General features: G+C 74.7%; 50 protein-coding genes (2 of these 50 cut by a window edge). 34 read left to right on the top strand and 16 right to left on the bottom strand.

What is annotated here, in order from left to right; translation table 11 throughout:
* The 8 genes in view from PHK61_RS21435 to PHK61_RS21400 are tightly spaced (at most 55 nt apart) and all read left to right on the top strand, a layout consistent with a single transcriptional unit that may run on beyond the window.
* Nucleotides 1–128, top strand: partial view of a GvpL/GvpF family gas vesicle protein gene (locus PHK61_RS21435; RefSeq protein WP_274283051.1) — the 3' portion only. Its footprint begins 682 nt before the window's first position; only the last 128 of its 810 coding nucleotides appear in the window; the start codon falls outside the window, past its left edge; the stop codon is at nucleotides 126–128.
* Nucleotides 129–138: 10 nt separating this feature from the next.
* Nucleotides 139–372, top strand: coding sequence for a gas vesicle protein GvpG (locus tag PHK61_RS21430; protein WP_274283050.1), 234 nt, complete (start codon nucleotides 139–141; stop codon nucleotides 370–372).
* Entirely contained in the window at nucleotides 369–1,631 is a 1,263-nt protein-coding gene (gene gvpO / locus PHK61_RS21425; protein WP_274283049.1) for a gas vesicle protein GvpO, read from the top strand. The genes PHK61_RS21430 and gvpO overlap by 4 nt, the downstream gene beginning before the upstream one ends.
* Before the next feature lie 37 nt (nucleotides 1,632–1,668).
* Nucleotides 1,669–2,241, top strand: a complete 573-nt coding sequence (locus PHK61_RS32115; RefSeq protein WP_420791422.1) for a gas vesicle protein — start codon at nucleotides 1,669–1,671, stop codon at nucleotides 2,239–2,241.
* Nucleotides 2,238–3,005, top strand: a complete 768-nt coding sequence (locus PHK61_RS21415; RefSeq protein ID WP_274283048.1) for a GvpL/GvpF family gas vesicle protein — start codon at nucleotides 2,238–2,240, stop codon at nucleotides 3,003–3,005. The genes PHK61_RS32115 and PHK61_RS21415 overlap by 4 nt, the downstream gene beginning before the upstream one ends.
* On the top strand, nucleotides 3,002–3,268 hold the full coding sequence (locus PHK61_RS21410) for a gas vesicle protein (protein ID WP_420791421.1): 267 nt from the start codon (nucleotides 3,002–3,004) through the stop codon (nucleotides 3,266–3,268). The genes PHK61_RS21415 and PHK61_RS21410 overlap by 4 nt, the downstream gene beginning before the upstream one ends.
* Complete coding sequence (locus PHK61_RS21405) at nucleotides 3,261–3,572, top strand: gas vesicle protein K (RefSeq protein ID WP_274283047.1); 312 nt, start codon at nucleotides 3,261–3,263, stop codon at nucleotides 3,570–3,572. Before PHK61_RS21410 ends, PHK61_RS21405 begins: the two co-directional genes overlap by 8 nt.
* A gap of 55 nt (nucleotides 3,573–3,627) precedes the next feature.
* Nucleotides 3,628–4,113, top strand: a complete 486-nt coding sequence (locus PHK61_RS21400) for an Asp23/Gls24 family envelope stress response protein (RefSeq protein WP_274283046.1) — start codon at nucleotides 3,628–3,630, stop codon at nucleotides 4,111–4,113.
* A 1-nt stretch (nucleotide 4,114) separates the two neighbouring features.
* On the opposite strand, the gene PHK61_RS21395 is transcribed toward PHK61_RS21400, so the two are convergent.
* Nucleotides 4,115–4,723, bottom strand: a complete 609-nt coding sequence (locus PHK61_RS21395; RefSeq protein ID WP_274283045.1) for a dTDP-4-dehydrorhamnose 3,5-epimerase family protein — start codon at nucleotides 4,721–4,723, stop codon at nucleotides 4,115–4,117.
* Nucleotides 4,724–4,783: 60 nt separating this feature from the next.
* Here PHK61_RS21395 and rfbB point away from each other — a divergent pair, with 60 nt between their 5' ends.
* Both rfbB and rfbA read left to right on the top strand, forming a co-directional pair.
* The gene (rfbB, locus tag PHK61_RS21390; RefSeq protein WP_274283044.1) at nucleotides 4,784–5,797 is read left to right on the top strand and encodes a dTDP-glucose 4,6-dehydratase; all 1,014 of its coding nucleotides are present in this window, start codon (nucleotides 4,784–4,786) and stop codon (nucleotides 5,795–5,797) included.
* Nucleotides 5,794–6,690: a glucose-1-phosphate thymidylyltransferase RfbA gene (gene rfbA, locus PHK61_RS21385; RefSeq protein WP_274283043.1), complete on the top strand. Its 897-nt coding sequence runs from the start codon at nucleotides 5,794–5,796 to the stop codon at nucleotides 6,688–6,690. The genes rfbB and rfbA overlap by 4 nt, the downstream gene beginning before the upstream one ends.
* On the opposite strand, the gene PHK61_RS21380 is transcribed toward rfbA, so the two are convergent.
* The 3 genes from PHK61_RS21380 to PHK61_RS21370 form a co-directional block, all read right to left on the bottom strand.
* Complete coding sequence (locus PHK61_RS21380; RefSeq protein WP_274283042.1) at nucleotides 6,687–7,082, bottom strand: DUF2267 domain-containing protein; 396 nt, start codon at nucleotides 7,080–7,082, stop codon at nucleotides 6,687–6,689. The two genes, rfbA and PHK61_RS21380, sit on opposite strands and share 4 nt — an antisense overlap.
* Before the next feature lie 91 nt (nucleotides 7,083–7,173).
* Nucleotides 7,174–7,326 (bottom strand): hypothetical protein, encoded by a 153-nt coding sequence (locus PHK61_RS21375; RefSeq protein WP_274283041.1) that lies wholly within the window; start codon nucleotides 7,324–7,326, stop codon nucleotides 7,174–7,176.
* Nucleotides 7,327–7,441: 115 nt separating this feature from the next.
* Nucleotides 7,442–7,687 (bottom strand): hypothetical protein, encoded by a 246-nt coding sequence (locus PHK61_RS21370; RefSeq protein ID WP_274283040.1) that lies wholly within the window; start codon nucleotides 7,685–7,687, stop codon nucleotides 7,442–7,444.
* Between the two features lie 125 nt (nucleotides 7,688–7,812).
* Between PHK61_RS21370 and PHK61_RS21365 the strand changes: the two genes are divergently transcribed.
* Nucleotides 7,813–8,073 carry a hypothetical protein gene (locus PHK61_RS21365; RefSeq protein WP_274283039.1) on the top strand — a complete coding sequence of 87 codons (261 nt, stop codon included), beginning with the start codon at nucleotides 7,813–7,815 and terminating at the stop codon, nucleotides 8,071–8,073.
* A 3-nt stretch (nucleotides 8,074–8,076) separates the two neighbouring features.
* Here PHK61_RS21365 and PHK61_RS21360 read toward each other — a convergent pair whose 3' ends face one another.
* A complete protein-coding gene (locus PHK61_RS21360) occupies nucleotides 8,077–11,487 on the bottom strand; it encodes an arabinosyltransferase domain-containing protein (protein WP_274283038.1) in 3,411 nt (1,136 codons plus the stop codon).
* A gap of 138 nt (nucleotides 11,488–11,625) precedes the next feature.
* Between PHK61_RS21360 and PHK61_RS21355 the strand changes: the two genes are divergently transcribed.
* Nucleotides 11,626–13,575 carry an aconitate hydratase gene (locus PHK61_RS21355; RefSeq protein ID WP_274283037.1) on the top strand — a complete coding sequence of 650 codons (1,950 nt, stop codon included), beginning with the start codon at nucleotides 11,626–11,628 and terminating at the stop codon, nucleotides 13,573–13,575.
* Nucleotides 13,576–13,585: 10 nt separating this feature from the next.
* Here PHK61_RS21355 and PHK61_RS21350 read toward each other — a convergent pair whose 3' ends face one another.
* Complete coding sequence (locus tag PHK61_RS21350) at nucleotides 13,586–16,759, bottom strand: arabinosyltransferase domain-containing protein (protein WP_274283036.1); 3,174 nt, start codon at nucleotides 16,757–16,759, stop codon at nucleotides 13,586–13,588.
* A 165-nt stretch (nucleotides 16,760–16,924) separates the two neighbouring features.
* Between PHK61_RS21350 and PHK61_RS21345 the strand changes: the two genes are divergently transcribed.
* The 3 genes from PHK61_RS21345 (at nucleotide 16,925) to PHK61_RS21335 (ending at nucleotide 20,438) form a co-directional block, all read left to right on the top strand.
* Nucleotides 16,925–18,217 (top strand): lipopolysaccharide biosynthesis protein, encoded by a 1,293-nt coding sequence (locus tag PHK61_RS21345; RefSeq protein WP_274283035.1) that lies wholly within the window; start codon nucleotides 16,925–16,927, stop codon nucleotides 18,215–18,217.
* Nucleotides 18,214–18,900: a class I SAM-dependent methyltransferase gene (locus PHK61_RS21340; RefSeq protein WP_274283034.1), complete on the top strand. Its 687-nt coding sequence runs from the start codon at nucleotides 18,214–18,216 to the stop codon at nucleotides 18,898–18,900. Before PHK61_RS21345 ends, PHK61_RS21340 begins: the two co-directional genes overlap by 4 nt.
* Nucleotides 18,901–19,052: 152 nt before the next feature.
* Nucleotides 19,053–20,438: a hypothetical protein gene (locus PHK61_RS21335; protein ID WP_274283033.1), complete on the top strand. Its 1,386-nt coding sequence runs from the start codon at nucleotides 19,053–19,055 to the stop codon at nucleotides 20,436–20,438.
* A gap of 18 nt (nucleotides 20,439–20,456) precedes the next feature.
* Here the strand turns inward: PHK61_RS21335 and PHK61_RS21330 are convergent, their stop codons facing one another.
* Nucleotides 20,457–23,654, bottom strand: coding sequence for an arabinosyltransferase domain-containing protein (locus PHK61_RS21330; RefSeq protein WP_274283032.1), 3,198 nt, complete (start codon nucleotides 23,652–23,654; stop codon nucleotides 20,457–20,459).
* A gap of 130 nt (nucleotides 23,655–23,784) precedes the next feature.
* Here PHK61_RS21330 and PHK61_RS21325 point away from each other — a divergent pair, with 130 nt between their 5' ends.
* From PHK61_RS21325 to PHK61_RS21315, 3 genes are read left to right on the top strand one after another with little or no spacing between them, the layout of a single operon-like run.
* On the top strand, nucleotides 23,785–24,930 hold the full coding sequence (locus PHK61_RS21325; protein WP_274283031.1) for a glycosyltransferase family 4 protein: 1,146 nt from the start codon (nucleotides 23,785–23,787) through the stop codon (nucleotides 24,928–24,930).
* A gap of 41 nt (nucleotides 24,931–24,971) precedes the next feature.
* On the top strand, nucleotides 24,972–25,688 hold the full coding sequence (locus tag PHK61_RS21320) for a class I SAM-dependent methyltransferase (protein WP_274283030.1): 717 nt from the start codon (nucleotides 24,972–24,974) through the stop codon (nucleotides 25,686–25,688).
* A gap of 9 nt (nucleotides 25,689–25,697) precedes the next feature.
* Nucleotides 25,698–27,179 carry a hypothetical protein gene (locus PHK61_RS21315; protein WP_274283029.1) on the top strand — a complete coding sequence of 494 codons (1,482 nt, stop codon included), beginning with the start codon at nucleotides 25,698–25,700 and terminating at the stop codon, nucleotides 27,177–27,179.
* Between the two features lie 21 nt (nucleotides 27,180–27,200).
* On the opposite strand, the gene PHK61_RS21310 is transcribed toward PHK61_RS21315, so the two are convergent.
* The 4 genes from PHK61_RS21310 to PHK61_RS21295 all read right to left on the bottom strand — a co-directional run bounded on the left by PHK61_RS21310 (nucleotide 27,201) and on the right by PHK61_RS21295 (nucleotide 33,084).
* Nucleotides 27,201–29,093, bottom strand: a complete 1,893-nt coding sequence (locus PHK61_RS21310) for a glycosyltransferase (RefSeq protein WP_274283028.1) — start codon at nucleotides 29,091–29,093, stop codon at nucleotides 27,201–27,203.
* Nucleotides 29,094–29,130: 37 nt separating this feature from the next.
* On the bottom strand, nucleotides 29,131–31,209 hold the full coding sequence (locus PHK61_RS21305; RefSeq protein ID WP_274283027.1) for an acyltransferase family protein: 2,079 nt from the start codon (nucleotides 31,207–31,209) through the stop codon (nucleotides 29,131–29,133).
* Between the two features lie 54 nt (nucleotides 31,210–31,263).
* A complete protein-coding gene (locus PHK61_RS21300) occupies nucleotides 31,264–32,355 on the bottom strand; it encodes an SGNH hydrolase domain-containing protein (protein WP_274283026.1) in 1,092 nt (363 codons plus the stop codon).
* 78 nt (nucleotides 32,356–32,433) lie between these two features.
* Entirely contained in the window at nucleotides 32,434–33,084 is a 651-nt protein-coding gene (locus PHK61_RS21295; protein WP_274283025.1) for a hypothetical protein, read from the bottom strand.
* 186 nt (nucleotides 33,085–33,270) lie between these two features.
* Here PHK61_RS21295 and PHK61_RS21290 point away from each other — a divergent pair, with 186 nt between their 5' ends.
* Genes PHK61_RS21290 through PHK61_RS21265 form a run of 6 tightly spaced genes read left to right on the top strand, consistent with a single transcriptional unit; the run spans nucleotide 33,271 to nucleotide 41,507 of the window.
* Nucleotides 33,271–34,158, top strand: a complete 888-nt coding sequence (locus tag PHK61_RS21290; RefSeq protein ID WP_274283024.1) for a DMT family transporter — start codon at nucleotides 33,271–33,273, stop codon at nucleotides 34,156–34,158.
* Nucleotides 34,155–34,931, top strand: coding sequence for a hypothetical protein (locus PHK61_RS21285; RefSeq protein WP_274283023.1), 777 nt, complete (start codon nucleotides 34,155–34,157; stop codon nucleotides 34,929–34,931). The genes PHK61_RS21290 and PHK61_RS21285 overlap by 4 nt, the downstream gene beginning before the upstream one ends.
* A gap of 1 nt (nucleotide 34,932) precedes the next feature.
* Nucleotides 34,933–38,409, top strand: a complete 3,477-nt coding sequence (gene lysS, locus PHK61_RS21280) for a lysine--tRNA ligase (protein WP_274283022.1) — start codon at nucleotides 34,933–34,935, stop codon at nucleotides 38,407–38,409.
* Nucleotides 38,410–38,458: 49 nt separating this feature from the next.
* Nucleotides 38,459–38,962 carry a hypothetical protein gene (locus PHK61_RS21275; RefSeq protein WP_274283021.1) on the top strand — a complete coding sequence of 168 codons (504 nt, stop codon included), beginning with the start codon at nucleotides 38,459–38,461 and terminating at the stop codon, nucleotides 38,960–38,962.
* Nucleotides 38,959–40,389, top strand: a complete 1,431-nt coding sequence (locus tag PHK61_RS21270; protein WP_274283020.1) for an APC family permease — start codon at nucleotides 38,959–38,961, stop codon at nucleotides 40,387–40,389. The genes PHK61_RS21275 and PHK61_RS21270 overlap by 4 nt, the downstream gene beginning before the upstream one ends.
* Entirely contained in the window at nucleotides 40,386–41,507 is a 1,122-nt protein-coding gene (locus tag PHK61_RS21265) for an alpha/beta hydrolase (protein ID WP_274283019.1), read from the top strand. Before PHK61_RS21270 ends, PHK61_RS21265 begins: the two co-directional genes overlap by 4 nt.
* Nucleotides 41,508–41,520: 13 nt before the next feature.
* Here the strand turns inward: PHK61_RS21265 and PHK61_RS21260 are convergent, their stop codons facing one another.
* On the bottom strand, nucleotides 41,521–42,480 hold the full coding sequence (locus PHK61_RS21260; RefSeq protein WP_274283018.1) for a helix-turn-helix transcriptional regulator: 960 nt from the start codon (nucleotides 42,478–42,480) through the stop codon (nucleotides 41,521–41,523).
* A 103-nt stretch (nucleotides 42,481–42,583) separates the two neighbouring features.
* On the opposite strand from PHK61_RS21260, the gene PHK61_RS21255 reads away from it, so the two are divergent.
* The 6 genes from PHK61_RS21255 to PHK61_RS21230 all read left to right on the top strand — a co-directional run bounded on the left by PHK61_RS21255 (nucleotide 42,584) and on the right by PHK61_RS21230 (nucleotide 49,262).
* Nucleotides 42,584–44,011 (top strand): amidase, encoded by a 1,428-nt coding sequence (locus tag PHK61_RS21255; protein WP_274283017.1) that lies wholly within the window; start codon nucleotides 42,584–42,586, stop codon nucleotides 44,009–44,011.
* A gap of 84 nt (nucleotides 44,012–44,095) precedes the next feature.
* Entirely contained in the window at nucleotides 44,096–45,310 is a 1,215-nt protein-coding gene (glf, locus tag PHK61_RS21250; protein WP_274283016.1) for a UDP-galactopyranose mutase, read from the top strand.
* Between the two features lie 85 nt (nucleotides 45,311–45,395).
* A complete protein-coding gene (locus PHK61_RS21245; RefSeq protein ID WP_274283015.1) occupies nucleotides 45,396–45,680 on the top strand; it encodes a hypothetical protein in 285 nt (94 codons plus the stop codon).
* Nucleotides 45,681–45,774: 94 nt separating this feature from the next.
* Nucleotides 45,775–47,811: a glycosyltransferase gene (locus PHK61_RS21240; RefSeq protein ID WP_274283014.1), complete on the top strand. Its 2,037-nt coding sequence runs from the start codon at nucleotides 45,775–45,777 to the stop codon at nucleotides 47,809–47,811.
* Between the two features lie 103 nt (nucleotides 47,812–47,914).
* Nucleotides 47,915–48,514, top strand: coding sequence for a DinB family protein (locus tag PHK61_RS21235; RefSeq protein WP_274283013.1), 600 nt, complete (start codon nucleotides 47,915–47,917; stop codon nucleotides 48,512–48,514).
* 49 nt (nucleotides 48,515–48,563) lie between these two features.
* Nucleotides 48,564–49,262, top strand: coding sequence for a hypothetical protein (locus PHK61_RS21230; protein WP_274283012.1), 699 nt, complete (start codon nucleotides 48,564–48,566; stop codon nucleotides 49,260–49,262).
* Nucleotides 49,263–49,268: 6 nt separating this feature from the next.
* Here PHK61_RS21230 and PHK61_RS21225 read toward each other — a convergent pair whose 3' ends face one another.
* Nucleotides 49,269–50,600 carry an MFS transporter gene (locus tag PHK61_RS21225; protein WP_274283011.1) on the bottom strand — a complete coding sequence of 444 codons (1,332 nt, stop codon included), beginning with the start codon at nucleotides 50,598–50,600 and terminating at the stop codon, nucleotides 49,269–49,271.
* A gap of 434 nt (nucleotides 50,601–51,034) precedes the next feature.
* Between PHK61_RS21225 and PHK61_RS21220 the strand changes: the two genes are divergently transcribed.
* The 3 genes from PHK61_RS21220 to mscL all read left to right on the top strand — a co-directional run bounded on the left by PHK61_RS21220 (nucleotide 51,035) and on the right by mscL (nucleotide 52,321).
* Nucleotides 51,035–51,334, top strand: a complete 300-nt coding sequence (locus PHK61_RS21220) for a hypothetical protein (protein WP_274283010.1) — start codon at nucleotides 51,035–51,037, stop codon at nucleotides 51,332–51,334.
* Nucleotides 51,335–51,431: 97 nt separating this feature from the next.
* Nucleotides 51,432–51,761 (top strand): hypothetical protein, encoded by a 330-nt coding sequence (locus tag PHK61_RS21215; protein ID WP_274283009.1) that lies wholly within the window; start codon nucleotides 51,432–51,434, stop codon nucleotides 51,759–51,761.
* Nucleotides 51,762–51,877: 116 nt separating this feature from the next.
* Complete coding sequence (mscL, locus tag PHK61_RS21210; protein WP_274283008.1) at nucleotides 51,878–52,321, top strand: large conductance mechanosensitive channel protein MscL; 444 nt, start codon at nucleotides 51,878–51,880, stop codon at nucleotides 52,319–52,321.
* A gap of 255 nt (nucleotides 52,322–52,576) precedes the next feature.
* On the opposite strand, the gene PHK61_RS21205 is transcribed toward mscL, so the two are convergent.
* Both PHK61_RS21205 and PHK61_RS21200 read right to left on the bottom strand, forming a co-directional pair.
* Nucleotides 52,577–53,059 carry a GNAT family N-acetyltransferase gene (locus PHK61_RS21205; protein WP_274283007.1) on the bottom strand — a complete coding sequence of 161 codons (483 nt, stop codon included), beginning with the start codon at nucleotides 53,057–53,059 and terminating at the stop codon, nucleotides 52,577–52,579.
* Nucleotides 53,060–53,223: 164 nt separating this feature from the next.
* Complete coding sequence (locus PHK61_RS21200; RefSeq protein WP_274283006.1) at nucleotides 53,224–55,443, bottom strand: hypothetical protein; 2,220 nt, start codon at nucleotides 55,441–55,443, stop codon at nucleotides 53,224–53,226.
* Between the two features lie 369 nt (nucleotides 55,444–55,812).
* Between PHK61_RS21200 and PHK61_RS21195 the strand changes: the two genes are divergently transcribed.
* Nucleotides 55,813–57,300, top strand: a complete 1,488-nt coding sequence (locus tag PHK61_RS21195; protein WP_274283005.1) for an acyltransferase family protein — start codon at nucleotides 55,813–55,815, stop codon at nucleotides 57,298–57,300.
* An 87-nt stretch (nucleotides 57,301–57,387) separates the two neighbouring features.
* Here the strand turns inward: PHK61_RS21195 and PHK61_RS21190 are convergent, their stop codons facing one another.
* Nucleotides 57,388–57,671, bottom strand: partial view of a decaprenylphospho-beta-D-erythro-pentofuranosid-2-ulose 2-reductase gene (locus PHK61_RS21190; RefSeq protein ID WP_274283004.1) — the 3' end only. Its footprint extends 472 nt past the window's final position; only the last 284 of its 756 coding nucleotides appear in the window; its start codon lies off the right edge, out of view; its stop codon occupies nucleotides 57,388–57,390.

The following is a 57,671-nucleotide window of genomic DNA, read 5'->3' as shown; positions in this document are numbered from 1 at the left end:
ACTTCGAGCGGGCGGTCGACGAGCTCGGCGATGCGTGGTCCGGGCGGGTGGAGCTGCGCCTCATCGGTCCCACCGCGGCATTCGACTTCCTCCCGGAGTTCGAGGTCCCCGACGAGGCTCAGGCCTGAGGGCGGAGACGTGGGTTTCTTCACCGAGCTGCTGCTCCTGCCCCTGGCGCCGGTCCGCGGGGTGGCCTGGGTGGGCGAGAAGATCGCCGACCAGGTCGACCACCAGATGAACGACCCCGCGGTCATCCGTGCCCAGATCGACGAGCTCGACGCGGCCTTCGAGCGCGGCGAGATCACCGAGGCCGATCGTGACGAGCAGCAGGAGGTCCTCCTGCAGCGCCTCGTGGGCGGGGGTGGCGCGTGACGCGCTCCGCCGACCGCGAGGTGGCGGCCGACGACTCGACGGACGACGACCGGGCCGACCCCCCGCTCACCGACCAGGAACGGCCTCGCCGTCGCCGCGCCAACGGCAACGGCGCGGCGCCGGAGGCCGGGGGCGAGGAACGGCCGCGTCGCCGCCGCAGGCCGGCGGACGGCGAGCAGGACGGGACCGCGACCGAGGAAAAACCGCGCCGCCGGCGCAAGCCGGCGGACGGCGGCGCGGAGGACGAGCCGCGCCGCCGCCGTCGGCCGGCCGAGAACGGGTCGGGGTCTGCGACGGAGGAGAAGCCGCGCCGCCGGCGCCGACCGGCGGGCGAGGACTCCGACGGTGACGCGCCGGAGAAGCCGCGGCGTCGGCGCCGACCGGCGGGCGAGGACTCCGAGGGTGACGCGCCGGAGAAGCCGCGGCGTCGGCGGACGCCCGAGGACACCCCGGGCGACGGCGAGGAACAGGGACGTCCGCGCCGACGTCGCGCGGCCGCCGCTGACGAGCCGGCGGACGGGGAGCGGCCCCGACGCCGGCGCCGCCCTGCGGGGGAGGACGCCCCGGACGAGGAGCGCCCGCGGCGCCGTCGACGGTCCGAGGACGACGCGGCGGCGGAGCAGGAACGCCCGCGCCGCCGCCGTCGCCGCGAGGAGCCGGCCGACCCGGAGCCCGAGCAGCAGCCCGAGGACGTGGACGAGGACCTCGACGAGGACCTCGACGAGCCGGAGGACCTCGACGAGGACGACCTCGACGGGGACGACCTCGACGAGACCGACGACGCCGACGACCTCGACGAGGCGGAGGACGCCGACGACGCCGACGACCTCGACGACGAGGAGGACGACCTCGACGAGGCGGAGGACGTCGACGAGACCGACGACGAGATCGAGGACGAGGACGAGATCGAGGACGACGAGGACCTCGCCGACGAGGCCGAACCCGAACCGGAGCCCGAGCCCGAACCGGAGCCCGAGCCCGAACCGGAGCCCGAGCCGAAGAAGATCCCCGCCCGCAAGATCGCTCGGTGGGCCGCCGAGCAGGTGCAGGAGATGAGCGGCAAGGAGACCGAGACGATCACGTCGGTGCGCCGCACGGACGACGGCTTCGTCGTGGGGCTCGAGGTGGTCGAGAGCCGCAAGATCCCCGAGACTGCGGACATCCTCGCGACGTACGAGGCCGAGATGGACGCCGACGGCGAGCTCATCAGCTACCACCGAGTCAAGCGCTACACGCGGGGTCGCGGCGACGACGAGTGACGGTGGGGGACGCGGGGGACACGAGAGGAAGCAACCCATGAACGACCCGGTGCGTTGGACCGGGCAGATGCCGTCGACCCCGAACCAGGCGGCAGGCGGGTCCCCGGCACGGCAGGGCGGCGGTGGCGACGGGACGAACCTCGCCGACATCCTCGAAAGGGTCCTGGACAAGGGCATCGTCATCGCGGGCGACGTCCAGATCAACCTGCTCGACATCGAGCTGCTGACGATCAAGCTGCGGCTGATCGTCGCGTCGGTCGACCGCGCCAAGGAGATGGGGATCGACTGGTGGGAGCGCGATCCCACCCTCTCCTCCGGGCACCAGCAGCTCGAGGAGGAGAACCGGCGCCTGCGCGAGCGGCTGGAGGCGCTGGAGGGCCGCAACGGGCACGCTCCGGCCCTCGAGGGCGGCGACGACGAGGAGGAGCTCGACGAGACCGACGACGCCGACGACCTCGAGGACGCAGAGGACGTCGAGGACGCCGAGATCGTGGACGACGAGCCGGAGCCCGAGCCCGCACCGCAGCCGGCGCGCCGCAAGCGCTCAACCGGTCAGGGCGACAAGCAGGGCCAGCAGCAGGGCCAGCGGCGGCGGCGGGCCGACGGGTGAGCGACACGCTGACCTACGTGTACGCGCTCGCCCGCGACGTCGAGCCGGCGGCGGTCGGCGGCCTCACCGGCGTCGGGGGCGGGCCCGTCCGTCTGCTCACCGGGGACGGGGTGACGGCGGTGGTGAGCGACGTCGACCGCGGCGAGTTCGAGGAGCGGGCGCTCGAGGAGCGCCTGGAGGACCTCGAGTGGCTGGCGGCGACCGCGCGGGCCCACCACCACGTCGTCGACACCCTCGGGCACGACCACCTCGTCGCCCCGCTCGCGCTCGCGACCGTCTATTTCGACGACGAGCGCGTGCGGGCCGTGCTGGCCGAGGGCCGGGACACGTTCGCGGCCGCACTCGACCGCCTCGCCGGCCGTGCCGAGTGGGGACTGAAGATCTACGCGCGCAAGGGCGGCGGGGCCGCCGCCGGCGCAGAGGCGGCGAAGCCGACGTCCGGCGCCGACTACCTGCGGCAGCGGCGCAAGGCGCTGCGCGAGAGCGAGACCTCGCTCGACGACGCGCGCGCCGCCGCCGCCGAGGTGGACGCCGAGGTCAGCGCGCTCGCGGCCGCGACCCGCAGCCACCGTCTCCAGGACGCGCAGCTGTCCGGGCAGTCGGACCCGATGGTGCTCAACCACGCCTACCTCCTGCCGGTCGAGCGCGCCGACGAGCTCCGCGCCCTCGTCGCGTCCCTCGGCGACCACCCGCGGATCCGCGTGGAGGTCACCGGCCCGTGGGTGCCCTACTCCTTCGCGCAGGCGGCGCAGGGCGCTCCGTGACCGGGCCGGGTTCGGGAGAGCTCGAACCCCGGGCGACGTCGCTGTTCGGGGACGAGGAGGTCGCGCTCGTCGACCTGCTCGACCGCCTCCTGGCCGGCGGCGTCGTGCTCGCCGGCGACCTGACGATCTCGCTGGCCGGCGTCGACCTCGTGCGCATCTCGCTGCGCGCCCTCATCACGTCGATCGCGCCGGTGGAGCGACCGGGGACCCTCGCCGCCCGCGCCGAGAGAGCCGATCGCGAGCTGGAGTCCGGTCATGGCTGACGACACCGAGGAGCCGGGCCGCACCCGCGCCAACCGCATCGAGATCGACAAGGACGCGGTGCGCCGCGACCTCATGAAGCTCGTGCTCACGATCGTCGAGCTGCTCCGGCAGCTGATGGAGCGCCAGGCGATCCGGCGGGTCGAGCAGGGCGACCTCACCGAGCAGGAGGAGGAGGACCTCGGCACGTCGCTGATGCACCTCGCCGACGCGATGGACGAGCTCACCGAGCAGTTCGGGCTCACCGCGGACGACCTCAACCTCGATCTCGGACCGCTCGGTCCGCTGCTGCCCCGCGACCGGTGACAGGAGCCGCCGAACGGGCGGACTCCGCTCCGTCACGGCGGGGTACTCGGGGCCCATGACCAGCGCTCAGCGTCCGGGCAGCACCCCGTCCAGCCCCACCCCGACCGCCACCTCCGTCCCCGGCGCCGCGGGCGACCCGACGACCGTCGAGGGCACCACCGAGGTGCTCCCGTCGGTGGTCCAGAAGGTGACCGCCTTCGCCGCGCGCGAGATCCCCGGCGTCGTCGCGCTCGGCGGGAGCACGTCGCGGGCCGTCGGCGCCGTGCGCCAGACCCTGACCGGCAACACCGAGAACACCGCCGGCGTGCGGGTGGAGCTCGCCGAGCAGCAGGCCCACGTCGGCCTCGACGTCGAGATCGAGTACGGCGTGGGGGCCCGCGAGCTGGTCCGCGCGCTGCGCCGGCACGTGCCCAAGGCCGTCGAGGAGATCGCCGGCGTCACCGTCGTCGAGCTCAACATCGTCATCACCGACGTGCACCTCCCCGGGGCGGACGTGGACGCCGACGCCGACCCGGTCGCGCCGCCGGCCGCCACGCTCTGAGCTACCCCCGCAGCTCGTCGGCCCGCGCGCGGCACGCCTCGACCGTCGGGAGCGTGCCCGCCGCGCGGGCCTGCGCCAGCGTCGGCGCCGCCCGGTCCTTGTCCGACAGGACCAGGTCGTCGCGGCCGATGTGCTGCTCCCACGGGAGGCCGAGTGCGGGGTCGAGGGGATCGACGCCGTGCTCGGCCGCCGGGTCGTACGGCGTCGAGCAGAGGTAGCTGGTCACGGTGCCGTCCTCGAGCGCCAGGAAGGCGTGCCCGAGGCCCTCGGCGAGGTAGACCGCGGACATCGACACGGGGTCGAGGCGCACCGCGTCCCACCGGCCGAAGGTGGCCGACCCGACGCGGAGGTCGACGACGACGTCGAGGACCGCGCCGGCCACGCAGTGCACGTACTTCGCCTGCCCGGGCGGGACGTCGGCGTAGTGCACCCCGCGCAGCACACCGCGGCGGGACACGCTCGTGTTCGCCTGCGCCACCGCGAGGTCGTGGCCGACGGCGGCGCGGAGGTGCCGGCCCTGGAACGGCGCGGCGAACATGCCGCGGGCGTCCGGGAACACCGGCGGCGTGAACCTCCAGGCGCCGGGGACGGCCATCTCCTCGCTCTCCACGTCGGTGGAGCCTAGGGACGTGCGTGGGAGGATCGCCGTCACGCCCGGCCGAGGGAGACGATGAGTACGGTTCTGGTGACCGGTGCCGCGGGGTTCATCGGGTCGAACTTCGTGCGGTACTGGCGGCGTGAGCACCCGGGGGACCGGGTGGTGGGGCTCGACGCGCTGACCTACGCCGGGGTGCGGGAGAACGTCGAGGGTCTGCCCGGTGTGGAGTTCGTGCACGGCTCGATCGCGAACACCGAGCTGGTGGAGCACCTGTTGCGGGCTCACGGGGTGGACGTGGTGGTGAACTTCGCCGCGGAGTCGCACAACTCGCTGGCGATCCTGCGCCCCGGCGACTTCTTCGCCACCAACGTGATGGGCACCCAGGGGTTGTGCGAGGCGGTGCGCCGGGTGGGGGTCGCGCGGCTGCACCACATCTCGACCTGCGAGGTCTACGGCGACCTGCCCCTCGATGCGGACGACGCCTTCACCGAGGAGTCCCCCTACCTCCCGCGCACGCCCTACAACGCGGCGAAGGCCGGCGGTGATCACGTGGTCAGGTCCTACGGACTGACCTACGACCTGCCGGCGACGATCACCAACTGCAGCAACAACTACGGACCCTTCCAGTTCCCGGAGAAGGTCATCCCGCTGTTCACCACCCGCGCGCTCGCGGGGGAGGCGCTGCCGCTCTACGCCTCGACGAAGAACCGCCGCGAGTGGCTGCACGTCGACGACCACGCCGCCGCGATCGACGCGGTCCTCGCGCACGGGCGGATCGGGGAGACCTACAACGTCGGTTCCGGGCACGAGGTCGACATCGAGGGCATCGCCGACAGCGTGCTCGGGGCGCTGGGCCTGGGACCGGAGCTGAAGACGATCGTCCCGGACCGGCCGTCCCACGACCGGCGCTACCTGCTCGACAGCTCCAAGCTGCGCACCGAGCTCGGCTGGGCCCCGCGGATTGGGTGGGACGAGGGGATCGCGGCGACGGTGGACTGGTACCGGCAGAACGAGGCGTGGTGGCGCCCGCTGATCGGACGCAGCCCGGTCGTCGAGGGGGCCGACACGGACTGGGGCACGACGTGAAGGGGATCGTGCTGGCCGGGGGCAGTGGCTCGCGGCTGCACCCGGTGACCCGCGCGGTGTCCAAGCAGCTGCTGCCGGTCTACGACAAGCCGATGATCTACTACCCGATCTCGGTGCTGATGCTGGCCGGGATCCGCGAGATCCTGGTGATCTCCACCCCGGTCGACCTGCCCGCCTTCGAGCGTCTGCTCGGCGACGGCGCCGAGCTGGGGGTGTCGTTCTCCTACGCCGAGCAGGCCGCCCCGAACGGGCTGGCCGAGGCGTTCCTCATCGGCGCCGAGCACGTCGGTGACGACACCGCCGCGCTGGTGCTGGGCGACAACATCTTCCACGGCCAGGGCTTCTCCACCCTGCTCGAGCGGGAAGCGGCCCGGCTCGAGGCGGAGAAGGGCTGCGTGCTGTTCGGCTACCCCGTGCGCGACCCCGGCCGCTACGGCGTCGGCGAGGCCGACCCGAGCGGGCGGCTGCTCTCCATCGAGGAGAAACCCGCCCGCCCGCGCTCCAACCGGGCCATCACCGGGCTCTACTTCTACGACAACGACGTGCTCGACATCGCCGCCACCCTGAGCCCCTCCGCGCGCGGCGAACTCGAGATCACCGACGTCAACCGCGCCTACCTCGACCGCGGCGACGCCCGCCTGATCGACCTCGGGCGCGGCTTCGCCTGGCTCGACACCGGCACCCACGAATCCCTGATCGAGGCCAGCCAGTACGTCCAGGTCCTCGAGCACCGCCAGGGCGTGCGCTTCGCCTGCCTCGAGGAGATCGCCCTGGCCAAGGGATGGATCACCGCCGACCAGGCCTACCTGCTCGGCGAACGCCAGGCCAGCTCCGGCTACGGCGACTACGTCATGGACATCGCCCGCCGCGCCGGAGCGGCCACGACCTCCTAGTGCTTCTCGACGGGCTCGGTGCCGAGGAAGTCCTGGAAGTCCTTCGGGAGCTGGCTGGTGAAGTTCTGCCACTCGCCGTCGGACAGCGCGGTCTCCAGCCCCTTGGCGATCGCCCGGGCGTGCTGGCGGGCCTGCGCGACCGTGACGCCCTCGCCCTCCTGCTCGGCGATGCGCTGGTAGAAGGTGTCGACGTCGAACCGCTCGCCGGCTCCCTGGGCGGGCAGCGCGTCGGCCAGGCCGCCGGGGAGCTGGGAGGCCAGGTCCTTGGCCTCGCCGCCCTCGAGACGCTGTCCGAGGACGGTCAGCGTGGCGCGCACGGCCCGCTCGGCGCTCCGGTTGTCGGGCAGGTCGAGGCTCTCCTTGACCGCACTGACGAACTCCTGCTGCTGCATCGTTCTCCTCTCGCGCTCGTGACCCCGTGGGATCGGGACGTGCGCGGGTGCCCGGCGGTGCACGGGGCGCACACGTCGCGCGGAGGAGCGATCAGAAGAGGCTCTGGACGAACAGCACCAACGACTCGGCGAACGACACGAGGATCGCGAGGATGTTGGTCACCGTCGCCGCGGCGGTGGCCGGCGAGTCGATGATCCAGAACAGCACAAGGGCCAGAGCGAGGAGCCCTACCACCCGTTGCATGTTCCGTACGGTAACCGCCGAGGTCGTGTCCGTCACGCTGAGGTCGCCGAGCGGGTGACTTTCGGGTCCGCGGCGGACGAAACCGATGCTCCGGACGTCCCACGCCCCCGCGGGGTCAGTCGTCGAGGCGGGCGGACAGTCCGCGGTTCAGCTCCGACACCTCGAGGGTGCGCGGGCCCTCCGCGAACGTCGCGGAGGCGATCACGCCGTAGTTCACGAGCACCGCCTGGTTCTCGGTGAGCGCGTACCGGTGGACCTCGCCGTCGCTGATCAGCTGGTGGAAGCGGTCCACCACCGCGCCGAGGTCCTCCTCGAACTTGAGCGTCAGCGGGATCTGCGGGAGAGATACGTAGACCGTCACGGGTGTCCTCCACGACATTCGGCCGGACGCAGCAGAAGTTGCTCCGAGTGCCGCGCGTCGGGATGACGGCGACTACCGATCCTAGATCGGGACGCCCGGAGGGGGGTCGCGACGGGAGGCGGGCCATGGAGATCGACGGCGTCGAGGTCTTCGAGCAGACGGAGGACTACGGCTATTCCTGGCACTGGGACGATCCGCGCGGCTTCCAGTCCGAGATCCTCTGGCACCGCGAGGTCGGCCACCTCAGCCTCGGCACCCGGCTGCTGCCGGGCGGCTGGACCCACAACCGCCTCGACCCGAACGCCTGGGGCAGCGCGCGCACGATCTACGAGGCGCGCCAGGTCGTCGAGACCTACGTGACGCAGGCGGCCGCGAAGCCGGGCTGACCCTCACGGCCACCCCGGGAGGGTCTGCCGGCCGCGGGTGAGGTCGTAGGCGGTCGCCGGGTAGGGCGGGCGCAGGTCGACGACGTGGATGTCGTCGATCTCGTCGCCGACCCCGCGCACGCGCGTGGTGAGCTGGGTCGGCTCGCCGCGTGGCACCTCTCGCCTGGCGTGGCCCAGGAGGCCGCCGCGGACCGGGTTGTACGTCCAGTCGCCGAGCGCCGCGTCGGGGGTCTCACCGAAGGCGATGGCGGCCACCGCCGGCTCGGTGATCCCGTCCTGCTGGCGCGGCTGGCGCTGGCACGGGAAGAGGAAGCCGATCTGCCACGGCAGCCCGACGGGGGCGTCCGCCGGCAGGAACTGCTGCAGCGGCACCCACGGACGCTCCATCGGCGCCGTGAACGCCAGCCAGCCGCCCGTCGAGGCGCTGCGGTCGTCGGCGACGAGGCGGACCATCTCGGCCCCCGGCGGCGGGGCCGCATTCGCTGCGGAGTCCTCGCCGGAGTCCTCGGCCTCGGCCTCGGTGGCGACCGGGATGCCGGTGCCGGGGTCGACCTCGCCGGTCTGCGTCCCATCGCCGGGCGTTGGGTCCGCGTGCTCGGTCAGCGCCACCGCGCGCCAGGCGGTGGACTCGTCCTCCGTCGCCACCGGCGTGCCGCCCAACGGGACGAAGCCCGCCGGCCCCCGCCGCCCGTACTCGGCGCGCAGGGACACGTCGTCGCCGGTCCGCCCGGACACGGAGACGACGACGCCGCCCCGCTCGGGGTCCGGGAGCCGGAACCAGTCGGTGGCGAACAGGCCCTGGCGGGCGTCGGCGGTCGCGTCCGGCGCGGGCACCAGGAAGCTGCCCCAGGCCGACGTCCCGGGCGGCACGTCCGGTGGCAGCGGGCTGCGGGGGAAGAACGCGCCGGGGATGAACGGCTCGGTGCGCTCCTCGGGGAGCGGGGCCTCCGGGTCGTCGAGGGCCGGCACCGGCGCGTCCGGCGCCGGGCCGGGCAGGACCACCGGCGGCAGGGCCCGCGAGCTGCGGGGATCGAGGACGTCGATCTGCTGCGCCAGCCCGCAGCGGGTGCCGCCGGGGTCGCGCAGGGCGTCGACCTGCGGGGACCAGCCCTCCGCGGTGCGCCCGGCCGCGCGGGCGAGGTCACCGACCGTCCAGACCGTGACCGCGACGAGCAGGACACATGCCGTCACCGGCACGGACACCGCGAGCGCGAGGCGCCGCAGGTGCGGAGCCCGCCACCGCGCGAGGAGCCACACGAGCGCGGTCACGGCGACGAGCCCGAGCGCCCACCACAGCGGCCGGTCGAACTCGACGCCCCGCACCGAGGGGAAGTCGCCGGCGGCCGGCCGGCCCAGGCCCCAGTCGTAGGGCCACAGGGCGCGGCCGTGTCCGGCGAGGGCGAAGACCAGCACGGCGGCCACGCCGGACGCCACCAGCGCGACCTGGGGCACGCGCCGATGCCGGTCGATCCCGGCGAGCAGGCGCGGGGCCTCGACCAGCACGAGGGCGATGAGCACCGCCCCGAGGCCGGCGAAGGCCCCGAAGTGGTGGGTCGGCTTGCTCGGGGTGGGCAGCAGCAGGGCGAAGGCCAGCAGCGTCGACCAGCCGGCCAGCGGGAGGCGCGCCGGGACGACGAGGTCCCGCGCGCGGGCCGCGACCAGCAGCACCAGGAACCAGACGAGCGCGAGGAAGCAGACCAGGAGCGCGGTGCGGCGGGCGTAGGACCCGTGGTGGGACATGGTGTCGAGGAGCGCCTCGTACCGCAGCACCTCCTCGTACCAGACCTGCGGCCGCTGGATCGGCGCGAAGATCTCCTGCGAGCGGACGAAGTCGCGGTACGCCCCGTCGGCGAAGCCCAGCAGGCTCCCCACGGCGAGCGGGGCGAGCACCACGACCCAGCGGCCGGCCGCCGCCCAGGGCGTCGCCGAGCGCTCGCGGATGTGCCGCCACGTCGCCGGCGCCGCGGCGACCAGCGGGGCGAGCGTGATGAAACCGGTCGGCGCGGCCATCAGCCCGGCCATGGCGAGCCCGACCGCGAGCCCGAGCAGCGCGAGCCGCCGGCGCTCGAGGCCCTCGGCCACCGCGACGAGTGTCGCCACCGTGAAGAACGCGACGACCGGCTCCGGGCGGACCCCCATGTCGTAGGGAAGCCACCACGCCAGGAACGCCGCGGCGAGGGCGAGCCGGGCCAGGGCCGGGGCCCACCACGCCGACAGCCCGCGGGGCCCGAGCAGGGGCGTGGACGACACGTAGGCGCGGGCCAGGAACCAGGTCCCGATGCCCAGCGCCAGGGCCGGCAGCCGCAGCATCACCGGGCCGAACCCGACGACGCCCTCCCACCAGGACAGGACGTAGTACGGCCACGAGAACGGCGTGTACCCCTGGTTGAAGAGCTGGAAGTAGTTCGACACGTACCCCGAGAAGGGCACGTTGGCCGACATGGCGCTGTAGTAGCCGTCGTCGTCGGTCAGGGGGGCGAGGAACAGCCACGCGACGAGCACGGCGGGCACCACGACGTCCACCCCGCGGGGGCGCAGCCCGTACGGCGCCGCGCCCGCCCGCCGGCCCAGGCGGCGGCGGATCCTCGCCAGCGTGCGGGACCCGACCGGGCCCGCGGTGCGGGAGCCGTCCGCCCGCCTCGCGAGGGCGGCGAGGACGACCATCGCCGCGGCGCCGACCACGAGCGCCGCGATCGTGACCCCGATGAGCGCGGACTTCAGCGGCGCCGGGGTGTGGGCGAACGCGTCGTCGAGGTCGAGCCGCACCGCGAGGTCGTCGGGGGTCGCCCCCGGCACGGCGGGCGCCGAGGTCCGCAGCACGTCGACCTCGGGCATCGGGCTGATCGGCTCGCGGACCGGCTGGGAGTCGGGGAGCTCGTCGGGATCGACCACGGCCGGCCGGGGTCCGGTCGTGGTCAGCACGGCGCCGTCGAGTGCGACGCGCATCGTCGTGCCGTCCCCGGTCACGACGAATCCGCAGTCGCCCGGCGGGAGCGGCCCGGCGAACAGGTCGGCGCCGCCGCTGCGGACGCGCACGCCGCCGTCCCGGACGACGACCGTCAGCGCCTCCTGCTCGATGTCCGGCGACTCCGGCCCCATCGTCGCGAGGACGACGCCGTCGGGGCTCCCGGCCGCCGCCCGCGCGGTGCGGCAGCTGAACCGCGCCTCGAGGCTCGCGGGCTCGTAGGCCGTGAGCATCAGCATGGTCGGTGCCGGGTCGCGGGGGTCGGGCGGCCAGCCGACCTGCGGGGTGCTCACGCTGACCGGCGCGAACGGCAGCAGCAGCGCGCCGACGAGGGCGACCAGGCCGGCCACGGTCGCGGTCAGCGCGGCGATCGAGCGGGCCGGGCGGCCGCGGTGCGGGGGCACGTCACCCGGGTGCTGCGTGTCCCGGGTCCGGGCGTCCGTGCTCACCCTTCCGAACGCCCCCTCGATCGGTGCCCTGCGACCGCGACAGTAGTCACCGGTCCCTCCCCAGCCGTGGACGCCTGGCCGGGGGACTGCGTTGCGCGCCGATCGGGGTAACCGTCCTTCGGAACCCCGGGAGGAACCATGCCGCACGGCGTCGCACACCAGCTCATCGCGTCCCACCTGGTCGACGGCGAGATGACGCCGGGCGAGGAGATCGCCCTGCGCATCGACCAGACGCTCACACAGGACGCCACGGGCACGCTCGTCATGCAGGAGCTCGAGGCGCTCGGGCTCGACCGCGTGCAGACCGAGGTGTCGGTGCAGTACGTCGACCACAACCTGCTGCAGGCCGACGAGAAGAACGCCGAGGACCACGCCTACCTGCGCTCGGCGGCGCGCCGTTTCGGGCTCTGGTACTCGCAGCCGGGCAACGGCGTCTCGCACCCGACGCACATGCAGCGGTTCGGCAAGCCCGGCAAGACGATGATCGGCTCGGACTCGCACACCCCGGCCTGCGGGTCGCTGGGCATGCTGGCGATCGGGGTCGGCGGGCTCGAGGTCGCCATGGCGATCACCGGCCAGCCCCTGAGCATCCGGATGCCCGAGATCTGGGGTGTCGAGCTGACCGGCGAGCTGCCGCCGTGGTGCTCGGCCAAGGACGTCATCCTCGAGATGCTGCGCCGGCACGGCACCAAGGGCGGCACCAACCGGATCATCGAGTACCACGGCTCCGGGCTCGCGGGTCTGACCGCGATGGACCGGCACGTCATCACCAACATGGGCGCCGAGCTCGGCGCGACGACGAGCGTCTTCCCCGCGGACGAGGAGGTCCGCCGCTTCCTCGCGGGCGAGGACCGCGAGGACGACTTCACCGAGCTCCTCGCGGAGGAGGGCACGGAGTACGACGTCACCGAGCACATCGAGCTCTCCGAGCTCGAGCCGCTCATCGCCCAGCCGTCCTCGCCGGCCAACGTTGTCCCGGTGCGCGAGGTCGTCGGCACCCCGGTCGGGCAGGTCGTCATCGGGTCGTCGGCCAACCCGGGCCTGCGGGACTTCGCGATCGCCGCCCGCATCGTCGACGGTCGGCAGACGCACACCGGCGTCAGCTTCGACATCAACCCGACCTCGCGCCCGATCCTCGCCGACCTGACCCGGTGGGGCGGGACGACCTCGCTCATCGCCGCGGGCGCCCGCCTCCACCAGTCCGGGTGCATGGGCTGCATCGGCATGGGGCAGGCCCCGGCACCCGGCACCAACTCGCTGCGGACCTTCCCCCGCAACTTCCCCGGGCGCTCCGGCGGGGGACCGGACGACCGGGTCTGGCTCTGCTCGCCGGAGACCGCCGCGGCCAGCGCGCTGCGCGGCGAGATCACCGACCCCCGAGCGCTCGCCGACGAGCTCGGCCTCGAGTGGGGCGACCTCGACCTACCGGAGCCCACGGTGATCCCCGGGATGCTCGAGGAGCCGCCCCCGCCCGACGAGGCCGCACAGGTGGAGCTGGTCAAGGGGCCGAACATCTCCGGTCTGCCGGAGTTCGAGCCGTTCCCGGACTCCTTCGAGGTGCCGGTCCTCCTCGCGGTGGGCGACGACATCTCCACCGACGACATCTCGCCGGCGGGGGCGGAGGCGCTGCCCTACCGCTCGAACATCCCGGCCCTGGCGCGCTTCGCGTTCACCCGGATCGACCCCGACTACCCGGCAGGAGCCGAGGAGATCAAGGACTCGACCGGCCACGCGATCGTCGGCGGCGAGAACTACGGCCAGGGCTCGTCCCGCGAGCACGCCGCGATCTGCCCGCGCTACCTCGGGCTGCGTGTCGTCGTCGCCGAGTCGTTCGCCCGCATCCACTGGCAGAACCTCGCGAACTTCGGGATCCTCGCCCTCGAGTTCACGGGCGAGAAGGACCGCGAGTCCGTGGCGCAGGGCGCCACGCTGGCGTTCTCCGACCTCCACGACCAGCTCCGGGGCGGCGACGAGGTCGTCGGCACGGTCGACGGGACCGAGTTCACCTTCCGCCACCGGCTCTCCGAGCGGCAGGTCCGCATGGTCCTCGACGGCGGACTGATCCGGCAGCTCGCCGAGCAGACCTGAGCCGCGCCGGTCAGGGCAGACCCGACACCGTCCGGTGCTCGCGGACCAGCTCGTAGCGCTGCGCGGGGAAGGGCTGGCGGTACCGGAGGACCCAGAGGTCGTCGACCTCGCCGTCGACGTCGCGGAAGCGGGCGGTCAGTCGCGTGACGTCCGCCTCGCGGTGGGCGTGCCCCAGGAGCCCGCCCCGGTCGGGGTCGAACATCCAGTCGGCCAGCGCGGCCTCCCGCGTGTGGCCCATCCCGATCGCGCCCGCCGCGGGCTCGGTGACGCCGGCCTGCTGACGCGGTTGCCGCTGGCAGGGGAAGAGGAACTTGACCTGCCACGCGACCCCGACGGGGGCGTCGGCCGGCAGGACCTGGTCGAGCGCCACCCACGGCCGCTCGAACGGGGCCGTGAAGGCCGGCCGTGCCTCGGGGTCGCTGCTCCCGGCGGCGCCGAGCAGGCGGACGACGTCCGCCCCGGGGGGCGGGGCGAGGTCGTCGAGGAGGGGCACCGTCCGCCAGGCCGGCGAGCTCTCCGCGTCGGCGAGCGGGCGACCGCTGCCGACGGGCTCGAACCCCCCGGCCGTCTCGCGCCCGTACTCGACCCGGGGCGCGTCCTCGCCGTCGAGGCCACCGGACACGCCGACGACCACGGCGCCGTCCGTCGGTGGTGCGGGCAGCCGGTACCAGTCGGTGGCGACGGTGCCGGGGCGCGCGTCGGGGGTCGTCCCGGTCGCGGGGACGACGTCGTTGCCGAAGACCGGGATGCCGGCGGGCAGGTCGGGCGCGAGCGGGACGGCGTCCGTCGCGGGCTCGGCGGCCACGACCTCGACGGCGCCGGCGGCGTCGGCCGGGGGCAGCGGCGCCGACGGGGCGGCGCGCGGCAGCGCCCGCCCACCGCCCGGCGCGAGGACGTCCATCTGCCCGGCGGCGCCGCAGCGGGTCGCCCCGGGATCGTTCCAGGCGTCCGCCTGGGGCGACCACGTGGACGTGGTCGTGACCGTCGCGCGGGTGAGGTCGCCGAGCATCCAGCCGGTGGAGGTCAGGAGGAAGACGCCGACCATCGGCGGGATCGCCAGGGCGGGGGCGAGCCGGCGCCACGTCGGGGCGTACCGGGCGGCGAGCACCCACACGGCGACCGTGACCGCGACGAGCCCGAGCGCCCACCACAGCGGCTGGTCGAGGGCGAGCCCGCCGAGCGCGGGGTAGCCGCCGTAGTCCGGCACGCCGAGCCCCCAGCTGAACGGCCACAGGTTGCGTCCGTGCCCGGCCAGGGCGAACACGAGGACCGCCGCGGCCCCGGCCGCGAGCAGGGCGGGTCGGGGGACGGCGCGGCCCCGGTCGACCGCCGCGAGCAGGTGGGGGCCGTCGGCGAGGAACAGCGCCAGGAACGCCGCCCCGACCCCGGCGAGGGCGCCGAAGTGGTGGGTCGGCGCGCTCGGCGTGGGCAGGAGCAGCACGAACGCGAGCACGGTGGTCCAGCCGGCGAGGGGGAGCCGCGACGGCACGACCACGTCGCGCACGCGGGCGGCGACGAGCAGGACGAGGAACCCGACGAGGGCCAGCAGGCACACCAGGACGGCCGCCCGGCGGGCGTAGGAGCCGAAGTGCGAGTCGTCGCCGAGCAGCCAGCCGTAGCGGATCACCTCCTCGTACCAGGTCTGCGCCCGCTGGATCGGCGCGAAGATCTCCTGGGACCGGACGAAGTCCCGGTAGGCGCCGTCGGCGAAGCCCAGCAGGCTCCCCACGGCGACCGGTGCGAGGACCACGACCCAGCGACCGGCCACCGCCCACCACGAGGTCGCCTCCCGCCGGAACCGCCGCCACACCGCGGGCGCGGCGACGAGCAGGGGCGCCAGGGCGGTGAAGCCGGTCGGCGCCGCCATGAGGCCGGCGGAGGCGAGGCCGACCGCGAGGCCGAGCAGCCACGTCCGGTGGCGCTCGAGCCCCTCGGCCACGGCGACCAGCGCCGCCGCCGAGAAGAAGGCGACCACCGGCTCCGGCCGGACCCCCATGTCGTAGGGCAGCCACCAGGCGAGGAACCCCGCCGCGAGGGCCACCCGCGCCCACGGGTGCGCCCAGCGCCGCAGCCGCGTCCCGTCCCCCGTCCCGTCCCCTGGCACCGCCCCCAGGAGCCCGGCCCGCGCCACGAACACCCGGATCAGCGCCCAGGTGCCGAGGCCGAGGAGCAGCGCCGGGACGCGCAGCACCACCGGCGCGGCGCCGGCCGTCGTCTGCCACCAGGACAGGGCGTAGTAGGGCCAGGAGAAGGGCGTGAAGCCCTGGTTGGCGAGCTGGTAGTAGTTCGGCACGTACCCGGAGAACGGGACGTTGGCCGCCATGGCGCTGTAGTAGCCGTCGTCGTCGGTCATCGGCGCGAGGACCAGCCAGGCGAGCAGGGTCGCGGGGACGACGACGTCGACCGCGCGCAGCCGGACGCGCCGGATCCATCCCCGGCCCGGCAGGCGGAGCCCGCGGCGCCGCGTCCCCTCCACGGCCAGGGCGACCGCGCCGGCGAGCAGGGCGGCGACGACGAGGGCGATGAGCGTGCCCTTGAGCGGCGCCGGCCCGTGGGCGAAGGCGTCGTCGACCGTGAGGCGCACGGACAGGTCGTCGGCGCTCGCGTCCGGACGGCCCGCCGTCGAGGTCCGCAGGGCGTCGATCCCGGGCAGGGCGGAGATCGTGGCGGGCACCGGCTCGGACTCGGGCAGGACGTCCGGGTCGGGCGCAGGCGTCCGGCTGGGGACGACGGAGACCGTGCTCCCGTCGAGGACCACGCGCATCGCGTCGTCGTCGCCGGCGACGAGGAACCGGCAGTCGCCCGGCGGCACGGGGCCAGCGAAGAGGGTCGCCCCGCCGCTGCGGATCGTCACGGCGCCGTCGCGGGCCCGGACGGTGAGCGCCTCGGCGTCGACGTCCCGGGCGGCCGGACCCGTCGTCGAGAGGACGAGGCCCTCCGGCGTCGCCTCCGCGGCCCTGGCGACGCGGCAGCTGAAGCGCGCCTCGAGGTCGAGCGGGTCGTAGGCGGTCAGCATCAGCATCGTCGGCGCCGGGTCGCGGACGTCCGCGGGCCACCGGACCTCGGGCACGCTCATCGACACCGGCGCGAAGGGCAGCAGCAGCGCCCCCACGAGCGCGACCAGACCCGAGATCACCGCGACGACCCGGGCTGGCGACATCGGCGGCGGGGCGTCCGTGCTCACCAGCCGCCGCTCCCTCGTGATCGTTGAGGTCGACACGCTAACCCGGCCCCCGTGCGGGTCGTGCAGGGTGCGGTCGCGACGATCGACGGCCGGGTCCTCCACGGTCACGGGAGGGGGCACGACTACGCTGTGGGCATTGCAGCACCGAGTGAGGAGTCGCTCGCCGTGAGCGACCAGGCCCCCGGCAACGTCGGAGCCCGCAGGCTGATCGGCGCGGCCGGCCTGGGCGTGCTGGTGTCCGGGCTGATCGTCAACGTCTACCTCGCCGTGGTCGCCCGCGCCCTGCCGCCGGCCGAGTACGCGACCTTCGGGTCGTTCTGGGCGCTCGCCCTCGTGCTGGGCTTCGGTGCCTTCCTCCCTCTCGAGCAGGAGCTCGCGCGGCGCCTCCCGCTGCCCGGGGACCGTCGCGCCCTCCTGCGGGCCGCGACGGGAGCCGCCGCCGTCCTCGCCGGCATCGCCCTCGTCGTCCTCGTCGTCGCGCTGCCGATCGTGTCGCGGGCGCTCGAGGACAACCTCTCGGTCCTGCTCGCGCTCGTCGCGCTGTGCGTCGTCTCGGCCGGCCAGTTCCTCGTGCGCGGCACGCTGATCGGCACCGACCGCCTCGTCCGGCACGCCGCGGTCATGGTCCTCGACGCCGTGGTGCGCCTCGGGCTCGCCAGCGCGGTCTTCATCCTGGGCGGCGCGGACGCCGCCGCGTTCTGCTGGGCGCTAGTGGCCGCCATCGCGCTGTCGCACCTGCCCCAGCTCCCCGCGGCCTGGCGCCGGGCCGTGGCCTGGGGCCGGTACTCCGCCGGGACGCCCATGGGCCCCGTCACCACCCGGGGACTGACCCGTGCCGCGCTCCCGCTGCTGGTCGGCTCGGTGTGCGCCCAGCTCCTCCTCAACGGGCTGCCGGTGCTGGTCGTGGCGCAGGCCGCCGACGGGCAGGAGATCGCGGCCGCCGGCGTCTTCGTCGCCGCGTTCACCCTGGCGAAGGCGCCGCTGTCGATGGTGGTGCCGCTGCAGTCGGCCGTCGTCCCGACGCTGACCCGGCTGATCGCCCGCGGACGGCGCCGCGAGGTGCTCGTCCTGCTCGTCAAGGGCGTCGCGGTGCTCGTCGCGGTCGCGGCCGTCGCGGTGCCGCTCGCCTGGTGGCTCGGCCCCGCGATCGTCTCGATCATCTTCGGCGACGACTACGCCATCGGCGGGCTCGACCTCGCGCTCATCATCTGCGGCGTGCTCGCCCACATCGGGCTCGTCGTCGTCACCCAGGTCCACGTGGCCCGCGGCCGGCACGTCGACGTCGCCCTGAGCTGGATGGCCGGCCTGGCCGCCGCCGGGCTGACGTTCTGGCTCGTGCCCGGGGTGATCCTGTCCGGCGAGGTCGCCTTCCTGGTCGGGTCGGTGATCGGCGCCGTCGTGAGCTGCTCGATCCTGGCGTTGTCGCGACGCCGAGCCATCCGGGAGGAACTGTCGTGAGCCTGGAGTACGACGAGGAGTACTACCGCTTCAACGGGCAGGCCGACGACCGGCCGGCGCTGCGGTACTACACCCGGCTCGTCCGCCGCTACGCGGCCGGCGGGCCCTACCTCGACTTCGGGTGCGGCACCGGCCACCTCGTCCGCCGGCTCTCCGCCCTCGGGCCGGCGGCGGGCTTCGAGATCTCGGAGTACTCGGCGCGCACCGCCCGGGCGAACGCCCCCGGGTGCGAGGTCACCACCGACCCCGCCGAGCTCGCCGACGCCTCCTTCGGCGCCCTCACCGCGATCCACGTGCTCGAGCACCTCGAGGACGAGGTGGCGTCGCAGACCCTGACGACCTGGCGGCGCATCCTGCGCCCGGGCGGGCACGCGCTGGTCGTCATGCCCGACCCCGCCGGACGGGGGAGGAAGCTCGCCGGCGAGGCCTGGATGGGCTTCGCCGACCCGACGCACATCAACCTGAAGTCGCACGCGGAGTGGCGGGAGTTCATCACCGCCCGCGGGTTCGTCGTCGAGCGCGAGGGCACCGACGGGCTCTGGGACGTGCCCTACGGCCGGCTGCCGAAGCTGCTCGACGCGGGCCTGCACGCCGTGCCGGCGTTCCTGCAGTTCCTGTCCGGGCGCCTGGTCCTGCGGCCCGGCAGCGGCGAGTCCTCGATCTTCGTGCTGCGCCGGCCCTGAGACCGACCGTCCGCCCACGCTGACCCGGACGCGAACCGGGGGTGCCCCTGCGGCACGCTGGTCCGATGGCGACCGGGGGGTTGACGACCGATCGCGAGCCGTCCGCGGCTCCTGATGTGGGGGAGCATTCCCCGTCGGGGATCCGCCGGCTCGTGCAGGAGTGGCCGGTCGCCTGGGGCGCTCTGCTCGGCGTCGTGCTCTTCGCGGTCGCGCACGACGCGATGCCCGACGACGGACTGATCTCGCTGTCGTTCGCGCGCAACCTGGCCGAGCACGGGCAGTGGGCGTTGACGACGGGGATCGAGTCGAACACCGCGACGTCCCCCTTGAACGTCTGGCTGCTCGCCGGGTTGCACATCCTGACCGGGTACCAGGCCTTCCTGGCCGCGGGCCTCCTGTTGTGCGCCTGTCTCGCGGTGGCCGCCTGGTGGCTCCACCACCTCGGCGGCCCCGTCGCCGCCGTGGTCGGACCGGCGCTGCTGGCGACCTCGCCCGTCCTGACCTCGGCGATCGGCCTCGAACCGTTCCTGTGCTCCGCCGTGATCATCGGTGTGGTCCGCTACGGCAGCGACGCTCGATGGGGTGCGACGGGGCTCCTGACGGGTGCCGCGTTCCTCGCCCGCCCGGACCTCACGATCGCCGCCGTTGCGGCCGTCGTGGTCCTGGCGGTCACCGTGTCCCGGCGACTGGTCCTGGCCCTGCCGCTCGGCGCCGCGGTCGCGTTGCCGTGGGTGCTGTTCTCCTGGCTGCACTTCGGGTCAGCGTGGGCGAACTCGGTCGCGGTGAAGTGGGCGAACGGGTCCTGGGGTGGCTCGACGCTGTTCACGCCCGCCTTCTGGTGGCCGACGTACGGGTGGGCCACGGTCGCCGTCGCCGTGACGTTGGCGGCCGGGCTGGCGGCCCTGGGGATCGCCCTGTGGCGACAGCAGTGGTCAGCTGTCGCGATCGGTGCCGCCGGAGCCGCCCACATCGGCGCCCTCGCCTGCACCGAGACCCCGCCCATCGAGTACTACCTGGCGCCCGCCGTCACCGGGCTCGGGCTGGCGCTGGTGCTGGTCGCCGCCCGGTCGCGGCCCTGGGCGGCGGTGGTGCCCGGCCTGGTGGTGGCCGGGTGCGTGGCCGGCTCGATCGCGCACGGGTCGCTCTGGGTCGAGGGGCTCGCCCCGATGCGGCAGAACTGGGCGACCGACGCCCAGTACGCGGCGATCGCCCGCGACCTGCCCACCGACGGGGTCGTCATGGGCGGGGAGATCGGCGCGCTCGCCTTCTACTGCCAGGACCGGGGCTGCACCGTGGTGGATCCGGTGCTGTCCGACCCCGGCCGCGTCGACCACCTGGTCGCCCGGTGGCGCGCCGCCCACCCGAGCTGGGAGCTCAACTACCTCCACTACGAGGTGCCCCCGCGTACGCCGGTCAGGTATCGCCTCGAGCTCGGCCTCACCGAACCCGGACCCGGCCGCTGGCCCGTCTCGCGGTCGCCCGATCGGCACGAGTGGGCGCGCCTCCTGCCGGAGCCGGACCCGCAGGTCGCGAACTGAGCCCGCCGTGTCGGGTCCCTACGAGTCCGGCCGGATGCGGATCTCGTCGACCGGGGTGGACATCGTCGTGTTGGGCGCAGGCGTCCACCCGGCGACGGTGACGCTGTCCTTCTCGAGGCGGTAGGCGCCGGTGTCCGGGACGTACGGCCGGAGCCGGTAGACCGTCCCCGCCTCGGCGTCGGGGGCGTCGCGCAGGCGGGTGACCAGCCCGACCATCGACGAGTCCCGCGCGCTCTGGGCGAACATCCCGCCCCGGGGGATCTGCCAGATCCCGTCGAGGTCGTAGGCCAGCTCCTGGTCGCCCCACACGACGCCGAGGGTCGAGGGCTCGTTGATGCCGGCGGCCTGGACGGGCTTGCGCTGGCACGGGAACAGGAACGCGTACTGCCAGCTGACGGCCGAGGCCTCGCCGGGCACGGCGTAGTCCTGCAGCGACGTCCAGCGCTGGACCGTCGGGGCGGTGAACGCGAGCCACCCGCCGCGGGCGGTGGAGGTGTCCTCGGCGACGAGACGCATCACGGAGGCCCCGGGCGGCGGGCCGTTGCCCGCCTCGAGCAGGAGGCCGCGCCAGGTCGGGGAGTCGACGGCTCCGCCGTCCGGGTCGACGCCCAGCTCCGCCTCCCCGACGGGGACCAGGCGGTCGCCCTCCGGCCGGGCGTACTCGACGCGCAGGACGTTGCCGCCCCCGGTCCGGCCCGAGACCGACGTGGTCATGGCGGCGTCGGGCCGGTCGGGGATCGCGTACCACGGCGTGGCGAACGAGCCGACCGTCGCGTCGTCGCCGATCGCCGCCGCGGGTCCGGCGGGCGGTGGGGTGAAGCTGCCCCAGGTCGTCGCGCCCGCGACGTCCGGGGGCGGGCTCGCGGGGAACCAGCCGCCCGGGACGAACCCCGAGGGCCCGCCCGGCACGGGGGAGGGCAGCCCGGGCACGGGGCTCATCGGCCGCGCGCCGGCCGGATCCAGGACCTGCATCTGCGACGCGGCGACGCAGTCGCGCCCGAGGGGGTCGCGCACCGCGTCGGCCCAGGGCGACCAGGTGTCCGCCGTGCGCGCGGTGGCCAGGGCGAAGCTCCCGACCAGGTAGACGGTGCTCACGAGCAGCACCGCCGACGCGGTGACCGCTACGGTGAGCACGCCCAGCACCGGGCGCCACTCCGGTGCCCGCCGCCGGACCAGCACGAGCAGCGCGCCCGCGACGACGAGCCCGCCGAGGAGCCACCAGGCCGGCTGCCCGAGGGCCACGAACGCGACCGTCGGCGCCTCGCCGGCGTCCGGCAGCCCGAGCAGCCACGAGTAGGGCCAGGCGTTCGCTCCGTGCCCGGCGAGCCCCGCGACGACCGCCACCACCAGGCCCGCGCCGACCACGACCGGCGGGCGCAGCACCGGGCGCGTCGTGTCGCCGCCGGCGAGGTCGCGCAGCAGCACCGGGGCGCCGACGACCACGAGGGCGAGGACCGCGGCGCCGACCCCCGCGAGCGTGCCGAAGTGGTGGGTCCACTTGCTCGGGGTCAGCAAGAGCAGCGCGAAGCCGAGCAGCAGGGTGGTCCCCGCGAGGGCGGTGCGCGTCGGCAGGGGGCGCCCCCGGCCCCGCAGGTAGGTCGCGAGCAGGCCGAGGACGGCCAGCGCCACGAGCCCGACGAGGACGGGCGCCCGCTTGGCGTAGGCCCCCATCGGGGCGGTGTCGTCGAGCAGGTAGCCCCACCGGACGATCTCGGTGTACCAGCTCTCCTGCGACTGCATGCCGAGGAAGATCTGCTGGGCGCGCAGGAAGTCGCGCAGGGACCCGTCGGCGAACGCCAGGACGCCGACCAGCGCGCCGGGACCGGACACCGCGACCAGGCGCCCGAACGCCCGGCGGCGCGTGCCGTCGCCCCGCAGCCGCCGCCACACCGCGGGCAGGCACGCGAGCAGCGGCGCGAGGGCGACGAAGCCGGTCGGGGCCGCGGTCGCCCCGAACGCGGCGACGCCCACGGAGAGCCCCAGGAGGCTCCACCGGTCGCGCTCGAGACCGACGGCGAGCGCGAGCAGGCTGGCGACGACGCTGGTCGCGACGACGGCCTCGGCCCGCACGCCCATGTCGTAGGGCAGCCACCAGGCCAGGAACGCGATGGCCAGGGCGGCGTGCAGGGCGACGGCCCGGCCGCGGCCCGTGCCGGCGGGCAGGGCCCGCGACACGTACGCGCGCAGGAGGACCCACGTGACGAGGGCCAGGACGAGCGAGGGCACCCGGAGCAGCACGGGACTCAGGCCGATCTCGGTCTGCCACACCGAGAGGACGTAGTAGATCCACGTGAAGGGCGTGAAGCTCTGGTTGTAGAGCTGGTAGTAGTTCGCGACGTAGCCGGTGAACGGCACGTTCGCCGCCATCGCGCTGTAGTAGCCGTCGTCGTCGGTCATCGGCGCGAGGAAGGTCCACAGCACGAGCACCGCGGGCACGACGGCGTCGACCACGCGCGGGCGGGGCACGCGCCGGCGGCCGCCGCCGTGGGCCGGCGACGCGTGGCGGTCGCGCACGACCAGGGCGCCGAGCCCGACGAGCACGGCGAGGACGAGCAGCACGGTCACCGCGGTCTTGACCGGGGTCGGGCTGGTGGCGAACTGGTCGTCGAGGGTGAGCCGCACGGCGAGCCCGGCCGGGGTCCCCGGCGCCGCGGCCGGTACCGACGTCACGAGGGCGTCGACGTCGGGGAGCAGATCGGGGGCGCCACGTCCCACGACGCGCCCGTCGAGCGCGACGGTCAGCCCCCCGTCGACGTCGCCGGTCACGGCGAGGCTGCAGGCGCCGGGGGGCAGTGGGCCGTCGAACAGCGGGACCCCGCGGGAGACGACCGCGAGCCGGTCGTCGCGGGCGGTCACCAGCAGCGCCGAGGCCGGCGTCCCGGTCGACGGCGGCGGCATCGTCGCCAGCACCAGGCCGTCGCCCGCCGCCCGTGCCGCCGTGCAGTCCGCCCGCACGTCGAGGGCGAGCGGGCGCTGGGTCGTCAGGTGGAGGGCCGTCGAGGCCGGCGCCGAGGGGTCCTCGGGCCACGACACCACCGGCTGGTCGACCGTGACCGGCAGGAGCGGCAGGAGGACCGCACAGACCAGCGCCACCGCCGCGGCGGCGAGCGCCACCGGGAGCGGCCACGTCGGCGGAGCGACACCGGCGCCGGGCCTCGTGGCCTCGTCGTCACGGGACCCGGCGGTGTCCGGCGAGGTCCGGGGGGTCGCCGTCACCGGTCGCGCTCTCGTGTCGGTCTGCGGATACCGAACGCTAGCAACTACTGCCCGTGAGAGGTCGCCGCGGTCGACCCCTTTACAGTGGCCGGGCGGATCGGGCGGGCCGCGCGGACACCGAGGGAGGGCGATGGACGACGACCAGCGCAACGACCTCGTGATCGTGCTGACCTACTACGCCCCGTACGTCTCGGGTCTGACGAACGTGGCGCGGGACCTCGCCGAGGGGCTCGCGGCGCGCGGGTGGCGGGTCTGTGTCGTCGCCTCGAAGCACGACCCCGAGCTGCCGACCCACGAGGTCGTGAACGGTGTGCGGGTCGTCCGGGCGCCGGTGCTCGCGCGGGTCGGCAAGGGCACCGTCGGCCTGAACCTCACCCGCCTGGCGCTGCGCGAGATGCGCCGCTCGACGGTGGTGAACCTGCACCTCCCGCTCGTGGAGGCCGGTCTCCTCGCGCGCCTGTCGCCGCGCCCGGTCGTGTCGACCTACCACTGCGACGTGTCGCTGCCCACCGGTGACGGTCCGTTGCTGGTGCGCGCGATCAACGGCCTGCAGCACGGGGCCATCGACCTGTCGAGCCGCGTCGCGCTGCGCCGGTCGGCGGCGTCGGTGGTCAGCAGCGAGGACTACGCGCGGCACAGCCGGATGTGGCCGTCGATCGACGGCACCATGGTCGCCGTGCCGCCGCCGTGCCCGCCGCGGACCGGTGGGCGCCCGACCTTCCGGCGCGGCCCGGGCTTCCACGTGGGCTTCCTGGGGCGCATCGTCGAGGAGAAGGGCGTCGAGCACCTCGTCGACGCCTTCCTCGCGCTCGACGACCCGGACGCCCGGCTGCTCATCGGAGGCGACTTCGAGGGCGTGGCCGGGGGCAGCGTCGTCGAGACGGTGCGGCGCCACATCGGCGACGACCCGCGCATCTCGATGCTGGGCTTCCTGCCGGAGTCCGACGTCGACGACTTCTACGCCTCGCTCGACGCCTTCGCCCTGCCCTCGGTGAACGCGTTCGAGGCGTTCGGCATCGTGCAGGTCGTGGCCATGATGGCCGGGGTGCCGGCCGTGGTCAGCGACCTCCCGGGCGTCCGGACCGTCGTCGAGAACACCGGGTTCGGCGCCGTCGTCGCCCCGCGCGACGTCGCCGGCCTGACCGCCGCGCTGGCGCGCCTGCGCGACGACCCGCCCGACGCCACGACCGGGAGCGCCTCGGCCGCGGCGCTCTACAGCGTCGAGTCCGTGCTCGACGCCTACGAGGCCGTGTTCACCAAGGCCGCGGGTCGATGAGCCCGCACCCCCCACCCCGTCCACAGCCCCGAGGAGGAACCGTGGGAATCGACGAGGTCTCCCGGACCTGGACCCGACTGGGCGCGGAGGACCCGATGTGGGCGGTCCTCACCGACCGCGAGAAGGCGGGCGGGGGCTGGACCACCGACGACTTCCTGGCCACGGGCGCGCGGGAGATCGAGACGCTCCTCGGCCGGCTGGACGCCCTCGGGGCCGCGCCGGCGCGGGGCCGCGCGGTCGACTTCGGCTGCGGGGCGGGCCGCCTCACCCACGGCCTCGCGCTGGCGGGCTTCGCCGAGGTGGTCGGTCTCGACATCTCGCCCACCATGCTCGAGAAGGCCCGCGAGATCGTGACCGCGCCGGCGGCGGACTTCCGCCTCGCCGAGGGGCCGGAGCTCGAGGTCGTCGAGTCGGCGAGCGCCGACCTCGTCTACACCTGCCGGGTGCTCCAGCACATGCCCCCCGAGCTCGCGCACCGCTACGTCCGCGAGTTCTACCGGGTCGCGAAGCCCGGCGGGCTCGTCGTGTTCCAGCTGCCGACCACCCCGGCCGCGACGCCGGCCGGGTTCGCGCTGCGCGCCCTGCCCGCCCCCCTCGCCCGGCGCCTGCGCCGCGGGATGGAGATGCACGGCACCCCGGAGGACCGGGTCCACGAGCTCGTCGCGTCCTGCGGCGCGACGGTGCTGGCCGCCGACCACGACACCAGCGCCGGACCGCGCTGGGACTCGCGGCTCTACGTCACCCGCGCCGCCGCCTGACCTCGTGCCGTGACCGAGCAGCTCGGGCAGGCGCCGCCCCCGACGGTCCCCCTCGCGAGCGCCGGCGCGCGCCGCTCGCCGCTCGCCGACCGTCCGGGCCCGCCGGCGTGGAGCCGCGCCGACCTGCTCCTGGCGCTCGCCCTGTTCGTCCTCGCCGCCGCGTGGTTCCTCTGGCTGACCCGCGGGGCGTCGGCGCAGGGGGTGATCACCGGTGAGGAGGCCTCGATCACCCATCGCGACACGATGGCGCTCGCGATGGGCTGGCAGCCCTCGATGTGGAGCACGAACGCCGGCGGGCAGCTCTTCTACTGGGTCGCGGGGCACCTCGACCCCGACTACGGCCTGCTCTCCGCGCGCAAGTGGAAGGCCGTCGCCACCGCCCTGCTGGCGCCGCTGCTCTACCTGATGGCCCGGCGCCGCCTGGGCACCGGGCGGGCGGGCGGCGTGCTCGCCGGCGGGCTGGGCGTGCTGCTGCCCGGGGTCGCGGTGATGGCGTGGGTCGCGATCGAGACCCCGCTCGACGTCGTGGTCGGTCTCGCGGCCCTGCTCGTCGTCACCTCGCGACGCCGGTGGTGGTGGCTCGGCCCGGTGCTGGCCGGCCTCGCGGTGTCGCTCTACACCGCGGGCCTCGCGACCGCGGTGGCCGTCGTCGCCGTCGCGGTGACACGGGTCCGCGACGTGCGCGCGGTCGTGCCCGCCCTCGCCGGGGCGCTCGGGGGCCTGCTCCTCGTGCTGGCCCCGCTGGCGTGGTGGCGCAACGGCGGCATCGTCGTCACCGGCGGCGGCCGCAGCGGCGCCGACCTCTCCCAGGTCGGCACGCACCTGGACGAGCTCGTGCGCTACACGCTGGCCTCGGGATCGTCGTACTACTACTTCTCCGACCTGCCGGCCCTCGGCGGGCCCGCGATCGCCGTGGCGCTCCTGCTCGCCGCCGGGATCGCGCTGGCGGCCCGCGGTGCCCTGCTCTGGCCCTGGGCGGTGGCGGGGGTGTCCGCGGTCGGTCTCTACGCGGTCTCCAGCGGCGTGCCCGGCACCCGGCGCGTGGTCCTCGCGGTGGCGGTGCTCGGGCTGGCGGCCGCGGTGGGCGTCGACGTCGTGGCGCGGTGGGTGGCCGACCGCGGGCCGCGCGTGGCCCTCGCGCTCCCCGTGGTGCTGCTGATCGCGGTGGCCGTGCCGACCGTGTCGGCGACGGTGAGCTGGCGCGCCGAGCTCGCGTCGGGGGAGCGCGCGCTCCCGATCGACTGGCCCTTCCCGGTCGACCCGCGCGGCGACCAGGCCAGCACCCTCGCCCGCCTCGCCGACGAGCTGCGCGCCGGGCGCCTCGACCCGCGCGCGGTCGGGGACGGGTGGGGCGGGACCCGCACCCTCGCCATGATCTTCATGCTCGACGAGCGCGCCGGCCGGGCCCCCGCACTGACCCCGGACGACGTCGTCGCCTACTACCGGGTCTCGGAGGACTGCCCGCCGCTGGACGGCACCGCCTGCGGCTGACGCGGGGACCGAGCGGCGCGGTCAGGAGCCGCCGCGGAACAGCCGGCGCCAGTTGTCCGACGAGCCCAGCACCGGGGCGGCGGCCCGCCAGCGCTGCGCCGCGGCGGAGCCCTCGCGCGTCAGCCGCCACAGCACCCGGGCGCCGTCCCGGCCGATGGTGCGCAGGGCCTCGGGGTCGCGGCGGCGGATGCGCACGCCGCCCTGGCCCGCGTCCGTCACCGCGACCCGGTCGAACAGCGCGATGTGCCACCAGTCGGCCTCGCCGGCGCCGACGAGCCCCTCGTGGTGGGGGGTGCGGCCCAGCGCCTGCTGCAGCGCCCGCTTCGCCATGACCAGGCGCGTCCGGGTGGGCTCCGGGCCGCTGCGCACGATCGGCATCTGGGTGGGCCCGAGGTCGGGGGCCTCGTCGACGCGGTGGGCGACGGTCTCGCCGTGACCGGAGCGCAGGCCGCGCACCGCCTGCGTCGCGGACGCGCCGCCGTCCTCGGTCACCTCGGGCCCGCGCAGGAAGTCCTCGACGGCCTTGACCAGCGTCGCCGCCAGGCCGTAGTTCATGGCCAGCAGGTAGCGGGCGAGCAGGTCGCCCAGGGTCCGCACGATGCGCGACGTCGGGAAGTCGGTGTGCAGCGCGGCGGTGATCATGGCGTTGCGCAGGTTGAAGTAGCGGTGCCAGTCGTCCCAGTCCTTCCACGGGAAGTCGGCGTGCCACACCCCCGCCCCCGGCAGCGTCACCGTCGGGACCCCGTGCGCCCGGGCGCGGTAGCAGTACTCGACGTCGTCCCACTGGAAGAACAGCGGCAGCGGGTAGCCGGCCCGGCGCACCAGCTCCGCCGGGATCAGGCACGACCACCAGCCGGTGTAGCCCGCGTCGACGCGGCGGTCCTGCACGTTCTTCGTCCCGTCCGGGAAGAAGGTCGTGACGTCGGACTCGCCGACCGCGCCGGGGCTGACGAACCCGTTGGACAGCTCCTCGGGCACCGCGTACTCAGCGCCGGCGAGGACCTGCGTCGGGTGGAGCAGGTTGAGCATCTGCGCGCCGACCACGGTCGGGTGCGCGGTGTAGTGCGCGAAGGCGGCGAGGCGGACGATGACCTCGGGCTCGCACCGGATGTCGTCGTCCATGAAGATCACGTCGTGGGCGTCGTCCCCCCGCGGGCCGCCGGCCTCGACGATCTCGTGGAGCCCGCGGGTGAACCCGCCGGACCCGCCGAGGTTGGGCTGGGTCAGGTAGCGGAACCGGCTCCCGAGCCGGGCGGCGACCTCGGCGTGCCCGGGCCGCGTCTCCACGCGGTCGGTGCCCTGGTCGACGACGAGGACCTGGTGCAGCACGTCCACCGCGTCCTGCTCGCCGGTGAGGGCCTGCAGGGTGGCGACGCAGTCGTCGGCGCGGTTGTGGGTGCAGATGACGACCGAGGTGGCGCGGCGGGTCGTCGGCGCCGGCACCGTCCAGCGCGCCTCGTCCAGCACGAGCTCGTCGTCGGCGGTGGTGACCTCGATCCACAGACCGCCCCCGTCGAGGAAGCGGTCCAGCGGCGCGGCGAGCCGGACGTCCTCGTCGCGGGCGGCCCGGACGGCCACGGTGCGCGGCACGCCGTTGGTGTCCGACGCCCGCAGCGCGATGCGGCCGACCCCGCGGACCCGGGCCTCGTACCGGACCTCGCGCGCGGTCGTCCAGCGCTGCCAGTAGCTCGCGGGGAAGCGGCCGAAGTAGGTGTTGGCGCTCACCCGGCTCCACGCGCCCACCCGCACGGCGCGCCGCGCACGCTCGGCCCGCCCGGTCTCGACCTCGAGGTAGAGATCCTCCGGGAGCTCGGGCGACGGGCCGGCGAACAGCCCGCGCGCGACGACGAGGCGCTCGGCGTCGCCCGGCTCCGGCGTCGGGCGCGGGGCCGATCGTTCGGCGACGTTGGTCATGCGCGCGGGATCCTCCGGGGACGAGGGGGCTGGCGGGTCATCGATCGATCACGGCGGCGATCTGCCGGCCGACGACCGGGGCGAGCGTGGCCGAGAAGCTGGCCGTCAGGTGGTTGCTGTCGAGGTACACCAGGATGTTCCCGATCTCGGGCGGGCACCAGTGCGCGTCGCAGATGCTGTCGCTGAGGTCGAGCACCGTGGTGTTCGGGGGCGGCCCGCCCGCGATCGACAGCTGCGGCCGGTAGATGGCCGACCGGGGGACGAGGCACTCGGGCGCGCCCCGCCCGTAGGTGTCGATGCAGCTCGGGGGCGCGGTGTCGAAGCGGGGGTTGTCCCGGACGGCGAGCACGGGGACCCCGGCGTCACCCAGCCGGCGCCAGGCCTCGACGAACCCCGGCGGGGTCGACTCGGTGAGCCCGAGGCGGACGTTGCGGCTTGCGTCGGCGACCACGAGGGCCGGGCGGGTGCGGGCGACGTGGGCGATCGCGGCCTGGTTGGTGTCGGCGCACCTCCGGTCGGCGACGGTCTCCGAGCCCGTGGAGAACGGGCAGTTGCCCCGGATCAGGGTGGTGACCCGCCACCCGCGCTCGCGCGCGATCGGCGCGACGGCCGGCAGGAACTGCTGCATGTGCGAGTCGCCGACGACGACGATCGTGGGGGCGTTCGGGTCCGGCGCCCCGACGAACGTGCACTCCTCGAGCACCGGGTAGGGCAGCCAGCGGCAGTCGCCGCCGTCCTTGTAGTAGACCCAGTCGTCGGAGGACGACACGGCCGGCGGGAGCAGGGGCGCGTCGGGGGAGCCCTGGTGGACGAACCCCGCCTGCCGGCTGATCGCGCCGGGGTGGTCGGCGTCGCCCGGGGTGCCGTCGGGCTGGGCCCGCACGGTGGTCAGCCCGTGCCACACGAGCACGATGACGACCAGGGGGACGAGCGCGACCGCGGCCAGCCGGTGGTTGCCCCACCGCGAGCCCCGCCCCACGCGCGAGGTGGCGAGCGGGCGCTCGACCAGCGCGCGGGTGCCCGCGGCCAGCGCGATCGACGTGACGATCACCGCGGAGCCGAGCGCCCAGCCCGGCGCGTCCTTGTGGGTCACCTGGAGGGCGAGCAGCAGCACCGGCCAGTGCCACAGGTACAGCGGGAAGCTGATGCTGCCGAGGTACTGCAGCGGCCGCGAGGTCAGGTGCCGGTCGGCGGACAGGGCGTGCCCCGTGCTCCCCGCGACGAGCACCGCGACCGTGCAGAGCACCGGCCAGGCCGCGAGGTAGCCGGGGAACCCGCCCTCGACGTCGAGCGCCACCCCGCACGAGACCAGACCGACGACCCCCGCCCACCCGAGGACGACGCGCAGGACGACGGGGAGGTCGAGGCGGTCGATGACCAGGGCGAGCAGCGCGCCGAGGGTGAACTCCCAGACACGGGTCAGGGAGTGGAAGTACGCCAGCTGCTGGTCGAGCGCCGTGAGCCACACCGAGTAGCCGAACGACAGGGCCGTCGCCGCCGCGAGGACCGCCGTGACCGTGCCCCGCAGGCCGGCGCCCCGGTGGCGGGCCAGGAGCACACCGCCCACGACGAGCACGGGGAACACGAGCGCGAACTGCCCCTGGATGGACAGCGACCAGAAGTGCTGGACGACGCTCGCCGTGTGGTGCGCGGCGTAGTAGTCGACCGAGTCGGCGGCGAGCTTCCAGTTCTCGGTGAAGGTCGCGGACGCCACGACCTCGCGCAGGGTCTGCGCCCACCGGGACTCGGGCAGGAAGAGCAGCGAGGCGACGACCGTGCCGGCCAGGACCACGACGGCCGGGGGGACGAGGCGGCGCAGGGTGCGGCCCCACTGCGCGACCAGGTCGATGTGCCCGCGCTCGGAGGCCCGCAGCAGCTGTCCGACCGCGAGGAAGCCGGTGAGCACGAAGAAGACGTCCACGCCGCCCGAGACGCGGCCGACCCAGACGTGGTAGATCACCACGAGGAGCGACGCCAGGGCCCGCAGCCCCTCGATCTCGGGGCGGAACCGGACCCGGGTGGGGGCGGTCGGCGGCGCCGGTGACGGGGTGGTGGGGAGGCCCGCGGCGGCGGCTCGCGGGGCGCGCGCGGCGTCCCGGTCGGCCGTCGAGGTCACGGCGCCACTCCCCTCGTCGCGTGCCGTCCGTCGATACCGATGGTGCCTGCTCGATCACCGACCGATGCCACGGGGTGCGTCCGGACGCGCTGCCGGTGCGGCGAGGAGCGGCTCGAGCTGCTCCGAGAGGACGGGACCGAGGGTCCGGGTGAAGGTCGCGCTGAGGTGGTTCGCGTCGAAGTTGACGAGGACGTTGCCGACGACCGGGGGGCACGTGGTCGGCGTGCAGAGGTGGTCCGAGGGGTCGAAGAAGGTCACGTTCGGGGGGACGTCGGGCAGGCGCCGGTAGGGCGCCACGGGGCTCAGGAGCAGGTCGCGGGGCACCGCGCACCCCGCCGCCCCGGCGCCCTCGTGCCGCACGCAGTCGACGGGGGAGCGGTCGTAGCGCGGGTTGTCGCGGATGGCCAGGACCCGGATGCCCGCGGCGTCGAGCTCCCGCCAGGCGCGCACGAACCCGGGGGGCGTGGTCTCCGTGGGCCCGATCCGGACGTCGCGCGTCGCGGTGGTCACCACCAGGTCGGGGCGCAGGGCGAGGATCTGGGCCCGCGCCGCGGCGTTCCAGGCGATGCAGCCCGGCGACCCGGGTGCGGTCTCCGAGGCGGTCGAGAAGGGGCAGGCGCCGCGCAGCATCCGGACGACCTGCCAGTGGCGCTCGGCGGCGAGCGCGTCCAGGGCGCCGGAGTACTGCTGGGCGTGGGAGTCGCCGACGACGACGATGCGCCGGACCGGGGGCCAGGGCGTCTCCTCGCCGCACACGAGCAGCGGGGGTCCGGGGTCGGCGACCCGGCACTCCTGCGGGGCCGGGAACGGCACCCAGTCCTCGGGGTGCTCGAGCGCGGGCGCGATCGCGGCGGGGCGCACTGGGACCCGCGGGCCGCCACGGTGGGCGAGCGCTCCGGGGTGGCCGGGGTCGGGGACGGGCAGGCGCTCGAGGCGGACCTCGGCCGCGGCGTCACGGCCCGGAACGGTCGTGAACGGCCCGCTGCGCGGGGGGCCCACCGACGCGGCGAGGAGCACGGCGAGGACGCCGAGCAGCAGCACCAGGCGGCCCCGGGGTCGCCGCGGGCGGGGGACGGCGACGTCCGACGCCGGGTCCGGCTCCGGGGTCGCCGGGACCCGGCCCGGCAGCGTCAGCGTCAGCGTCACCGGACCATGCAAGCGGAGAGGGCCGACGGGGTCGACGCCGTCGCGGGCGCCGGTCGGTGCGTGGAGCCGGACGGGACGCTAGGGACGCGACACCCGGTGCTCCGCCGGCGCGGCCGCCCGACCGTGCCGCCCGGCCGCCCGGCGCCGGGTCGCCGCGAGCGCCATGGCCGTGTGCCCGATCCCGAGCATGACCATGGTGGCGACGCCGACGGGCCAGTAGATGTGGCTGGTGAGGAACGACCAGGCGCCGACGACCGCGAACAGGGCCCCGGTCGCCGCGAGCACCCGCCACACGCCCGGCGCCGCGACCAGCGCGAGCACCGCGGCGAGCACGGTCGCGGCGAGGTAGGCGTAGGCGCCGCGGACGCCGAGCGCGTCGGCGATCTCGAACAGCGCCGCGACCCACGGACCGGGGCCGACGCGCATCGTCTCGTGGCCGCCGCCGATGCCGGCGAGGGCGTCGAGCGCGCCGTAGAAGGCGGCGTAGACGAGCCCGAGCACGACGGCGAGCCCCTCGAGCACCCATCCCACCGGGCCGGCGGGCTTCGACACCCGCACCACCGCCCAGGGCCCGAGGGCGAGGAGCGGGAAGAGCACGAGCCCGATGACGTGCAGGTCGCGCCACCAGGACGCTGACTCCGGGCTGAGCACCGCGGGGTGGGAGCTGCCAAGGACGGCGAGGGCCAGGGCCGGCAGGGCGGTGGCCAGGACGGCCGTGGTCGAGCGCATCCGCGGGATCCTGGCAAACGGAGCATGGTGCGCGTGTGCGGCGCGTGATCTCCACTCCCTGTCACCATCGAGACCGGCAATTCGACCACTCCTCGCCCGATCGGGTGGCCTCGTCGAGATCTTGTCGCGTTCCGTGGTCGGCAAGTGCTGCACTGACCGGGTGACAGCGGTCGACCGGGCGCCGAGGTGACGCTCCTCGCGGGCGCGCTCGCGGTCCTGGCTGCCCTGCTCTTCGCGATCGCCTCCGTCGCCCAGCGCGGCGCCGCCGCGGACGTCCCCGACGACGAGGCGCGCGGCGGCCGCCTGATCCTGCGCCTGGTCCGCTCCCCGCGCTGGTGGGCGGGCACGGTGGGCGACACCGGCGGCTTCGTCGTCCAGGCCGCGGCGCTCGGGGTGGGCTCGCTGCTGCTCGTCCAGCCGCTGCTCGTCACCACCGTGCTGTTCGCGCTCCCGCTCGAGGCGCGACTCACCGGCCGGCGCATCGGCCGCAGCGAGGTGCGGTGGGCCCTGGTGCTCGTCGCGGCCCTGGCCCTGTTCGTCGTCATCGGCGAGCCCACCGCGGGCGAGGACCGTGCCCCGCTGCGCCACTGGCTGCCCGCGCTGGTGGTCCTGCTCATCCTGCTCGCCGGCTGCGTGCTGCTGGCCGGGCGCAAGCGGGGTCCGCGCCGCGCGGCGTTGCTCGCCGTGGCCACCGGCCTCGCCTACGGCCTGGTCGCCGCGCTGACCAAGTCGGTCGTCGACGCGCTGGGCGACGGCCCCGTCGAGCTCCTGACCTCCTGGGAGACCTGGGCGCTGGTCGTCGCCGTGCTCGGCGGCACGCTGCTGCAGCAGGCGGCGTTCGGCGCCGGCCCGCTCGCGGCGTCGCTGCCCGCGGTGACGGTGGGCGAGCCGATCGTCGCCGCCGTGCTCGGCGTGGTCGTGCTCGTCGAGCAGGTCCGCGCCGACGGGGCCGAGTGGGTCCTCATCGCCCTGCTCGTGGTGCTCATGGTCGCGGCCACCGCGGCCCTCTCCCGTTCGTCGGCCGCGTCCGCGCCGACGTCGGACTCCGCCGATCGTGAGGTGTCGACCCCGTGACCGTTGACCTGTCGCTCGACATCGAGGCCCGGGCCGGCGCCGCGTGGATGCTGGGCTCGTTCGTCGTCGTCTTCCTCGCGACGCGGGTGATCGTCCGGATGATCCGCGCCGGGAAGGGGCCGTTCCGCAACCAGGCCGTGGGCGGGGTCCACCTGCACCACCTGGTGCACGGCATCTTCCTCATGCTGCTCGCGGGCGTCGGCGAGTTCACCTACCAGCCCGACCCGCCCTGGCTCTACGTGCTGGCCGCCGCGTTCGGGGCGGGCGCGGCGCTCACCCTCGACGAGTTCGCGCTCTGGCTGCACCTCTCCGACGTGTACTGGGAGCGCGAGGGCCGCGTCTCGGTCGACGCCGTCATGGTCGTGGGGGCGCTGATGGCCCTGCTCGTGGTCGGGGCCAACCCGTTCGACTCCACCGCCAACGACGGTGTCGTGGCGCTGGTCGCGACCATCGTCGTCAACGGCCTGATCGCCGTCATCGCCCTGTTCAAGGGCCGGCCGCTGCTCGGCCTGCTCGGGTTGCTCGTGCCCCTGGTGGCCCTGTTCGGCGCCGTGCGCCTGGCCCGCCCGACCTCGCCCTGGGCGCGCTGGCGCTACCCCGAGGGCTCGAAGAAGGCCGCCCGCAGCCGGCGCCGGTTCCCCGAGCGGGAGCGGCGGCGGTGGGACGCGGTCGTGGAGGCGATCGCGGGCCGGCCCAACCAGGACGAGCCCACCCCGGCGCTCGAGACCCCCGACCACGACGTCGCGCCGCGAGAGCAGGAGGGAGCACGCTGACATGGACGCCCCCACGGACGCCCAGGACGGCCACGGGGCCACCGCGCCGGCCCCCGACGAGCACGCCGACCACGCCGACCACGCCGACCACGCCGACCACGGCGTTCACCTCGGCCAGCAGGACATCCGCGCCGCCAAGCTCGCGGCGCGCCGCGCGGCCGGGGAGACCGAGCCCTACCGCTGGCCGGTCGACCACACCCTCGCCGCCATCCGCGCCGCCCACGCCGACCTCGCTCCCGACACCGTCACCGACGAGGAGGTCTGCGTCGCCGGGCGGCTCACCGGCCTGCGCCGCCAGGGCGGCCTGAGCTTCGGCACGCTGCGCGACCGCACCGGCGCCCTCCAGCTCTTCGTCGACACCGCGGTCGTCGGGCACGAGGCCCACGAGGCGATCGACGACCTCGACCGCGGCGACTGGGTCGGCGTCCGCGGCCGGGTCATGACCACCCGCCGCGGCGAGCTCTCGATCCGCGTCGACGAGTGCGCGCTGCTGGCGAAGGCCCTGCGCCCTCCGGCCGGCGGGCACCACGGGCTCGCCGACGTCGAGACGCGCTACCGCCAGCGCTACGCCGACCTGCAGGTCAACGAGCGCACCCGCGAGATCTTCCGCGTCCGCCACGCCGCCGTGCACGCGATCCGCACCCACCTCGCCGAGCAGGGCTTCACCGAGGTCGAGGGCCCGGTCCTGCAGAGCATCCAGGGCGGGGCGTCGGCGCGCCCGTTCGTCACGCACCACAACGCGCTCGACCTCGACATGTACCTGCGCATCGCGCTCGAGCTGCACCTCAAGCGCCTCATCGTCGGCGGCATGGAGCGGGTCTTCGAGCTCGGGCGGGTGTTCCGCAACGAGGGCGTCGACACCCGGCACAACCCCGAGTTCACGATGCTCGAGGCATACCAGGCCTTCGCCGACTACCACGACATGATGGACCTGACCGAGGGCATGGTGGTGGCCGCCGCGCACGCCGCCCTCGGGGACGACCTCACCGTCCGGTACCAGGGCCAGGAGATCGACGTCCGCCCGCCGTGGCCGCGGGAGCGGTTCGCCGACATGATCGCCGAGAAGACCGGCGCCCAGATGCACCCCGAGATGCCGATCGACGAGGCGCGCCGGATCCTCGACCGCCTCGGCATCGCGTGGGAGCAGGGCTGGGGCGCCGGCCGGCTGATGAAGGAGGTGTACGACGAGCGCGTCCAGCACGACGTCGTCGGCCCCGTCTTCTGCATCGACTACCCGCGCGAGGTCTCCCCGCTCGCCCGCGCGCACCGCGAGGACCCCGCCTACAGCGAGCGCTTCGAGCTGATCGTCGCCGGCTTCGAGCTGTGCAACGCCTACTCCGAGCAGAACGACCCCGTCGAACAGATGGCCGCCTTCGAGGAGGAGGCCCAGGCCAAGCGCAACGGCGACCCCGAGGCCGGCGACATCGACCTCGACTACGTCCGCGCACTCGAGTACGGCATGCCGCCCACCGGCGGGCTCGGTATCGGCATCGACCGGCTGGTGATGCTCCTGGCCAGCGTCGACTCGATCCGCGAGGTCATCCTCTTCCCGACCCTGCGCCCCGAGTTCGCGCCGCCGCCCGGCGGCGGACCGGGCGGGGCCCACCGCCCGGTGCTCCCGCCGACGCCGATGCCGGCCGCGGCGCTCACCGCGGCCGCGCCCCGGACCCCGGTGGCCGTCGCCCGGGCGGCCGCGGCACCGGACGAGGGCCCACCGACGCGCCCGTGGACGGTCACCCTGATCGCCGGGCTGACCGCGCTCGCCGGCCTGCTGCACCTGCTGGTGCACATGCCGATCGTGCACCAGCGCCTCGGCGACCGGGTCGAGCTCGACCTGGTCCCGCCCTGGTTCGCGGTCACCGGGCACGTGCTCTCGGCCGCGATCGGGCTGCTGCTGATCCTGCTGGCCGACCAGCTCGCCAAGCGCAAGCAGGCGGCGTGGCGGGTGGCGGTCGTGCTCAGCGCGCTGGCGGTGGTCGCCCACGTGCTCAAGGGCCCGCACCAGGTCGGGCTGGCGATCAGCGTCGCGCTGCTCGTGCTGCTCGTCGTCGCGCGCGGGCGGTTCCGCGCGCCCGCCGACCCCCCGTCGCTGCTGCGGCTGGTGCGCTTCGTGCCGATCTACCTCGCCTGCGTGCTGGCCTTCGGCTTCGTCTCGCTGGGCCTGCAGAGCGGGCGGATGACGCCCGAGCTGACCGTCGCCGGCGGGCTGGAGACGATCTTCGGCGGGCTGGTCGGGCTCGACGGCCCGTACACGTTCGACCGACGGGTGTTCGCCGAGACCTTCCCGGCCGCGCTGCTCGCGCTCGGGGTCGTCGGGCTCGTCGTGTTCCTGGTGCTGGTGTTCCGGCCGCTGACCGCCCGCGACCCGCACACGCGCGACGACTGGAGTCGCGCGCAGACGCTGGTGCACACCTACGGCTGGGACACCCTGGCGGCCTTCGCCCTGCGCGACGACAAGAGCTTCTTCTTCGGCTCCGACGGCCGCGCGATGATCGCCTACACCTACCTCGGCGGCTACGCGCTCGCGGCGGGGGACCCGATCGGCGACGAGGCCTCGCTGCCCGCCGTCGTCGACGAGTTCCTCGCCATGTGCGCCCAGCGCGCGTGGACCCCGGCGTTCCTCGCGGCCCGCGAGGAGGACACCCGCGAGGGCGGACTGCTCGCCTCGCGGGGCTTCCGGTCGTTCTACCTGGGCGACGAGGCGATCATCGACTGCCCGTCGTTCACGCTCGAGGGCCGCGAGCGCAAGAGCGTGCGGGCCGCGGTCCGCCGGGTCGAGCGCACCCACCGCTTCCAGCTGATCGCGGAGTCGGCCGCGTCGCCGACCCTCGTGGCGGCGCTGAACGCGATCTCGGAGAAGTGGCGGGGCAAGAACCCCGAGCGCGGGTTCACGATGTCGCTCTCGCAGGACATCACCGGCTCGGCGGCCAACAGCGACTTCCTGCTCTGCGTCGCGCTGGACGCCGACGGGGTGCCCGGCGGGTTCCTGCGCCTCGTGCCGGCCTACGGCGGCCCGGCCACCGGGACGACGTTCGGCTACACGCTCGACCTCATGCGCCACGACCCCGGCGCGCCCAACGGCATGACCGAGTTCCTCATCGCGAAGAGCGCGCTGGCGCTGGCCGAGCGGGGCGTGACGCGGCTGTCGATGAACTTCGCGATGTGGGGGCGCCTGTTCGCCGAGGACGTGCCGTTCACCGCCACGCAGAAGCTCGCGCGGCGCGCGGTCGGCGTGCTCAACCCGTTCTTCCAGGTCCGCTCGCTGCACGACTTCAACGCGAAGTTCGGGCCGCAGTGGCTGCCCCGGGTGCTCGCCTACCGCAGTCCCGCCGACCTGCCCCGCGTCGGGCTGCTCTACGCGGGCGCCGAGGGCTTCCTGGCCGTCCCGGGGCTGGGCCCGATGTTCGTGCCGGCCGCGGTCGGGGGTGCGCCCTCACCGTCGGGCGAGCCGTCGCCGACGACCGCCGCAGCGGCATGACCCCCAGCGGCGTGAGCCCCGGCGGAACGGCTGCCGAGCGGGCCGCGGCGTGAGCGTCATCGAGCGCCACCCGCGGCGCACGCGCGGCAACGGGTTCGGTGACGTCGTGCTGGTCGTGGTGCTCGTCGGGATGGCGCTGGCCGTGGTCGTGGCGATCGTCGTGCTCGCCGACGCGAGCGGGAAGAAGACGCCGCAGGGCCCGCGCGGCGCCGGGGCGCTCGACGCGCTGCAGGCCGACATCACCGCGGCCGGGCTGGTCGTCTGCTCGCGCACCGACCTGCCCGACCCGCTGGCCACCGACGCCGTCGCCGCCCGCACGCTCGTCGTCGCCGTGCGGTGTCGCGACGGCGAGACGGCGACGGTCCAGGCGGACGCCTTCGCCGACGACACCGACCGCGACGCGGCGGCGCGCAGCATCTCCGGCGTCGGGCGCCCGCGGGCGTCGTCGACGGTGCGCACCTACGGCGACCTCGTCGTGGTGGTCCAGGGTGGTGCGGAGGACGTGGTGGCCGACCGGATCGACGCGGTGCTGCTCGCGAAGGGTGCCGCGTGAACGTCAAGCCCCGTGTGGTCGGCCTCGGGGTGCTCGCCCTGGCAATGATCAACATCGCGGCGATCGTCAGCGTGCGCAACCTGCCGGTGATGGCCGAGTACGGCTGGTCGATGCTGGCGCTGTTCGCGCTCTCGATCGTCGTGTTCCTCGTGCCGATCGCGATGGTCGCCGCCGAGCTCGGCACCGGGTGGCCGCGCGACGGCGGGGTCTACGCCTGGGTCAAGGAGGCCTTCGGGGAGCGCGCCGGCTTCCTCGCGGTGTGGTGCGACTACGCCGAGAACGTCGCGTGGTTCCCGACGGTCCTGTCGTTCATGGCCGCGAGCCTCGCCTACGCGCTGGATCCGTCGCTGGCCACCGACAAGGTCTTCCTCGTCGTGGTCATGCTCGCCTTCTTCTGGGCCACGACGATCGTGAGCCTGCGCGGGGTCGGCACGTCGTCCTGGATCGGCTCGGTGGGCACGGTGGCCGGCTCGATCGTCCCGGCGATCGGCGTCGTCGTCCTCGCCGCCGCCTACCTGGCCCAGGGCAACCCGAGCCAGATCCCGTTCTCGGCCGGCGCGCTCGTGCCCGACGTCGAGCTGAACAACCTGGCCTTCCTCGGCGGGATCATCCTGCTGTTCACGGGCATGGAGATGGCGGGCTTCCACGCCCGCGACACCCGGGACCCGGGGCGCACCGTGCCGCGGGCGATCGCCCTGTGCGTCGGGGTCGTCGTCGTCTTCTCGGTGCTGGGCTCGCTCTTCCTCGCGATGGTCGTGCCCGCGAGCGAGATCAGCCTGGTCTCCGGGACGATGGAGCTGTTCAGCCGCGTGCTCGACCGCCTCGGCCTCGGGTGGGCCGTGGCCCCGCTCGCGCTGGTCGTCGCGTTCGGCGGCATCGCCCACCTCGCGCCCTGGATCCTCGGCCCGGCCAACGGTGTCGCGGCGGTGGCGGCGCAGGGCTCGGTGCCGGCGCGGCTCGGACGGCTCAACGCGCACGGCGTGCCGGTGGCCCTGCTGCTCATCCAGGGCGCGGCCGGGACCGTCTTCACGCTGCTGTTCCTGCTGGTGCCCAGCGTGAGCACGTCGTACTGGATGCTCTCGGCGGTCACCGCCCAGATCGTGATCATCATGTATTCGCTGATGTTCGCGGCCGTGGTACGGCTGCGGCACACCCAGCCCGACACCGAGCGGCCCTACCGCATCCCGGGCGGGCTGCCCGGGGTCTACGCGGTCGGCGGGATCGGGCTGCTCGGGTGCCTGGCGGCGTTCGTGCTCGGGTTCGTGCCGCCCGGCCAGCTCGCCACGGGCAGCACCATCACCTACGTGACCCTGCTCGCCGTCGCGGTCGCCGTGCTCTCCGCGCCGCCGTTCGTGTTCGCCGCCCTCGCCCGGCGGCGGGCGCGGCGGGACGCGGACTCCGACGACGAGCTCCCGGTGCCGGCGTGACCGTCGACAGCATCGGCGAGATCGACATCACGACCGACTCGTTCCTCGGCGCCGGCGCGATCCTCGCGCTGCTCGTGGTCGTGGCCCTCGCGCTGCTCCTGCGCAACCGGCTGGGCCGGATCACGCGGGCCGGCCGCATCGCGCTGATCTCGCTGACGACGGTGCTGGTGCTCGTCGGGTCCGGAGCGACCGTGAACGCGCACTTCGACTACTTCCGCACCCTCGGCGACGTGCTCGGGCTGCCGCCGTCGGACGAGGTGGAGCTCGCGGCGCTGCTGGCGCGGACCGAGCGCCCCGACCGCGGGATCGTCACGTCGATGGAGATCCCCGGCAAGGAGTCGGGCTTCGCCGGGCGGCCGGCGATGGTGTGGGTGCCGCCGGCCTGGTTCGCCCGCCCGCGTCCCGAGCTGCCGGTGGTGATGCTGCTGCACGGCACCCCCGGCATGCCGCAGGACTGGCTCGACGGCGGCCAGGCCGGGGCGACCGCCGACGCGTACGCGGCGGCGCACGGCGGGGTCGCGCCGATCCTGGTCATGCCCGACGTCAACGGCACCATCGACGGCGACAGCGAGTGCGTCGACGGCCCCGGCGGCCGCGTCGAGACCTACCTGACCGCCGACGTGCCGCGCTTCGTCCAGGACGTCTTCCACGCGGCGGCGCCCGGGCGGACCTGGGCGGTGGCGGGGCTGTCCGAGGGCGGGTCGTGCTCGCTGATGCTCGCGCTGCGCCACCCCGACCTCTTCGCGACGTTCGGCGACTACGCGGGCCTCGCCGGGCCGCGCGCCGGCGACACCAACGCCGACACGGACTCGGCGGTCACCGGGCTCTTCGGCGGCTCCCAGGCGGCGTTCCGGGCCCACGAGCCGGCGGCGCTGCTGGCCGAGCGCCGGTACGCCGAGCTCGGCGGCTGGTTCGAGGTCGGCGACGCGGACACCGAGCCGTACGCCGCGGCCGAGACGCTCGTGCCCGCCGCCCGGCGCGCGGGAATCGCGACGTGCGAGGTCGTCGTCCCCGGCGGCGGGCACACGTTCGCGCTCTTCTCCCAGGCGTTCTCGGACTCCCTGCCGTGGATCGCGGGACGCCTCGGCGCGGGGCCCCTGGTGCCCAGCTGCCCCTGAGACACCGACGGCGTCAGGCCAGCAGACCCCACCGGGCGGCGCTGCGGGCGGCCGCGGCCCGGTTGCGGGCGCCGGTCTTGGCCAGCACGTGCTCGACGTGGGTGGCCACCGTCCGCGGCCGGATCCCGAGCCGCGCGCCGATCTCCGGGTTGCTCAGCCCGTGGCCGACCCCGTCGAGCACCTCCAGCTCCCGCACGGTCAGCCCGGCCGGCGGGGCGGTCTCGCGGTGCAGCACGAGGACCCCGCGCGCGGTGGGGTGCAGCTCGACCCCGACGACGTCGCCCGCACCCGTGACGAGCAGCAGCGGGCCCGGCGGCGCCGCGCCCGCGAGCACGTCGTCGACGATCCCGGCCAGCGGGGACGGCGCGCGGACCAGGCCGGGCCGCGCCTCGGCCGAGAGCAGCTCGACGTGGCCGCCGCGGCCGACGAGCAGCCCGTGGGTGCCGTCGGCGCCGAGCGTCCCGGTGCGCGCCGCGGGCGCCGGGACGGGGTCGAGTGCGGCGGCGAGGTCGGGGGCCAGCAGCTCGAGCAGCGCGATCGTGTCGTCGTCGGGGTGCCGCCCGTCGAGCACGCTGGCGTTGAGCATGCCGACGTAGCGGTCGTCGGCGGCGAACAGGCAGAGCGTGACGCCGTCGCGGAAGCCCTGCGGGACGATGATGCTCTCGAAGATCTCGCCCCGGCGCCGGGACGGCTCGAGGTCGCGCACCCGCACCGCCCGGCCGCCCTCGCGGACCACGGTGAACAGCCGGTCGGTGTGCATCCGGGTGTCGATGAGCAGGTCGACCGCGGCGGGGTAGGACGACGCGAGCGTGCGGTGCCCGCCGCTCGGCGGGTCCCGCACGGCGAGCGAGACGCAGTCGGCGGGCACGACCTCGCCGAGGCCGGCGAGCACGGCCCGGGCGGCGCCCGGGGAACGGCTCCCGTGGCGCCGGAGGAACGACCGCAGCTCGCGGGCGGCCGCGACCGCGGACATGCTCCGGAAGCTACGCGGGGCCGGCACCGCCCGACCAGGGTCCGGCCGGCACATCCGTCATCCGACCGATGTCACGAGGAGCCGTCCGGCCCAGCATCGGCGCATGACACCCGAGGAGTACGCCGAGCTGGACGCCACCGGCCTGGCCGCGCTGCTGAGCAAGGGCGAGGTGAGCAGCGACGAGGCGCGCGACGCCGCCGTCGCCGCGATCGACACCGTGAACCCGCGCCTCAACGCCGTGGTCGGCGAGCGTTTCGACACCCCGCTCGAGCACGCCGCCGACGGACCGTTCGCCGGGGTCCCGTTCGCCATCAAGGACCTGATCGTCCACGCCGAGGGCGTCCCGCAGCGGGCCGGCACGCGGCTGCTCGGCGCGGGCGTGCCGATGCCCGCCGACACCCACCTCATGACCCGCTTCCGCCGCGCGGGGCTCGCGACCCTCGCGCTCACCGCCACCCCGGAGCTGGGGTTCAACGCGACCACCGAGTCGGTGGCGACCGGCGCCGTCCACAACCCGTGGGACACCACCCGCAGCCCCGGCGGCTCGTCGGGCGGGTCCGCGGCGCTCGTCGCGGCGCGGGCGCTGCCGGTGGCGCACGCCAACGACGGCGGCGGCTCGATCCGCATCCCGGCGGCGGCCTGCGGGCTGGTCGGCCTCAAGCCCAGCCAGGGGCGCACCTCGCCGGGTCCCGACTACGCCGACCCGCTGCTCGGCATGGGCGTCGAGTTCGCCGTGACGCGCACCGTGCGCGACACCGCGGGCCTCCTCGACGCGGTGCACGGGTACGAGCCCGGCGACCGGTACCTGCTGCCCGACCCGCCGCGCCCCTACGCCGACGAGGTGGCCGCGGGCAGCCGGCGGCTGCGGGTGGCGCTGTGGACCACCCCGTTCTCCGGGAACGGCACGGTCGACCCCCGCTGCACCGCGGCGACCGAGGCGACTGCGCGCACGCTGGAGGGCCTCGGTCACGCGGTGGAGGTCGCCGGTCCGGAGCTGGACGCGGCGGCGTTCGACGACGCCAACCTCGTGGCCTGGACGAGCTTCCTCGCCGACGGCGTCGACGTGCTCGGCGCCGCACTCGGCGTCGAGCCCGGCTCCGAGCACCTCGAGGCCGCGACGCTCGCGTGCGCCGCGCACGGCCGCACCCTCACCGCGGGCGACCTGTACGCCGCCGACCGGGTCTTCAACGCCACCCGCCGCACCGTCGCCGCGTTCCACCAGCAGTACGACGTCATCCTCACGCCGACGATGAACGTGCCGAACACCCCGCTCGGGTACCTCGACCAGGACGACCCGTCGCGCGACGCGCGCGGCTGGTACGACCACATCTTCTCGACTGCGGGCTTCACCGCGCTGTCGAACGTCACCGGCAACCCGGCGATCTCGCTGCCGCTCGGGCGCACCGAGGAGGGCTGGCCGGTCGGGGTGCAGGTCGTCGCGCCCTACGGCGACGAGTCGACGCTCATCGGGCTGGCCGCCGACCTCGAGCGGGCGATGCCCTGGAGCGGGCACCGCCCGCCGACGTCCTAGTCGTCACGGCACCTCGTCCACCGGCGGGAGCAACGGGCGTACCCGGACCCGGTGCAGCGCACCGCCCCGGCTACCGTCGGTGGCATGGGTGCGGATCCGGACCTCGTCGTCAGCCCAGATCTCGTCGTGGTGGGCTCGGGCTTCTTCGGGCTGACCGTGGCCGAGCGGGCCGCCACCGAGCTCGACAAGCGCGTGCTGGTGGTCGAGCGCCGCTCGCACCTCGGCGGCAACGCCTACTCCGAGCCCGACCCCGAGACCGGGATCGAGGTCCACCGCTACGGAGCGCACCTGTTCCACACCTCGAACAAGCGCGTGTGGGACTACGTCAACCGGTTCACCGACTTCACCGGCTACCAGCACCGCGTCTTCACGATCTACGAGGGCCGCGTCTACCCGATGCCGGTGAACCTCGCGACGATCTGCGAGTACGCGGGCCGCGCGATGAGCCCCGACGAGGCGCGCGCCTGGGTGGCCGGGCACGCCGCCGAGATCGACGTCGCCGACGCGCTGAACTTCGAGGAGAAGGGCGTCGCGCTGGTCGGCCGCCCGCTCTACGAGGCGTTCTTCGAGGGCTACACGGCCAAGCAGTGGCAGACCGACCCGAAGAACCTGCCGGCGTCGATCGTGTCGCGCCTGCCGGTGCGCTACACGTTCGACAACCGGTACTTCTCGGACACCTACGAGGGCCTGCCGGTCGACGGCTACACGGCCTGGCTCGAGCGGATGGCCGACCACCCGAACATCGAGGTCCGCCTCGACACCGACTGGTTCGACCTGCGCGATCGGTTGCCGGCCGACGTGCCGACCGTCTACACGGGCCCGCTGGACCGCTACTTCGACTTCAGCGAGGGCGAGCTCGGCTGGCGCACCCTCGACTTCGAGCCGGAGGTGCTGACGACGACCGGGGACTTCCAGGGCACCCCGGTGATGAACTACGCGGACCGCGACGTGCCGTTCACGCGCATCCACGAGTTCCGCCACTTCCACCCGGAGCGGACGTCCTACCCCAAGGACAAGACGGTGATCGTGCGCGAGTACTCGCGCTTCGCGCAGCACGGCGACGAGCCGTACTACCCGATCAACACCCCCGAGGACCGCGCCAAGCTCGAGCGCTACCGCGAGCTCGCCCGCAAGGAGGCGACCAACCGGCGCGTGCTCTTCGGCGGCCGGCTGGGGACGTACAAGTACCTGGACATGCACATGGCGATCGGGTCGGCGCTCACCCTGTTCGACAACCGCATCGCCCCGTGGTTCACCGAGGGTGCATCGTTCGACGGCGCCGACCTGGCCGACACCTGATCCAGTCACTCGTTCGGACGCTTCGGGCCCGCCCTTGATCGCGTAGCGTCACGGCTTCCTCGTCGATCTTCGGCCGGAGGCCCCCGTGTCCGCTCCCCTGTCCCCCGCCCGGCGGCGCTCCGCCGCCGGCCTCCTGGCGATGCTCTCGTGCGCCGCGGTGCTCAGCCTGTCGGCCTGCGACACGAGCAGCGAGTCGGCGGGCGGCGGGTCCGGCGGCGGCTCGGCGCCCGCGAACCACGGGGGCGGGCACCACAGCGGGACCCCGCACCCCTCGTCGACCCACCACACGACGGCGCCGAGCACCCGGCCCTCGGAGTACAACCCGGCCAACTGCCCGACCGGTCTGGTCTGCTCGACGCCGACCCCCTGACCGGGGTCGTGCCGCGCCTCGACGGAGTGGCCGGCGGGGCGACCCGCCGGGGGGCTCCCGGGCCGGCGACCCGCGCGCGGTTACCGTCGTCGGTGTGACGAGCACGGTCGGCGGGACGGTGGAGATGACGGCACGACCGGCGGGTCGCCCGGGTGCCGACGGTGCCGAGGGTGCCGCGCTGCTCCAGCGCGTCATCCTGCCCCGGCCGGCGGACCCGACGTCGGTGCGCGCGCTCTACCTCGACGAGGGCACCGCGACGTCGATGGAGACCACGGCGCCGACGGCCTACCGCCCGGGCACGTTCGACGACTCCGTCGAGGAGTACGTCGTGCACGTGCGGCGCTCCGGCGGCCGGGTGGCCGAGGTCGTGTCCCGCACCGGGGTGCGCCTCCCGGAGCGCAGCGAGGTCTCGTTCGCCGCCTACTTCAACGCCTTCCCGGCCGCCTACTGGCGCCGCTGGTCGGTGCTCGACGCGGTGTCCCTGCGCCTGCGGCTGCGCGGGCGGGGCCGCGTCGACGTCTACCGCTCGACCGCCAAGGGCGTGCCGGTGCACCTGGCCGGGCAGACCGTCGCCACCGAGGACGACACCGAGGTCGTCGTACCGGTGTCGCTGACGCCGTTCGCGGACGGCGGCTGGGTGTGGTTCGACCTCTCCAGCGACAACGACGCCCTCGAGCTCGTCTCCGGCGGCTGGTACGCCGACCGCGAGGCCCCGGGCCGCGCCGCGATCGCCGTCGGGATGCCGACGTTCAACCGCCCGTCGGACTGCGTGGCCACCCTGACGGCGCTCGGCGAGGATCCGCTGGTCAGCGAGACCCTGACCGCGGTCATCATCCCCGACCAGGGCTCCTCGAAGGTGCGCGACCAGCCCGGCTACGCGGAGGCCGCCGCGGCCCTGGGCGACCGCCTGCGGATCATCGACCAGCCCAACCTCGGCGGCTCCGGCGGCTACGCGCGGATCATGCACGAGGCGCTGGAGACCACCGACTGCGAGCAGATCCTGTTCATGGACGACGACGTCGTCCTCGAGCCGGACTCGGTGCTGCGCGCGCTCGCGTTCTCGCGGTTCGCCCGCGAGGACATGCTGGTGGGCGGGCAGATGCTCTCGCTCCAGGCGCGCTCGCACCTGCACGCGATGGGCGAGGTCGTCGACCGCGGCCACTTCTTCTGGCAGATCGCCCCGCACACCGAGGACGACCACGACTTCGCGGTCGACTCGCTGCGCGAGACGCTGTGGATGCACCGGCGCACCGACGTCGACTACAACGCCTGGTGGATGTGCCTGATCCCGCGCACGGTGGCCGAGCGCATCGGGCTGCCGCTGCCGCTGTTCATCAAGTGGGACGACTGCGAGTACGGCCTGCGCGCCGGGAGTCACGGCATCCCGACCGCCACGGTGCCGGGGGTCGCGATCTGGCACATGTCGTTCGTCGAGAAGGACGACACCTCCGACTGGCAGGCGTACTTCCACGTCCGCAACCGCCTGGTGGTCGCCGCGCTGCACGGGCCGGACAACCCGCGCGCGATGCTCGCCGATTCGCTCAAGCGCACCCTGCGCCACCTCTTCCTGCTCGAGTACTCGACGATCGCGCTGCACCACATGGCGATGCGCGACTTCCTGTCCGGGCCGAAGGCGCTGTTCGGGGCCCTGCCGACCGCGCTCGGCGCCGTCCGGGCCACGCGCGCGGAGTTCCCCGACGGCACCGTGCACCGCGGCGCCGACGACCTCCCGCGCCCGGCGCTCGGCGCCCGCGAGGCCCAGCTGTGGCCCAGGCCGCCGGTCGGCCGGATCGCGCAGGTGGCCGCGCTGGCCCGGGGCCTCGTGCACCAGATGCGTCCCGTCGACCCGGCCGCCCATGAGCGCCCGCAGCGCGACGTGCCCGCCGAGCACAGCCAGTGGTTCCTGCTCTCGATGCTCGACGGCGCCGCGGTGACGACGTCGGACGGCTCCGGGGTCACGTTCCGCAAGCGCGACCGCGAGATGTTCTGGGCGATGCTGCGCGAGTCGGTGCGCCTGCACGCCGAGGTCGGCAAGGCCTGGCCGGCCCTGCGCCGCCGCTACCGGGACGCGATGGGCGAGCTCGTGAGCCGCACCGCCTGGCGCGAGCAGGTCTTCGACCGCTTCCGCTGAATTCGCCACGGTTCTCGCTGGTGAGGCGGGAAGAAGGACCGAAGCTGTCCGCCTCCCTCCGTAGCTTTCGTGTCATCAGGGACGACGAGGAAAGTGGGCCCCGATGACGACGACCGCCACCCAGGAGACCGCCATGACCAGCACCGACACCGGCGAGCGCACCGACCTCCTCGCGGAACTGACCCAGGCCCGCCACTGGCTCGTCTTCCCCACCCGCGACCTCACCGACGAGCAGGCCGGCTCGCGTCCCACGGCCTCCCAGCTCACGCTCGGCGGGCTGATCAAGCACGTCACCAAGGTCGAGGAGGGCTGGATGCGCTTCGCGGTCTCGGGCGCCAGCCCCGAGGAGGACTTCGAACTCCCCGAGGGCATGACCCTCGACGACTTCGAGGGCTGGATCGCGAGCCTCGACGAGAAGCCGGACTGGCTGGTCGAGCGCGAGAACGAGTTCAAGCTGCTGCCCGGCGAGACGCTCGCCGGGGTGATCGCGAAGTACCACGAGACCGCGGCGCGCACCGAGGCGACGCTGGCGTCGCTGCCCGACCTCGACGTGCGCCACGCGCTGCCGAAGGCGCCGTGGCACGAGCCCGGGACGACGTGGTCGGTGCGCCGGGTGCTGATCCACATCATCGCCGAGACGACCCAGCACGCGGGCCACGCCGACATGCTGCGCGAGCACATCGACGGCGCCACCTCGATGTGAGCGGGCACCCGATCTGCTCCGTCACGGCGCCGGTGCCAGGATGCCGGGCGTGACGGAGCAGGCGGGCGCGCAGCGCAGCGAGGGCGGCAGCGACAGCAGCGGGTCGACGGACGCGACGTCCCCCGGCGCCGCGGGCGCGGACACGTCCGGGGCGGCGTCCTCCGGCGAGCAGGGGGCCGACGCGTCGGCCGCCGCTGACTCGAGCACGAGCACGTCGTCGGGGGCGGCCGCGTCGGGGGCGGCCGCGTCGGGGTCGGGCGCGGGTGGGTCGGGCGCGGGTTCGGAGGGCTCCTCGGCGTCCGCCACGACCGCGACCGCGACGAAGGACCGCCCCGCGGACGACCCGCCGCCCGACGAGGCACCGACGACGCAGCAGCGCACGCCCGACGTGTCGGGCGGATCCGGGCCCCGCGGGCGCGACGAGCGCTCGCCGCTGAACGTCGGCGAGCTCGTCTGGAAGGTCGCCACGGTCCTGGCGTCGGTGATCCGGATCGTCGCCTACGTCATCGCCGTGGTGCTGGTGGCCTACGTGCTGCTGACGCTCGTCGGGGTGAACCCGCAGAACGCGATCGCGCAGGTCGTCGGCGGCGTCGCCGACTCGACCGTGCTCGCGTTCCGCGACCTGTTCCTCGTCGCCGACCCGGTGTTCGCCGTCGTCGTCAACTACGGCCTCGCGGCCGTGTTCTGGGTGCTCGTCGCGGAGTTCGGCTCGCGTCTGGTGCGCTGGCTGGGTGCCCGGTTCTCCTGACCGGGCTCAGGTGCGGACCGCGGCCTGCCCGGCCGCGGCGCTGCCGGCGACGGCCCGCACCGGGATCAGCGTGGCGAGCCCGAGCAGCAGCACGAGCCCGATGCCCAGGATCCCCCAGCGCTGCGCGCCGAACAGGGCGATGAACAGCGCGAACATCGCCGGCGCCAGGAAGCTCACGGCACGGCCGGTGGTGGCGTAGAGGCCGAACAGCTCGCCCTCGCGCCCCGGCGGGACGATCCGGGCGAGGTAGCTGCGCGAGCAGGCCTGCGCCGGGCCGACGAACAGCGACAGGAACGTGCCGCCGATCCAGAACGCGGTGGGGCCCGACGCGACGAGCATGCCCGCGGCGGTGACGACCAGGGCCGCCAGGCAGACGACGATCACGATCTTCGGCCCGATCCGGTCGTCGAGCAGGCCGCCGACTACCGCGCCGAGCGCGGAGACGACGTTGGCGACGATCGCGAAGATGATGACGTCGCCGGGGCTCAGCCCGAAGGTGCCGGCCGCGAGCACACCGCCGAACGTGAACACCGCGGTCAGCCCGTCCCGGTAGATCGCGCTGGAGACGAGGAACCCGAGCAGGTGCCGGTCGTCGCGGTAGAGCCGCGCGAGCCGCCGGAACAGCAGCGTGTACGACGCGGCCCACCCGACGGCGGCCTCGGTGTCACCGGGCGGCGGCGGGAACGGGAAGCTCATCCGCAGCACCGGGACGGTCGACACCGCGAACCACACGGCGGCGACGAGCACGACGACCCGCACGGCCGTGCCCTCGCCCTCGAACGGGATCACCGGCGAGTCGGCGAGGAAGAGCACGAAGCAGATCAGCAACAGGACGATGCCGCCGACGTAGCCGGCCGCCCAGCCGATCCCGGACACGCGCCCGGTCCGCCCGGGCGGGGCGAGCCGGTAGATCATCGCGTTGTACTCGACCTGGGCCAGCTCGTAGGCGAAGGTCCCGACGCCGAGCAGCAGCAGGCCCCACCACAGATACGACGGCTCGGGTGCGACGAGCGCCATCAGCGCCGTGCAGAGGATGATCACCGCGGTGAGCCAGCCGAGCCGCCGCTGGCGTCCCGTCTCGGCGCCGGCGGCGTCGCTGCGCTGGCCGTAGACCGGCGCGACGAGGGCGACCAGGACCCCGGACACGCTGATCGCCGTGGCCAGCGCCGCCGACCCGCTCGCCTCGTCGGCGGCCACCGAGCCCGTCAGGTACACGGTGAAGACGAACGTCGTGACGATGTGGTTGAACGCGGCGGAGCCCCAGTCCCACGCGGCCCAGGCCGTGAGCGGGCGCCCGATGCGGGCCGTCGGTGCGGACGGCGCAGTCGAGGACGACACGCGCGAACGGTAGCGACACCGGCGGGTCCGGCGCGCGCCCCCGGACGGGCGGGTGGGCGGTCCCGGCGTGTGATGGGAAGGCGCTCCGCTGCCACCGAGCGCGCCCGGTGTGCCGCTCAGCGTTCGCCCAGATGGACGCAGGCTCCCTCGCTCGGTGACGACGACGGCGGTCCTCCGCCACTCGGTCGTGGGCGACTGATCGGTCTGTTTCACCGACCGTCCCGGACATGATCACGAGCCTGACTGATGATCACCTCCCCAGGTGTCGGGGCGCGTTCCCGACCGGGTGACGGCGAGGGCTCCGCGGGCCTTTCCGGGCGGACGATCCGTGTGCCGATGATCGCTACTGTCCGCCGCGCGGCATTCCGGTGTCGCCGGTGAAGGCTCCCCGTCGCCGTCCCGGCACGGGGAGGACCATGCGAAAGGACAACACTGTGGGAATTCTCCGTAAGTCCGTCATGGCGGCCGCGCTGATCGGTGCCGGACTGACCAGCACGACCGGTGCCGCCTTCGCGCAGGAGAGCGTCACGCAGGACGGCATGGGCAACGTCAACGAGGTCCAGACCATCGTCCCGACCAACGTCTGCAACAACGACGTGCCGGTGAACGTGCTCGGCGTCCAGGTCCCGGTCGAGGACGTCTCCGGCGCCGTGCCGATCCTGTCGGACGCCGACGGTGCCGCGGCCCAGCCCGAGTCGCAGTCGTGCGGCAACAAGGTCCACGCCGACAACTGACGTCGGAGCGCTGCTCTCCACCGCCGTCCTGTCGGTTGTCTCGATCCGGCGGAGTGGCGGGCTCCCCCTGTACACCTCACCCCGAGAAGAGACACCCATGAGCTTCCTGCGACGCGCCGCGGTGGCCGGCGCCCTGGCGGGCACCGCCCTGGCGTCGACGGCCGGCTCGGCGTTCGCCGCCGAGGCCGACAACGGCGGCGACACCACCCAGAGCGGTCTCGTCAACGTGAACGATGTGCAGACCATCGCGCCGCTGAACGCCTGCAACAACGACGTCCCGGTGAACGCGCTGGGCGTGCAGGTCCCCGTCGAGGACGTGTCGGGCGCCCTCGACCTGGGCCTGCTCGGCCACGAGGACGACAGCGACGGCGCGGCTGCCCAGCCCGAGTCGCAGTCCTGCGGCACCGGGGTCGACGCCGGCAACTGAGCCGACGTCGGCACGCGGGCCCCGGTCCTCCCCGAGGGGGCCGGGGCCCGCACGTGCGCTCGGTGGGTGGTCATATCCTCCCGTGGCGATCGGTTCGCGGACCGGAGGAAATGAACGTGCTCAAAGGATTCAAGGACTTCCTGCTGCGCGGGAACGTCGTCGACCTCGCCGTCGCCGTCGCCATCGGCGCGGCCTTCACCGCCGTCGTCACGGCCTTCACCGGCGCCTTCCTCAAGCCGCTGATCCAGGTGTTCTCCGGTGGCGGCGAATTCGCCGGCTCGTTCGTCGTGAACGGCGTCGTCTTCGACTACGCGAATTTCATCAACGCGATCATCACGTTCCTCATCACGGCCGCGGTCATCTACTTCCTCGTCGTCCTGCCGCTGAAATACGTCGAGGAGCGCCGCCGCCGCGGCGAGGAGGCCGGCCCGGCCGACCCGACCGACGTCGAGCTCCTCACCGAGATCCGCGACCTCCTGCGCGAGCAGTCCATCCGCGCCGCCACCGGCACCGGCCGCGACGGCGGCCCCGACGGCCGCATCCCCCAGCAGGACCGCTGACGCCGCCGGCACCGCACCCCAGGGTGCGAGCGATGCGGCATCGCTGGCATGTGACGCCAGGATCGCCACATTCTCGCTCGCGCGACACGCCGCGAGCCGTCGTCGCATGCGCGCCGAGGCGTTCCATGCTGACGTCCCGTGTCAGGAGAGCCGCCACGATGTTGGCCGGCACGGCGGATCGGGCTGGCGGAGAGACTGACGTCCAGCGTCAGCATGCTCCGCCAGGCTGAGATCACCCCGGCCCAGCAGGACCGGTCAGGCCCCGAGGACGGCGGGGTCGATCTCGAAGTGCACGGTCGACCAGGGGTCCGGGCGCGCGTCGTGGATCAGCGTCGCGCCGGGGAAGCTGGTCCAGAACGCGAGCGCGCCGGGCACCGAGGCATTGGTGTGCAGGCAGACGGGGTCGTAGCCCTCGCCGAGGGCCCAGCGCGCCGCCTCGACGGCGAGCATCCGGCCGACACCGAGGCGCCGGTGGCCGGGGTCGACCCACACCCGGCAGATCTGCCCCACGCGGCGCCCCTCGTACCGGCGCGTGAGCCACGACGGCACGAACTGCGGCTTCGGCCCGCCCGCGCGCACCGACGCGGTGCCGGCGAGGTCAGGGCCGTCAGGGCCGTCAGGGCCCTCGACCAGGCACACGAACAGGCGCGTCCCCGCGGCGCCGAGGTAGATCCCGGCGAGGTCGTCGACGTCGTCGTGCAGCCGCGGGTCGTGGCCGCCGAGCTCGCGCTCGAGCATCCCCGCGCATGTGCCGCGCGACGTCCGGGAGGTCCTCACGTCGCGCGGCTCGGACGAGGGGCGGCGGGACGGCGAGGGTCATGGGCGCACTGTTGCACAGACTTGGCAACGGAGAAACATGCGGTACGGCGACACCGATCGATCGGACAGACCGGCCAGGTGAGCTACTGGCTGGCCCAGTAGGAGAAGGACCGGTAGTCCGGGTAGGGCTGGAGATACGGCTGGCGCGGGCCGACGCTGACGGTCAGCTCCGGGCGGGTGATGAGCTCGCCGGGGATGACGAACGAGTCCTGGGTCCACGCGCGGTCGTCCGTGGTGAACGCCCACTCACCGGCCGGGTGCCCGTCGATGCCCACGGCGACCACGCCGGCCTGGGTGTTGCGGTCCACGAGCGGTTCGCGGGCCTCGACGCGGGCCGTGAGGGTCACCGGGACACCGGGGGTCAGCCCGCGGAGGGTGAAGTGCTCGCCACCGACGATCTCGCGGCCCGAGTCGACCACGCGGCGGCCGTCGGCGCGGTCCTCCCCGCGCAGGATCGTCATCGGCACGAGGCCGACCAGCGCACGGTCCACGGTGTAGCCGTGGCCCTCCTCGTCGACGGGATCGCCGACGTCGACGTGGTCGACGACGCGACCCGGTACCGGGCGGTCCGGCGCGTCACCGCTGCCGAGCACCGACCAGTCGGCGGCCCAGACGTCGGTCTCCGAGCACCCGCCGCTGGCCTGGCACACCCCGCCGAGCGCGACGTCGCGGGCCGGGGAGCGGGTCTGGAAGGTGGTGAGGGGCTCCTCGCCGAGCACGCCCGCCTCGGACATGTCACCGAAGCTGACCCCGTTGAACGACGGGAAGACCGCGAAGTAGGAGGGCCGCTGGTCGGCCGGCAGCCGGGAGAGCGCCTCGTACAGCGCGCCCGTCCCCTCGTTCGCGGCCTCGGCCAGACCGTTGGTGGTGAGCCCCACGAGGTCGACCACGGGGCGGTCACCGAAGTAGGCGGTCGCGCCGACGTCGTTCACCGCGATCACCGACCCCGGGGGCGTGTTCCCCCGCAGCCACTGGGCCACCGACACCGAGGCCTCGCGGATCCCGGCACCCTGCTGGGCGGAGCGCAGCGCCCAGGTCGGCAGCGTCAGCACCGCCACCAGGACCAGGACGGCGAGCAGCGCAGCACCGACCCCGCGGCCGTGGCGGGGCACCGCGCGGGCGAGGAAGCGGACGCCGAGCACCACCAGGACGAGCACCAGCGGCAGGAACGGGGTGACGTACCGACCGTTGTGCCACAGGGTGGTGATCAGCGTGGCGACCGCGAGCACGATGCCCCCGAGCCCGAGGACCAGGACGCCCGCGAGCGTGCGGTGCCGGGGTCGGTCGAGCACGAGCGCGACGGTGCCCAGGGCGGCGAGCAGCAGGGTCCCCGGAGCCACGACCGGCACACCCGTGAGCCCGCCGTAGGTCGCGACGGCCTCCCGCGCGCCGGTGACGACCCGGTCGATGACCTCCACCGTCGAGTCGAGCGGCTGGTAGAGCCAGGACTTGGCGACGACGCCGTTGTTCTCCGCCGACCCGGTGAGCGCCCGGTAGAGCAGCCGCTGCGCGAGCGCCGCGATCAGCGGCACCGTCAGCAGCGCGGCCGTCAGCACGTCCGCCCGGGCGTGCCCGCTGCCGCGACGACGGCGCTGGACCAGCGTGACGGCCGCACCGACCAGCACGGCGACGGTCAGCACCAGGCCCTCGGGTCGGGTGAGGGTCAGCAGGAGGCCGAGCAGGACGGTCAGGCGGAAGCGCCCGGTCGGCTGCTCCCGCACGAAGGCGAGGACGGTGCCGGTGGCGAGGGCGGCGACCAGGCCGACCTCCATCCCGCTCAGGGCACCCCACTGCAGCGGGCCGCACAGCGCGGTGAGGAGCCCGGCGACGACGCCGACGGTGCGGGAGGCGACCGCCCGGCCGAGGTGGTACGTCAGCACGGTCGTGGCCACCGTGCACACCACGGCGAGCGCGAGGGCCGCGTAGAGCAGCAGCCCGCCGGTCGCGCCGAGCGCGGCGGCGGCGCCCAGCACGAGCACGTAGAGCAGGCTGCTCGCACCCGTGGTCACCGGGGCGCCGGCCTGGTAGCGCAGGAACTCACCCAGGCCCATCTGCCGGGCGTACTGCAGGTGGATGTAGACGTCGTCGAGCGGCGGCGAGAACCGTCCCTGGTTGTAGGCGGCGTTCGCCAGCAGGAACCCGAGCGCGACCACGAGGGACAGGGCCCCGAGGCCCCACACCGCGGGTTCGACCCGCGACCACGGCCGCTCGGCCCGACCGCCCGGCCCGGGGGTGATGCGCGTCCCCGGCCCGCCCGGGCGCGCCCGGTCTCCTCGAGCGCGCTCGTCCTCCACCGTGGTCATCGAGCCCCCCTCGGCCACGACGCCGCGTGCGGCGCGGCGACGCCTCGCCCCCGAGACGTGGCCCGCACGCTAGCCAGGCGGGCGGACACGCCCGGCACCGGCTCGCGCGCGCCGCGACGATCGCGCCCCGACCCCCGGCCAGATGCCCCTCCTGCCGCCGACCCTCGACCCGGTGTGACCATCACTCGCCGGTGACTGCTCCGATCGTGGAACGGTGACGGAGAGCCACCGCCGGCGACGTCGTCACTCCCGTATCGAATGCCACCGCACCCCAATCCACCGATCGGAGTATCAGGGAGCGGCCACTCGGCGCCGTTGACCGGATCGAGGGTTGGCATCCGCCAATCCGTCGAACGTCGGGGAGGCGCGGTGCGGACGGTGGGGCAGGACCACGGCGGGCCGGACGGCCGCAACGACCGCGTCGGGACGAGCCTGCCGGGCATCCGGCCGATCCCCGTCCCGCGCGGTGCCGCCGCGCCCCACCCGGCGTCGCCGGTCGGTCCGGCCCCGACCGCCGAGCAGGCGGTCCGCTCCGTCGAGCAGACCGCGCCGGGCACGGGCCCGCGTCCGGTCACCCGTCCCGTGACCGTCGAGATCCCGGCCCTGACCGGTCTGCGGGCCGTGGCCGCGGTGTGGGTGCTCCTGCACCACGTCAGCTACCTGCCCGTCACCGGCTACGCGGAGTGGTTCGCCCCGGTGGCGCCGCTCGTGGCGGCGGGCCCCCTCGGCGTCGACCTCTTCTTCGCCCTCTCCGGCTTCCTGCTCGCGCGGTCCTACCTGGACCGCTGGCGGGGAGCGCCGGGTCCGCGCCAGGCGTTGGGGTTCGTCTGGGCGCGACTGGCCCGGGTGTGGCCGCTCTACGCGGTCGTGGTGGTCCTGGCCGGGCTGTGGTGTGCCGCGCGCGCCGTCCTGGGGAGCGACGGTGTGATCACGTGGCAGGGCGCCCAGCCCGGCCTGGACCCCCTGAGCTGGCTGCGCCAGCTGACCATGACGCAGATGTGGGACTCGGGCGGCATCGACGGCGTCGCGTTCGTCCTGCCCGCGTGGTCGATCAGCGCCGAGTGGGCCGCCTACCTGGCCTTCCCGCTGCTCGCCGGCGGCGCCTGGCTGCTGCGCGGCACGCCGCGGGCGGTGCTCGCCGCGCTCGCCGTCCTCGCCGCGACGCCGACCGCCGCCTTCGCCGTGCACGGCGCCCTCACCGGCGCCTGGGCGGGCTTCTGGGGCGTGCGCCTCGCGGCGGGCTTCACCGCCGGCGTGCTGACGTGGCTCGTCGTGCGCCGCGTGCCGCGCACGGCCACGGTCTCGCGCTGGGCCCACCGGGTGCTCCTGTTCGCGGTCGCCGAGGTCGTGGTCGTCGTCTACTGGGCCGCCACCGCCCCGCCCGGCACGTCCTTCAGCGCCGACGCCCGCGTCTACCTCGCCGCGCCGCTGCTGCCGGTGCTGCTCGGCGCGCTCGCGCTCACCGACGGCCCGGTGGCCCGGGTGCTCGCGACGCCGCGTCTGCGCCACGGCGGGCGCATCTCCTACGCGCTCTACCTCGTGCACTTCCCGCTCATCGAGATGGCGCTCGTCGCCATGACCCGCATCCCCGCGCTCGCGCCGGACACGGCGGCGGCCGCGCTGCTCGTGCCGCACCTCGTCGTGGCGTCGCTGGTGCTCGCGCACCTCGCGTACCGCTACGTCGAGGAGCCCGGGCAGGCGTGGATGCGCGACAAGGACCCGTCGCGGCGCCGGGGCAGCGCGCGCCGCGACACCGCCGACGTCCGTCGTCCGGAGGTCACCCCGCCCTCCGGTCGTCGGGCGGTCGGGCGGCGTGGGGGCAGCCACGCCGCCCGGCCGGCAGCGGTCGCGGCCTGAGGTCGCGGCGCCACCCCGCCACCGCGACACCGACGGGTCGAGGGTCACCCTCGCTGCCTCCGACGCAGCGAGGGTGACCCTCGCTGCTCACAGCGGCAGGCGGCGGAAGATCGGACGCGGGACGTGGCGCAGCGCCGACATGACGAAGCGCAGCGGCGCCGGCGCCCAGGCCTGCTCGCGGCGGTTGCGCACCGACGAGACGATGACCTCGGCGACCGCCTCGGGCGTCGTCGACAGCGGGGCGGCGTCGAGGCCCTCGGTCATCTTGGTGTGCACGAAGCCGGGCCGGACGACGGTGACGCCGATGCCGTCGCCGCGCAGCGCCTCGGTCAGACCGGTGTAGAACGCGTCGAGCCCGGCCTTGGTGGAGC

The organism is Actinomycetospora lutea, assembly GCF_028737205.1.
Lineage (GTDB): Bacteria > Actinomycetota > Actinomycetes > Mycobacteriales > Pseudonocardiaceae > Actinomycetospora > Actinomycetospora lutea.
The sequence above is the reverse complement of the archived record's forward strand: the minus strand, read 5'-3'. Positions and strand labels throughout refer to the sequence as shown.

Bases quoted from the DNA above. Each gene is read 5' to 3' on its own strand.
- PHK61_RS32115 (WP_420791422.1), top strand. From the start codon at position 1,669: ATGAACGACCCGGTGCGTTGGACCGGGCAGATGCCGTCGACCCCGAAC.
- PHK61_RS21405 (WP_274283047.1), top strand. From the start codon at position 3,261: ATGGCTGACGACACCGAGGAGCCGGGCCGCACCCGCGCCAACCGCATC.
- PHK61_RS21400 (WP_274283046.1), top strand. From the start codon at position 3,628: ATGACCAGCGCTCAGCGTCCGGGCAGCACCCCGTCCAGCCCCACCCCG.
- rfbB (WP_274283044.1), top strand. From the start codon at position 4,784: ATGAGTACGGTTCTGGTGACCGGTGCCGCGGGGTTCATCGGGTCGAAC.
- PHK61_RS21380 (WP_274283042.1), bottom strand. From the start codon at position 7,082: ATGCAGCAGCAGGAGTTCGTCAGTGCGGTCAAGGAGAGCCTCGACCTG.
- PHK61_RS21375 (WP_274283041.1), bottom strand. From the start codon at position 7,326: ATGCAACGGGTGGTAGGGCTCCTCGCTCTGGCCCTTGTGCTGTTCTGG.
- PHK61_RS21365 (WP_274283039.1), top strand. From the start codon at position 7,813: ATGGAGATCGACGGCGTCGAGGTCTTCGAGCAGACGGAGGACTACGGC.
- PHK61_RS21355 (WP_274283037.1), top strand. From the start codon at position 11,626: ATGCCGCACGGCGTCGCACACCAGCTCATCGCGTCCCACCTGGTCGAC.
- PHK61_RS21325 (WP_274283031.1), top strand. From the start codon at position 23,785: ATGGACGACGACCAGCGCAACGACCTCGTGATCGTGCTGACCTACTAC.
- PHK61_RS21310 (WP_274283028.1), bottom strand. From the start codon at position 29,093: ATGACCAACGTCGCCGAACGATCGGCCCCGCGCCCGACGCCGGAGCCG.
- PHK61_RS21295 (WP_274283025.1), bottom strand. From the start codon at position 33,084: ATGCGCTCGACCACGGCCGTCCTGGCCACCGCCCTGCCGGCCCTGGCC.
- lysS (WP_274283022.1), top strand. From the start codon at position 34,933: ATGGACGCCCCCACGGACGCCCAGGACGGCCACGGGGCCACCGCGCCG.
- PHK61_RS21260 (WP_274283018.1), bottom strand. From the start codon at position 42,480: ATGTCCGCGGTCGCGGCCGCCCGCGAGCTGCGGTCGTTCCTCCGGCGC.
- PHK61_RS21255 (WP_274283017.1), top strand. From the start codon at position 42,584: ATGACACCCGAGGAGTACGCCGAGCTGGACGCCACCGGCCTGGCCGCG.
- glf (WP_274283016.1), top strand. From the start codon at position 44,096: ATGGGTGCGGATCCGGACCTCGTCGTCAGCCCAGATCTCGTCGTGGTG.
- PHK61_RS21235 (WP_274283013.1), top strand. From the start codon at position 47,915: ATGACGACGACCGCCACCCAGGAGACCGCCATGACCAGCACCGACACC.
- PHK61_RS21215 (WP_274283009.1), top strand. From the start codon at position 51,432: ATGAGCTTCCTGCGACGCGCCGCGGTGGCCGGCGCCCTGGCGGGCACC.
- PHK61_RS21205 (WP_274283007.1), bottom strand. From the start codon at position 53,059: ATGCTCGAGCGCGAGCTCGGCGGCCACGACCCGCGGCTGCACGACGAC.
- PHK61_RS21200 (WP_274283006.1), bottom strand. From the start codon at position 55,443: ATGACCACGGTGGAGGACGAGCGCGCTCGAGGAGACCGGGCGCGCCCG.